The sequence below is a fragment of the Bacillus sp. FJAT-42315 genome (genome assembly GCF_002797375.1).
Classification (GTDB): domain Bacteria; phylum Bacillota; class Bacilli; order Bacillales; family Domibacillaceae; genus Bacillus_CE.
The window spans coordinates 1,037,645-1,094,159 of record NZ_KZ454941.1 but is presented as its reverse complement, the minus strand read 5'-3'; the positions used below and the strand labels follow the sequence as shown (position 1 = coordinate 1,094,159).

The following is a 56,515-nucleotide window of genomic DNA, read 5'->3' as shown; positions in this document are numbered from 1 at the left end:
AGGATAAATATGTAAACGAAAAATGACTAAATTTTATGTTCAGAAAAAATTTATACAATAAAAGACATGGGAAGTCGTCTCCCCATGCCTTTTCTATTAGCCATTATGATTTATTTTTCTTCTTCTGATTGGGCAATCCATTCTTTCAATTTATGCTTTAGCGTATTAAACCCTTCGCTATTTTCCCCTAGTTTAATACGACGTGCTTCATGAATAGAAGCTGGTTTCGTTTCCATTATTGAACGAATGGATAAACTGATTTTTCCCTCTTCTTCATTCACTGAAATCACCTTCACTGTGACTTCTTTCCCTACTTCTAGATGATCATGGATATCCTTGACATAACCATGAGTAATTTCTGAAATATGAACCAACCCTTGCATCCCGTTTTCAAGTGCAATGAATGCTCCATATGGTTGAATCCCTGTTACCTTTCCTGTTACAATTTGACCTGGTTCGTAATTATTTCCCATCCAAACACTCCTAAAAAATTGTTTTCCTTATCTACGCATCAAAAAATTATACCATATTGGTAAAAAAATATCTAAACATACATATGCGAGCAATTTTTTTACATAATAGGTGTTGAAAGCATTTACAAATTAATAAAATTCAGTGAATTGTGAAAAAGACCTGTTTTTTTGAAAGAAAACATAGTAAGGTAATACAGTTATCATACATTTGAAAGAGGAGAATGAAATGAGTACAAAAGAACAATGGTCTTCGAAGATCGGCTTTATTCTTGCAGCAGCAGGTTCAGCGATCGGACTCGGCGCCATTTGGAAATTCCCCTACATGGCTGGAACGAATGGAGGAGGAGTGTTCTTCCTTCTATTTATCTTATTTACAGTCATCATTGGAGCCCCTATTTTATTGGCGGAGTTTTTCATTGGACGCCGAACACAAAGAGATGCGGTTAGTGCATTCAAAGAATTAGTGCCGAACTCCGCCTGGCCGCTCGTTGGTATGCTAGGTGTTGGATCCGGTTTTATTATTTTATCCTTTTATAGCGTCGTTGGTGGTTGGATTTTATCCTATATTTTCCGAAATGGTACCGGACAATTATTTGCAGAAACAACCGACTATAACGCTTTATTCGGTCAAATTATTAGCAATCCAACGGAAGTGCTAATCGCTCAAGGGATATTCATGTTAATGACGATCCTTGTTGTACAGGGCGGCATTCAAAAAGGAATTGAACGAGCGAGCGTATTTTTAATGCCGGCTCTTTTCCTATTGTTCATTGCGCTAGTGATTCGTTCCTTAACATTAGATGGAGCGATGGAAGGCGTGAAATTCCTGTTGCAGCCGGATTGGTCACTCTTAACAGGAAAAACATCTTTACTTGCTTTAGGACAAGCCTTTTTCGCTTTAAGTATCGGCGTATCCATTATGATTACGTACGCGTCTTATTTAGGAAAAGAAGAAAACATGCCACGTTCCGTCTTTTCGGTTGCTGGGCTAAATATTTTTATTTCACTTTTAGCAGGTCTTGTGATTTTCCCAGCCGTTTTTGCTTTAGGCTTTGAACCAAATGCAGGTCCAGGACTTGTGTTTGTCGTTCTTCCAGCGGTCTTTAATGAACTGGCTTTTGGTAGCGTCTTTTTCTTTATTTTTCTTTTATTGTTATTGTTCGCTACACTAACATCGGCGTTTTCAATTCTTGAAATTGTAGTGGCCGCTTTTACAAAAGGCGATCCGAATAAGCGAAAAAAATTCACTTGGATCACCGGTATTCTTATTTTTATTACCGGCATTCCTAGCGCCCTATCATTCGGAGTGTTCAGTGACGTAATGATTTTCAACAAATCGATCTTTGATTTTGCCGACTTTATTACAGCCAACATCGGAATGCCTCTAGGTGCATTATTTATTTCCATCTTTGTCGGTTACCGAATGAAGCGAAATGACGTCTACGAAGAAATCACACGGGGCTCCTCCATGGGCGCCAAGCTATTTGCCGTCTGGTACTTCTGCGTCAAATATATCGCACCCGTGGCTATCATCATCGTCTTTTTACAATCATTTGGATTGTTTTAAAGAAAAGTGGAGGGTGCTGATCAGCGGCGTATGGACTGGAGTCATCCGCACGAGATAAAGGAAACACGATGAACGCTAGTGAATCGATGTTGACTTATCGCAAAGAGGATGTCGGAAGTCCATACGCCGTTAGCGCCTGTAGCTGGACAAATCGAAAAGCGGAGGGTGCTGATCAGGCGACTAATTGAGGCGAGTTGATGACTAATTCGACAAAATTCACACCCAATTCGACAGCAACTCCGCCCAATCAGTCACCTTTCAAGCTCAAAAAATGGGGGTGTAGCCAAAAATCAGCGAGAACTGATTTTTGGCTACACCCCCTTCACTTTTTATTTCTCAAGAAACCGTTTGATTCGCTTCACCGCTTCTTGAAGTTGCTCCATTGATGAAGCGTAAGAGCAGCGAATGTATCCTTCTCCGCCTTTGCCGAAGACAGATCCTGGAACGACGGCGACTTTTTCCTCTACTAGCAGTTGTTCAGCAAATTGCTCAGATGTTAAGCCAGTGCTTTGAATCGATGGAAACACATAGAAAGCTCCCCCCGGCACATGGCATGTCAATCCAAGTTCATTTAACGATTGAACGAAGTAATTGCGGCGACGGCGATAATCCTTTTTCATCTCTTCGACGTCATTCATACCTGTTTGCAACGCTTCTAACGCCGCATATTGAGCTGGTGTTGACGCACACATCATCGTATACTGATGAATTTTTAACATTGCGGCCGCTAATTCACGTGGCGCACAAACGAAGCCTAGACGCCAACCCGTCATCGCAAACCCTTTCGAAAAGCCGTTAATTAAAATGGTGCGCTCGCGCATTCCTTCTAGACTCGCAATCGACGTATGATGAATATCGTAAGCAAGCTCCGCATAAATTTCATCCGCAATCACTAACAAATCATGCTTTTTCACAATTTCAGCGATTGCTTGCAGTTCTTCTCGGTCTAACTGCGTTCCTGTTGGATTATTCGGTGAGCATAGAAGCAAGGCCTTCGTTTTCGGCGTAATCGCTTGTTCTAAATCCGCTGCTTGCAGTTTAAAATCATGTTCCCCTGTTGTTCCTACCGTGACTGCTTTTCCGCCAGCAAGCTCCACTAAAGGAACATATGATACGAAGCAAGGTTCAACAACAACCACTTCATCACCCGGATCAAGAATCGCTCTCATCGCCAAATCAATTGCCTGACTTGCTCCGACCGTCACAATGATTTCTTCTTTTGGTAAATAAGGAACATAAAAACGTTCACTCATGTAGTCGCTGATTGCTTCACGCAATTCCAATAAACCCGCATTAGCTGTATAAGAGGTATAGCCTTTTTCAAGCGATAAGATCGCCGCTTCCCTCGCTGACCAAGAAGTGACAAAGTCAGGCTCGCCAACTCCTAAAGAAATGACACCTTCCATCGTCGCTGCTAAGTCAAAAAACTTCCGAATACCTGATGGAGCCATATTCTCAACTGATTTTGCTAAATAACTTTTCGTCGTATTCATTATGGAGACACCACGATTCTTTTATCATTTTTCTTTTGTTCATACACAATGCCATCGTGCTTATATTTTTTCAATTGAAAGTGAGTCGTTGTCGAGACGACTGATTCAAGTGTTGATAATTTCTCAGAAACAAAACGAGCAATTTCATTCATCGATTTCGCTTCGACCGTCACGGATAGATCGTAAGCACCGGACATTAAGTAAACAGAGCTCACTTCTTTAAAGCGATAAATTCTCTCAGCCACTTCATTAAAACCTACTCCGCGCTTTGGTGTCACCTTGACATCAATCATCGCAGTGATGCCTTGATAATTATCAAGCTTCGCCCAATCAACAAGCGTCGTATAGTGAGCAATCACCTTTTCCTCTTCTAATCGCTTCACTAACTTTGTCGTCATCTCTTCTGTCTCACCAATCATTTTCGCTAAATCACCCATAGATAGGCGAGCGTTTTGTTCAAGAATTTCTAATATTTCTATTTCCTTATCAGTTAAATGCATACAAATTCCTCCAATCACATGGCTATTATAACAAAAAAATAAATCAATTCATGGTTTTTAACAAAAATAATTATATAATTTGTTATTTTACACAAATAAAGATTAAAAAAATGAGGCTGTCAGTCATCTGCGACAACCTCCCATCTAGTGGATAATCACAACTCGCATGCAGAATGATGTTTTACTTGTAGCAATTGAACGGCTATTGGCCGACAATGCTCGAAAGATAGTTCAGCATCAAACGAGAACTCATAAATTTCTTTAATTCGAGTTGCTAATTGATCGGCATCATCTAGCTGATGAACAGCGTAGATCGCATCCGCCGACTCTGTATCATAAAAATCACTACCGACAGCAAACGGGTCCCATTCACGAAGAATATTCCCCAGCTCTATATTTAATTTAACTGTTTTGTCCATACGTCGATCCACCTTTTAAAAATTTCCTGTAAAAAGTTTAAATCATTGTCATTCTTACTAGAAATACTTTACCATGACTATATACTATTTGTCAGGGATGGTGAGGGTTATGAGTAAATTAGATCGAATGATTGATCGTACAGGTACAGGTGCAGTCAAATGGGATAGTTTAAAAGAAGTGTTTGGTGTTGAAGATGCGTTGCCGATGTGGGTCGCTGACATGGATTTCGAAGCACCAAATCCAGTGATCGAAGCGATCAAACAGCAAGCGGAGCATGGTATTTTCGGCTACACAGCCGTTCCGAATTCCACGAAAGAAGTGATCAAAGAGTGGCAAGCGTCTCGCCATAATTGGGAGATTGAGACAAACTGGTTGCTGTTTAATCACGGAGTTGTGCCGTCTATCAGTCTAGCGATTGAAGCATTGACGGAAAAAGGGGATGCCGTCGTTGTTCAATCACCAGTATATACGCCTTTTTTTGAGATGATTGAGCGCAACGAACGACAAGTCGTGAATAATCAGCTAATCTTAAAAGACAATCATTATCACATTGATTTTGACGACCTTGAGCAAAAAGTATCCGCAGAAGAGGTTAAATTACTGTTGCTTTGTAGTCCACATAATCCAGGTGGACGAGTATGGACAAAAGAAGAATTAACGAAAATGGCTGAGCTTTGCCAACAGCATAACGTCATCATTGTCTCAGACGAAATTCATGGGGATTTAACAGCTGTTCCTCATATCCATACTCCGATTGCGGCGATTAAAGAAGACTACCAAGACTTTATCATCACGCTGATTGCACCGAGTAAAACATTTAACCTTGCTGGCTTACAAGCTTCCGCGATCATCGTGCCAAACGAAGGACTGCGGAACAAATTGAAAAAGGCTCAAGCAAAGCAAGGTTTTTTCACCTTAAATATGATGGGCATTGCGGGGATGGAAGCTGCTTACCGTGAAGGAGCTCCGTGGTTAGATGAAGCGATCGCTTATATTCGTGAAAATATCCAGTTAGTCGAAAACTATATTGATAGCGAAATTCCTGAATTAACCGTGATAAAACCAGAGGGTAGCTATTTAATCTGGATCGACTGCCGTCGTCTAGAACTGAGTGACGAGGAATTGATGAAAAAAGTTCTCCATGAAGGGAAACTTGCTCTCGGCCAAGGCTCGAAATATCGTACGGGCGGTGAAGGCTTCCTACGTATGAACGTCGCCTGTCCACGCGCCATGGTAGAAGACGGACTACAGCGACTGAACAAAGCAATTAAAGGTTAATACCATAAAAAGAGATGCCCTGGTCGGCATCTCTTTTATACTCCCTTTTTGTTTCCCCAGACAAATGTATGGAGCTGAGGGAGGACACGAACATTTTTCCAATCGGCGTCGGGCATCGTTTGTTCAATGAGCCATTCGTATTTTTTAACAAGGTAGGATAATAGCTCGGCGTCGTTGATTTCTTCAAGACGGTCATTTCCCGTTTGTAAAAAGAACGGTACTTGAGGAAATTGCTGATGAACGATTTTTGCATAGGCCAAATCTGCTTCATCAAATACGACAACCTTCAAGCTAATGAGCTTCTCTTTTTCCTCAAGACGTTGAATGATCATTGCTAGTTGTTTAAAGTCTGTTGTCATTCCAGAGCTTGGTGGCTTCGGCGAGATTGTTAACTCGTCAATGTCGTAAAACCAATCTTGCCAGCGGCTCCCTTGCGTTTCTAATGCGGTTTGCACACCGTGCTGATTCAGTTCACTAACTAAGCCAGCGATTTGCGGAAACAACGCCGGATTCCCACCTGAAATAGTCACATGATCAAACGTCTGTCCTCCTAGTTGCTCAAGCTCAGACCAAATTTCCTCCGCCGTTAACAAGCGAATATCCTCTTTCGCTGAACCGTCCCATGTAAAAGCTGAATCGCACCATGAACAACTGTAATCGCAACCAGCTGTTCGCACAAACATCGTCTTACGGCCAATGACCATCCCTTCTCCTTGAACGGTCGGACCAAATATCTCAAGAACAGGAATTTTACGGTTCATTGGAAATCCTCTTCCTGCGGCCGATAAACAACATAACTCGTCGGTGTTTCACGTAAAAATACTTGAATACAACGCGGTTTGTTTGCCATTTTATTCAATGACTGTTGCATCACTTCCCAAATTGTTCGAGCGACGACTTCTGTAGTTGGAAAATAATTCGGGTTTTCTTCATTAAATAAAGTATCCTCATTTAACAATCTATGATCAAATCGTTTATGGATCAAATGTTTGATCTCTTGAAAATTCACTAAAAAACCTGACTCATTCAGCTCATTGCCAACGACCGTCACATTGACGAAATACGTATGCCCATGCAATCGACGACAGGAGCCTGCGTCTTCATGCGGAATATAGTGGGCCGCAGCGAACTGAAAATCTTTGTTTAACTCATAACGATACGAATGAACGGGTGCCGGGTAGATTTGTTGGATCATGCTTGTTCTGCTCCCTTCTTCGCCGAGTATTGGTCAAGACCTCGTTGACGGAGCTTGCAAGCCGGGCAGTCACCACAACCGCTCCCTTTGATTCCGTTATAGCAAGTCAATGTGTGCTCGCGAACATAATCGAAGGCACCTAGCTGATCGGCTAGCTCCCACGTTTCCGCTTTATCGAGCCACATTAACGGCGTGTGAATCACAAAAGAAGTATCCATCGACAAATTTAACGTTACGTTCAATGATTTAATAAATACATCGCGACAATCTGGATAGCCGCTGAAATCTGTTTCACATACACCAGTAATCAAATGTTTCGCGCCATACTGCTTCGCTAATACGGCCGCAAATGATAAAAATAATAAGTTTCTGCCTTCGACGAAGGTAGACGGCAACTCGCCCTCTTTCTCGTCAATCTCAATATCCGTACGAGTTAAGGCATTCGGCGAGAGCTGATTGAGAAGCGACATATCTAACACGTGATGCGGCACTTGTAAGTCTTTCGCAATGTCAGCCGCACATTCTAACTCTAATTTATGGCGCTGACCGTAATCAAACGTCACCGCGATCACTTCCTCAAATCGTTCCTTCGCCCAAAACAAACAGGTGGTGCTATCTTGACCACCGCTAAATACAACGACTGCTTTTTCTTTCTTCAACACTTATCTTCCTTTCTTTTGAAAGAAAAAAAGATTCAAGAACTAGTACTCTTAAAGAAATGACCTGGCAAAAGGCCATAGAAAAAAACCGTCTGAAAATAGACAGGCTTTCTCGTAGTTTTTTATAGAGGGAGTTCGCGAACCTCTCCTGCTCATCCGCAGAATTCTTTCTTTAGTTCCTGTTCAATATAACATAATCACTCACAAAAAAGCAAAAGTGCCTAGCCATCACTAAGCACCGTTCCGAAAACTATTCACCAATCTTATATTTCCCTTCTAGCTCCTTCGCTTTTGCCTCTTCTTTTTTGGAGATTTTCTTTACAAAAAGAAAGACTAAAACCGCAGCTGTCACAAAGATGGTCATCGAAATCGCCGCAGGAATATATTCTGATTTATCTTCTGGAAAATATAAATACAACATATTTAAGACAAATGAATTCAGTAGCATAATATCCCCTTTCCTATACAACCTTTTCCATCTATTATACCTTGCCCCATTTGTAAAACCAACCATATCTAAAAAAACAGCCGCTTTCATAGCGGCTGTTTTATCATTTGTTCACTTATTGAATGACAGTGATTTTCTCGATGACGATATCTTCTTCTGGCTTATCTTGAGCTGCAGTTTTCGCATTAGCAATCGCATCAACGATATCCATTCCTTCAACCACTTGACCAAATACCGTATGACGGAAATCAAGCCAAGGCGTACCGCCATTCTCCATATAAAAGTCTGTTACTTCTTTCGGATATCCTGCTTTCTCCATTTGCTCCCTAAAACCTGGGTCCATTTTGCTATTTTGTACGATAAAGAATTGGCTGCCGTTCGTGTTCGGTCCAGCATTTGCCATCGATAAAGCACCACGGAAGTTAAATAATTCACGAGAGAACTCATCTTCAAAAGACTCACCGTAAATGCTTTCGCCACCCATACCTGTTCCTTGTGGGTCTCCCCCTTGGATCATGAAATCTTTAATCACGCGGTGGAAAATTAAACCGTCATAGTAGCCATTTTCACTATGTGTAATAAAGTTTTCAACCGTTTTAGGAGCTTGCTCTGGGAAAAGCTTAATTTTGATCGTGCCTTTCGTTGTTTTCATTTCAACGAGCTTTTCATTTTCTGCGACTTCTGTCGTCAATTGTGGATAAGTCATCTCTTTATCCCCTTTCTCTTTATGTACATTTTGTTCTTTCGCAGGCAATTCAACTTCTTCTGCTTTTTCCTTTTCTTGTGACTTTTCTCCACTGCACCCTGCGATTATAAGGAGAAAAGCGATAATTAACATCGGAAATAGTCGTTTCATACATTTAACCCTCCTGCTTTTCCTACTTTACCTGATTTCCGTTAAAAAATCACCTTCGTTCCCTTCATCTTCATTTTTTGATAAAGTGAAGAAAAAGGAGGAGAGATCATGCAGATTGGAAACATTGTTACCGCATTTTATAAAACTGGAAAATATATTGGAGAGATCACAGCGATTCGTGAGGGATTCTACACAGTGAAAATATTAGCCGTCCTACGTCATCCGGCTCAAGGGGACCTTCATAATCCAAAGGAAGTGAACGTGCCTTTTTTCCATGAACGAAAGGCTCTTGCTTTTCGCGAGCAAGCGAATATTCCCGAAAAAACGGTTCATTTGTATAAGGGAGACTTGCCCGATTACTTTGACACATTAAAAGACGCCTTGCAACGTCTGAAAGAGCGATTAGAACAAGAGAATACACCATTTTCGCAAAAAAGCCTTGAAGCTTTACATGGCGTTCAAAGAGAATACGAGCTCATGTATAACCTAAAATGGGAATAGGCCGAATCTACGGAAAGATTCAGCCGCTAAGCCATTTGATCAAGCAACTTGGAGAAATCAACAAGATCCCCGATCGTTGGTGGTTCTGATTTCTTCATATACTTTTTATCTTTTTCTACAAGATTGTAAATATGGTACGTGGTTAATGCATCGTCGAGCGCTCGGTGATGCTTACCTGTGCCCTCCTTGCCATACTCCTCAACTGCTTTCCATAAGCCTGTCTGATTGCGGTCACCGAAAAACTGCTTATATTCCATCGATAAATCAATAAACGTGCCTTGTAACGGAAAGGCTAATTTCGCTTTTTCACAATTATGCCGCAACACCTTCATATCCATATTGCCCCATGTAATAATTTTATCCTGCTCACCTTGATTCAACTTCGCTAACAGATTGACTAAATCAATTAAAGGAACACCTTCATCTACTTGTTGTTGACTAATATCAAGGAATCGTTTGCAGCGAGGGGTCAATTTAGGAAAAGCGGTCGGAATCACGTAGGAAGAATATTGCTCAATCATCGCCCCCTGCTCCACCGCCACAACCCCGGCTTCAATAATTTCTGGATAAAATCCTTTCCGATACATCTTCGCATCTGGCATCGAAAACTCAAAATCAATGAAAAATAGCCTTTGATGCAACTCGCTCACTCCTTTCCTCCAAATGTCCTCTCTCTATTATAACATGAATTAACGAAAAATTTAGACTCGTTCTATTCATATATACCCAATAATTACTAAAAAACTTCCTATTTTCTATCCTTCTCCTCTTTATTAATGCCTTGCTATAGATTATGATGGGTGAAGGATTATTTTTACTAATTTTTAAAAGTAAAAACAAACTAGAATCAAGAAGGCGGTTCAAGGAATGAGAACGGTTTTTGGTTACTTATTAATAGTGTTGCTCCTCCCTTTAGCTGTGTTTTTATTTTACTTTGCTAATGCGGAAGCACAACAAGTTAGAAGTTTTGATGAAGTCGTGGAAGAAAAGATCGTCATTAACGACGTCCAACTTCCCCAAGCAAGCAAGGTGGTTGATCGAAATGGTGACCCTTATTTAGAAATTCAAAAGCCATATCGGGTTATTGTTGATGATAAAGACATCCCACCATTTATGAAAGAACTCTTTCTCCAATCGGAGGACAAGCATTTTTATGAGCACTCTGGTGTCGATGCATCTGCTGTCATGCGTGCCATCGTCATCAATGCCAAGTCAGATGAGATTGAACAAGGGGCTAGTACGATTACCCAGCAGCTCGCTCGAAATGTGTACTTGTCACATGAACGTACTCTCGCTCGTAAGTTATCAGAAGTATTATATGCATATCAGCTGGAAAAAAGGATTTCGAAAGATGAAATACTAAACTTATATTTAAATGCCATCTACTTCAATCACAATGTATATGGTGTGGAAGCGGCCGCTCAGTTTTATTTCCAAAAGCCCGTCAACAAGCTGACAAAGGCGGAAATGGCGCTGATCGCTACTATCCCAAATAACCCGAACCTTTATGATCCGATCCGCAAGTTTGATAACGCCAAAAAGCGACAAGAACGACTAATTGATATTATGGTGCGAGAAAAGTTTTTAACAGCAGAAGAAGCCGAAGCAATCAAGCAAGAACCGATTAAGCTAAACGTGAGAGATCGTTTGGATAAATTCCAAAACTATTCTACATACGTGGAAGCGGAATTCAAGGATTTGATCGCCCATTCTGAAGGCTTTGAAGAACAATTAAAAAAGGCAGACGGTGAGAAGAAAATTCAAATCGAGCATAAACTCAATGCTCGCGTAGAAGAATTATGGACTTCTGGCATTACTGTCCACACAGCACTCGACCCAAATATGCAAAACAAAACAACTAGTGCAGTGAGCTCCACATTAGCTGGTAGCTCTGTCGAAGGGGCAGCCGCTGTCATTAAAAATGACACAAGAGAAGTCGTCGCCTTATCGGGTGGAAAGGATTTCGATAAAACCGAGTTTAATCGTAGTTTCCAAGCGTATCGTCAACCAGGTTCAACGATCAAGCCATTATTGGATTTCGCCCCTTATGTCGAAAAAACAAATGCAGGTCCTGGGAGCATGATCAGTGCAGATAAGTATTGCTCACGCCCTGGCTATTGTCCACGAAACTACGGCGGCAAAGAATATGGAATGGTTACATTACAAAAAGCGCTCGCAAGCTCTTATAACACAGCAGCTTTACGAGTATTTATGCAAGCTGGACCAGAAACGGCCTTTTCTTACTTAAAGAAATTTGATTTTGCTAGATTAGAAGAAGAAAACTTAGCACCATCCCAGCATGCTAAAGCGCTCGGTGGCTTTACGTACGGGATGACAACATTAGAAATGGCAGGTGCCTACACATCCTTTATCGATGGTACATATGAAACGCCTCGAGCGATTCAAAAAGTAACGGATCGCCAAGGAAAGGTACTGTATGAATGGAAAGAGGAATCAGAAAGAATTTGGTCGCAATCAACAACAAATACGATGCGTACGATGATGGCTGCCGTCATTAAATCAGGAACAGGAAAAAAAGCGAATCCAGGTACTCCTTATGCTGGAGGTAAGACTGGAACGAGTCAAGAAGTACGTGATATCTGGTTTGCTGGCTTAACCGATCAATACACTGCAAGCGTATGGGTTGGAAAAGACAAATCAGGAAACGTTAGCTTTATGCAAAGATATGCGCCTCAACAAATCATTTGGCGCCGGATTATGCAATAAGTGGGGAAATATCGGTTTAATTCATGCACTTACTATTGAAACAGAAAACAATCTGATTAATGGACGAACTGCAAAAATCTTTCTCGTGAATGAAACGAAGTAAACTGTACCTCTAGTTGTTAGACACTATTTAACAATTAGAGGTACTTTTATTATGGGGAAATTTACAATATCAAAAAAAATAAAAACAGTTGAACCCTAAATAAACAACAACAAAAGTTATAAAAATCTAGCACTAACTCTTGATATTGAACCTAAAATTTTTATAAACAGTCGAACTCTATTTTAAATCCACATTTAAGAAACATACATTCTAAATCACGAAAAAGGGGTGTTACTGATGAAAAAAAGGAGATTTATTCAAATTACCTTTTTCTTATTACTTTTATATTTCGTTCTTAGAATTATGATGGTTATTTCTACTCCTATCTACCTATTCTTTTACAAAGAAAACCTTTTTGTGAACCTTGCTTGGTTAGACTTTCTCTTATTGGCTCCATTTCTTTCTTTGTCTTTCAAGATGGCAGAAGGTAATAGAATGCAACAATTTATCATATTCATTTCATATTTTCCTTTTATTGGACTTATACTTCTGTCTGTAGTTCATCAAAGTATAGACTACGGAAATCTTAGCACGATAAGAAATGATAATAGGTATATTTTAAGTCTTTCAAATGGACATGAGAGCGACCCAATGAATAAAGATAATCAAATCTACAAGGCTAGACTGTATGAGAAAAAATTTGCTTTCATTTACAAAAGTATTCATCAATCTACCGAATCAATTTCTTCAAAAGATTCAAGGGAACTTCTTAGAAATGAGATACAGCCAATTTTTTTAGAAGAAAAAGGTATAATCAAATTTGGAGATACAGTTCTTTACATAACAAAATAGAGAAAAAGCCTCTTTTTCTTCAAATAACTTTTTGAAAGAGAAAGAGGCTTTTTCTATAAATTGGTCGCCGAGGCGGTTTTTTGTTTGTCTTATAAAGGCAAGCTACCTAGCAAGCTATTATAAACTTTTAATCCTACTAAAGCGAACATCGTCATAAAGAACGCCCAGATCGCCACTTGAAAAGAGATCATGCCAATTAAATTAGCGATCGATAAATCAGGCGCAATTTTATACACGAAATATACAAAATAACCAATAGCTGTTACGAAAAAAATAATCAAGATTCCCGTAAGAGAAGAGAAGCTGATTAATGAAATTAATCCACCAATAAAGAAAATGATCGAGCTGCTTCTTGTCTTTAGCAATAGGTCGCCTGTCGTGTCCTTCGAGAAAAATAAAAGTGATAGCTGATTAACTGTATCAGCCATCACTTTTAATGTGGCCAAAATCATAAAAAACAGCAGCATCAACGCTAGCGTGATCGTCAACTTCACTTCAGTCTCTGTAAACATTTCTAGGAGACTATTATATAAGCTAACTTTTTTGAATAAACTAACAATCATTTTTTGAGTGAACATCGATAAAGATAAGCTGAATAATAGCATTGCGACTACAGGTAAATAGCCAATTAAGTAAGTATTTTTCATATCCAAATTTCCGCTCCTGTTCATTTCAATCCATTTAATTATGCAAGAGCTAACAAATAAAGACAAGTGCTTTTTTAATAATTTTTGGAAAAATCCACCCAAAATATTTGAGTTTAGAAAAATTTTTTTCAGTTTTTTCCCCACGATTCTTCATATTTAATATCACAAGTCGACTTTTCTACAAGTTTCGCTTTAATGGAATGCAGGAAATTATTTTTTGCGATATAATGCTCTAGGAGGTTTGATTTACGTTGGGAGAACAATTTGAGTGCGATCATTTAAAAAGGAATGTGGGTACATCTTTCACCTACGTTGAGATTCCATCGTTTTCAACATGATGTTTAATACAATCTGCAAGGAGGGATTCTTTTGTCTTTACTGCATATAGCCATCTTTTCTCCTTTTTTAATGGCTATTCTCGTTCCCTTGTTCTATAAGGGACTTCGACGCATACACACAGGATGGTTTGTGCTCATCCTGCCTATTGTGCTATTCACTTATTTTCTTCAACTTCTCCCAGTCACGCGAGACAATCAAGCGATACAGAAGTCATTTGACTGGATTCCATCACTGGGTATCAGTTTTACTGCCTATGTCGATGGGTTAGGACTTCTTTTTGCTTTATTAATTACCGGTATCGGTGCTTTAGTTGTGCTATATTCAATTTTCTATTTATCTAAGGAAAAAGAAAAATTACACAACTTCTACGTGTACTTGCTCATGTTTATGGGAGCGATGCTGGGTGTTGTGTTGTCAGACAATCTCATTACGTTGTATATGTTTTGGGAATTGACATCTATCTCATCCTTTTTATTAATCGCTTACTGGTACGACCGGGATCGTTCTCGTTATGGAGCACTCAAATCGATGCTCATCACCGTATTCGGTGGTTTAGCAATGCTCGGAGGGTTTTTACTACTCTCGATCATGGGTGATACGTTTAGCATCCGTGAACTGATCGCTCAAGCAAGTGAGTTAAATGATCATCCACTATTCCTTTTAGCTCTATTGCTAGTTCTTATTGGAGCCTTTACAAAATCGGCGCAATTTCCGTTTTATATTTGGCTACCTGATGCGATGGAAGCACCTACCCCTGTTAGTGCCTATCTCCACTCAGCCACTATGGTTAAAGCAGGTATTTATTTAGTTGCTCGTATGAGTCCGATTTTTGCTTTTTCTGAGTATTGGTTTTGGCTTGTTGGTGGAGTCGGAATTTTCACTTTATTCTGGGGATCGTTTAATGCGGTTAAGCAAACCGATTTAAAAGGAATACTTGCTTTCTCAACAGTGAGTCAACTTGGATTAATTATGTCGCTTCTCGGTGTGGGGGCTGCCGCTCTCCAGTTTGATGGAATCGATGATAATATTTATACAGCAGCGACGATTGCCGCCGTATTCCATCTTATTAACCATGCGACATTTAAAGGTAGTTTATTTATGGTCGTCGGGATTGTCGATCATGAAACAGGCACGCGTGATATTCGCAAGCTTGGCGGATTGCTTAGCTTGATGCCAATCACATTCACAGTGGCTGTCATCGGGGCATTCTCTATGGCTGGGTTGCCACCGTTTAACGGCTTTTTAAGTAAGGAAATGTTCTTTACCGGCATGATTCAGCTACTTGAACTCGACCTCTTTAACTTGCAAACGTGGGGGCTGTTATTCCCAGTTCTTGCTTGGGTTGGAAGCGTGTTCACTTTCATTTATAGTATGATGATTGTGTTTAAAACATTTACTGGTAAGTATCAGCCAGAGAAATTAGAGAAAACACCACACGAAGCACCGATCGGTATGCTCATTCCACCGATCATTTTAGCGGCTCTCGTCGTTGTGTTTGGTATTTTCCCGAATATACTTTCTTACAATTTGATCCAGCCAGCGGTTGCAGCGATTATTCCTTCGCTCGTTGAACCTGGAGAGAAAATTCCTGTCCATATTAGCCATTGGCATGGTTTTAATTCAGAGCTAAAGATGACCATTGGCGTTGTCGTTCTAGGTGCAGTCATGTATATTACGCTGAATAAATGGATCAAAGTGTATAACATCTTCCCTAATAAAGTGACGATTAATGCGCTGTATGACACGAGTTTATATGCAGCAGAACGCGGGTCTTATACACTGACAAAATCAGTGATGACCGGCTATATTCGCACATACCTTGTGTATATTTTCGTTTTCTTTATCGGGATGTTAGGCTTTACGATGTGGACAGAAGATGCATTTACAATGGATACGAGCAATCTCGCTCCAATCGGTATTTATGAAGTGGCTCTTGTCCTTTTAATTGTATTGGCAACGTTCACTATCTTAGTAGCGAAATCAAGGTTAACTTCGATTGTCGCCTTAGGAGCTGTCGGATATACCGTTTCGTTATTTTTCGTTATTTTCCGTGCGCCTGACCTTGCGTTGACTCAGTTAGTCATCGAAACCGTTTCCGTTGCTTTGTTCCTACTGTGCTTCTACCACTTGCCAAAGCTGAGTCGCCACGAAGAAAGAATGCGTTTCAAGCTCGGGAATTTACTCATTTCTGCTGGTGTTGGAATCGTTGTCACATTGATTGCCATCTCGGCTCACAGCACGAAAATGTTTGAGTCAATTTCTAAATACTATATTGAAAATACGTATGACAAAGCTGGCGGAGAAAATATGGTTAACGTTATTCTTGTTGACTTCCGTGGCTTCGATACATTATTTGAGGTGTGTGTACTGGGGATCGCTGCTCTTGGCATTTACGGATTAATTAAGTTACGTTTAGAAAAGAAAGGGGGAGTGATTGATGAAAACAAATGACGTGATTTTACAAACAGCTAGCAAAGTTGTGTTCTTCATCATCATTCTCTTTGCCATCCATTTATTCTTCGCTGGACATTACCATCCCGGCGGAGGATTCGTCGGCGGGTTAATGACTTCAGGAGCGATCGTTCTCCTGCTTCTCGCCTACGATATTAAAACTGTGTCTCAAGGCTTTCCAATTGATTATAAAATATTGATTGGAATTGGCCTGTTCTTGGCAGCTGGTACTGCCGTTGCGGCCGTGTTCTTTAACGTGCCGCTATTGACCCATGCATTTGGTTATTTCGATTTGCCGCTGTTTGGGAAAACATCACTTCATACAGCGATGTTGTTTGATACAGGAGTTTATTTAGTTGTCATTGGTGTCACCATGACCATTATTCAAACGATAGGAGAGAGTGAATAATGGAAATATTAATGTCAATCGTATCAGGGTTGTTAATTGCAAGTGCTGTCTATTTAATATTGTCAAAAAGCTTGTTACGGATCATTATCGGTACTGGGCTGTTAAGTCACGGTGCTCACCTATTAATCTTAACGATGGGCGGATTGAAAAATGGCGCTGCTCCACTGTTAGGTCAGCATGCTCCCGCCTATGTCGATCCGCTGCCGCAAGCGCTCATTTTAACAGCGATTGTCATCAGCTTCGGTGTAACCGCCCTTTTCCTCGTGTTAGCTTATCGAGCTTATCAGGAGCTAGGGACAGATAATACAGATGAGATGAGAGGTACGGAAGCAAATGACTAATTTACTCACATTACCTATCATCATTCCGCTAATGACGGCAATTTTGTTGATTTTCTTAGCGAAGCAAGTGACGGCTCAGCGCGTCATCTCCGTTATTTCAACGATCGCCACATTAGTTGCATCTATTGTCTTATTACTAACGGTGAAAAATGAAGGTGTTCAAACGATCGCGATTAGTAGCTGGCAATCTCCTTTTGGGATTAGCCTTGTGTCAGATATGTTGTCCGCTTTACTCGTCACGACAACATCCCTCATTACACTTTGCGTGATTATTTATTCTTTCCGTTCGATCGGTAAGAAACGAGAGCAGTTTTATTACTACTCCATTGTTCAATTTATGCTTGTTGGGGTAAATGGCGCTTTTACAACGGGAGATATCTTTAACTTATTCGTCTTTTTCGAAGTGATGTTAATGTCTTCTTATGTATTAATTGTGATCGGCGGAACGAAAATTCAGCTACGTGAATCAGTAAAATACATTTTAGTAAACGTCATTTCCTCGGCAATCTTTGTTATTGCTGTTGCCTTTTTATACTCGGTGGTCGGATCGCTAAATATGGCACATATTTCCGAGCGAATTGCCGAAATTGGACAGCTACCGATTATTACTGTCATTGCTGTGTTGTTTTTAATTGTCTTTGGATTAAAGGGAGCGATCTTCCCGCTCTACTTCTGGTTGCCTGGTTCATACAATGCCCCGCCCGTACCAGTGCTTGCTTTATTCGGGTCGTTATTAACGAAAGTTGGCGTGTACTCGATTTTAAGAACATATTCACTGTTCTTTTACCAAAACCAAGCATTCACTCACGAGCTATTGGAAATTGTAGCGCTCTTGACCATTATCGTCGGAGTCATCGGGGCGATCGCTTACTGGGATGTTAAAAAGATTATCATTTACAACATCATCATTGCAGTAGGTGTGTTAACATTCGGTATTTCCTTAGCAACAGAAGAAGCGTTTCAAGGAACGATCTTCTACCTCATCCATGACATGATCATTAAAGCGGCTTTGTTTTTATTGATTGGTGTGATGATTAAAATTACCGGCACAAGCAATTTACGTAAAATGGGTGGATTAATTAAAAAATATCCGCTACTTGGCTGGACATTTCTTGTCGCGGCATTCGGTCTCGCTGGTATTCCACCACTGAGCGGATTTGTCGGCAAGTTCCTAATCGTTCGTGCCGCTTTTGCAGAAGGTGCTTATGTTGGAGCGCTGATCGTCTTATTATCAAGTCTGTTTGTTCTTTACTCTGTGATCAAAATCTTCATGAACGGCTTTTGGAAAGCACCGCAAGATTATCCAGGAGAAGAAAAACAGCCTGTTCACTTTTTGTGGATGCCGGGAGCCATTCTCGTCGTTGTCTCTATCTGTTATGGGGTGGGCGCAGAAGGCATGTATCCGCTGATTTCTCAAGCCACTGAAGCACTCATAGATCCGACAATCTATATTGATGCCGTGTTAAAGGAGTAATGTCAAATGGCTTTTCAAATTTTACTTAATTTCTTTTTAGCGTTTCTTTGGATGTTTCTACAAGTTTCATTTAACAGTTCGACGTTCATTGTCGGATATATTCTCGGGCTGATTTTAATTTACGGCATGCGTCGCTTCTTTAAGCAAGAGTTTTATATGCGCCGTGTCTGGGCTGTCTTTTATTTAACGTTGCTGTTTTTTAAAGAGCTCATTTTAGCAAATATCGATGTATTACGAGTGATTTTAAAACCTAAGCTTGATATTCAACCGGGGATCTTCGCCATGCCGACTGAATTAAAGTCAGATTGGGAAATTACACTGTTATCTAGCTTAATCACTTTAACACCAGGAACACTTGTGATTGATGTTTCGGACGATAATAAAGTATTGTATGTGCATGCGATCGATTTACCAGATGTACATGATGCCATTGACGGTATTAAAAATTCATTTGAAAAAGCGATTATGGAGGTGAGTCGCAATGGTTGAGATGGTCATGAAGTTTTCACTCATTTGCTTCTCCTTCTCCATGCTCGGCCTTGTATATCGCCTCATTAAAGGGCCGACTGTGCCGGATCGTGTCGTCGCATTAGATGCTATCGGAATTAATCTCGTAGCCATTATTGCGATCTTATCGATGCTGTTACGCACGAGTGAATTTTTAGATGTCATTTTATTGATGGGGATTTTAGCTTTCATCGGAACGATTGGATTTGCTAAGTTCTTAGAGAAGGGAGAGATCATTGAATATGACCGTCATCGTTGATGGAGTGATCATTCTCTTTTTAGTGATAGGAGCGTTTCTAAGCCTTGTAGCTACCTTTGGGGTCATTCGCCTTCCAGATGTGTATACGCGCAACCACGCGGCGTCTAAAGCAGCGACATTAGGCGTGATGTCCACCTTACTGGGTGCCTTCCTTTACTTTTACTTAATTGAAGGTCATTTCAGCTCACGGATTCTTCTCGGAATCGCTTTTATCTTCATTACCGCTCCAGTCTCTGGACACTTAATCAGCCGAGCGGCTTACAATGCTGGCATCAAGCTTTCCGACAGCAGCATCCGCGATGATTTAAAGGATAAAAATAAACGTTGAAACAAAGGCGTCTATCAGCTGATAGACGCCTCTTTTTTGCTGCTTAAAGTTGTGTCTGAACAGCGCCTGCCGCTTACAAGGCTCATCGCCTTTTCAGCGCCAGAACATTTGCTTGTCGTGTCTGAACAGTCGGCTCCGCTTTTATTTCTTCGCTACAACGGCTACGGTGCAGCGCGATAGGCAGATGAGTTGTTGTTGTTCGTCTTCGATACGGATTTCCCATACCATCGTTGTGCGACCGCGGTGAGCGACGGTGGCGATGGCTGTGACTACGCCTTCTTTTTTCGCTTTAATGTGATTGGCGTTAATTTCAAGACCGAAGCAAGCTTCTTTTTCCGTATCAATAAGGGCGGCCGTTCCGACACTGGCGGCTGTTTCTGCAAGTGCCACCGAGGCTCCCCCGTGCAAAAATCCAAATGGCTGGTGCGTTCTTTCATCGACAGGCATCGTCATAATGACTTTCCCCTCACCGATTTCCACCATTTCCATCCCAAGTGTAGCAATTAATGATCGTGATATATCCATATTCTCTCCTCCAAAAATGAATCGTTATTCACTAATTATTCGACGACATCGTTTAAAATCCTTCTTCAAACGCTTTTATGCAAAATTGAATTGTTTATGCAAAATCAAATAGAAAACTGAATAGTAATCGCCTTCACCGTTCAGTTTTCTGAATATTTTTAATTGGCACAAGAATTGCAGATAAGTAGATAAAGGACAATCTAACCAGGAAAGAAGGTAAAGAGATGAAAACAAAAACACCGTCATTAGGCATCGCTTTGATTCCCATCTTAGCGATGGTCATTTTCTTATTTGTAGGGATTTTTAAGTTTGAGGCCGATCCACATGTTCCACTACTATTAAGCGCAACTGTTGCAACCATTGTAGCCATTTACTTGGGGCATACGTGGAGGGAAATTGAAAAAGGAATTATTCATGCGGTTTCATTAGCGATGCAGGCATTACTCATTTTAATGGTCATTGGAACGATCATCGGTACGTGGCTAGCTGCTGGGATTGTACCGACGATGATTTATTATGGACTTGATATTTTATCTCCTACTTACTTTTTACCTGCAGCAGCAATTATTTGTAGCATCGTTGCGATTGCTTCTGGAAATGCATGGACAGCAGCTGGTACAATCGGGATTGCGATTATGGGAATTGGCGCGGGTCTTGGTGTCAACACCGCTATGGTAGCAGGTGCCGTCATTTCCGGCTGTTATTTCGGCGATAAAATTTCTCCTTTATCAGAAACAACGAATATGGCACCTGGTATTACTGGCGTTGAATTATTTGATCATATTCGCCATATGTTATACACCACGATCCCGGCTTTAGCGATCTCTGTCATTATTTATTTCTTCCTCGGGCTTTCTTTTAAAAATCAAGGAGCCGGACTAGATGAAGTCCAAGCTCTTCAGCAACAATTAAATGATATCTTTATCATTAGCCCATGGCTGTTAGTCGTTCCCGTCATCGTTCTTGCATTAATCGCAATGAAAACACCTGCTCTACCGGGTCTTGTGATCGGATCGATATTAGGAGCGATTGTAGCCGTTGTCGTACAAGGTGTATCAGTTAGTGACATTTTAGGCATTATGGTTAGTGGTTTTACAATGGAAACGAATAACGAAGTGTTAGATAGTTTACTCAATAACGGCGGAATCGAAGCAATGTTGTATACGGTTTCATTAGTTATGATTGCGATGAGCTTCGGCGGTATTTTAGAAGTAAGTGGCGTGTTAGAAACGCTGGTGAAAAGCTTATTAAAACTAGCCAAATCCACAGGAAGCTTAATAGCAACAACCGTTGTTACTTGTATCTCAGCCAATATTGTCGCTTGTGATCAATACTTGTCGATTCTTCTTCCTGGCCGGATGTATGTAACCGCTTACCGTAAACGCAGACTGCATCCGAAGAACTTATCACGAACATTAGAGGATGCAGGAACGATGACTTCTCCTCTCGTACCTTGGAATACATGTGGCGCCTTTATGACTGCTACACTCGGTGTCTCGACGTTCCACTATGCACCGTATGCACTATTATGTTTTATCAGCCCACTCATTGCGATTATTTATGGATTTACTGGATTTAAAATTGAAAAACTATCGCAAGAAGAGGTCGAACGAATGGAAGCTGAGGAACAACAAATGATGAATTTAGAGGAAAATGAATTGAAGCAAGCATAAGAAAAGGACCTTCTTGTCGAAGGTCCTTTTTCATTAAAAGTAACCAAATGGCGGACGACCATATGGCGGGAATGGTGGATATGGCGGGCAACATCCCACTGGTGGATAAAACGGTCGTGGATAATATGGACGCACAAGCGCGCCTCCTAGAAACCCTCCCAACAATCCGCCTAAAAATGGCCCTCCGAAGAAAGGAAGAAAACGGGTATCTCGAGCATACATAGTCAAATGCCTCCTTTTTTAACTGCCTACTATGTTGTATGCAAAAAGGAGGCAAATGGCATGGGCAAGTTCCCTATTACAACATTAACGCCGCAATCCAACCGAAAATAATGACTGGAATATTATAATGTAAAAACGTTGGCACACATGTATCCCAAATGTGATTGTGCTGCCCATCGACATTCAAGCCAGATGTCGGCCCAAGCGTACTATCAGAGGCAGGTGAGCCCGCATCTCCTAAAGCCCCTGCTGTTCCAACAAGCACAATCGTCGCCATCGGACTGAAACCAAGCTCTAACGCTAACGGCACGAAAATCGTCGCGATAATCGGAATCGTTGAGAACGAGGAACCGATCCCCATCGTCACTAATAATCCAACGATCAGCATTAATAACGCACCAAGCACTTGATTGCCACCGATCATATTGGCTGCTTGTTCCACTAGCCGCTCCACATCACCCGTTGCACTCATTACTTTCGCAAATCCTGATGCGGCGATCATCACAAATCCGATAAACGCCATCATCCGCATCCCATCGGTTAATAAACGATCCGCTTCGCTCCAGCTAATGGCTTTTGATGCATAAAGAACAACAATTCCAGCTAATGCCCCAAACACCATTGACTCTGTTACAAGCTGAGCTGCAAGTGCCGTCACAATGGCTACAAGCGATATAATGATACCTGTTTTCGAATAACCTTCACTTTTTGCGACAGATACAGGTCTTACTGGATTGTTATAAGTTCTCGGCTTACGATAAGAGAAAAAGACAGCGACTAACAAACCTGTCAGCATCCCCGCAGCCGGGAATAACATCGCTTTCGGAATTTGACTCATCTCCACTGGCAAGCCGCTTTCCGTTATATTCGTCGCAATAATTTCATGAAAAATTTGACCAAATCCAACCGGAAGTAGCATATATGGTGTCACAAGACCGAATGTAAGTACCATTGCGACTAAGCGACGATCCACTTGCAATTCATCTAACACTTTCAACAACGGTGGAATTAATAACGGGATAAAAGCAATGTGAATCGGAATCAAGTTTTGCGAGAAGCAAGCCATTAATAAAATCATAAATAAAATAAGAGCTCTCGATAGCTTCTTCGCTCTCGCATCTTCTTTCTTTCCAACATATTTCAAGACAAATTCAACTAACGCATTCGGCAAGCCGGTGCTTGAAATCGCTACCGCAAAGCCACCGAGCATCGCGTAACTTAGCGCCACATTCGCACCACCGCCGACTCCTTCTGTAAAAGCACCAATCGTTCCTTCTATTCCTAAACCGCCAACGACTCCTCCAACGAGTGCACCCGTAATCAAAGAAAACACGACATTGACACGTAATAAACTGAGGAGAAGCATGACGATGACAGCAATCACAACTGCATTCATCTAAAATGCCTCCTTTTACTTTAGTTTGGTAAATTGGTAGAGAACTAAAATAAAAATATCAATATTCGAGGAGGTTGTCAATAGGTCACCGACTTACTTTCATAAAAAAATGAGATTGCCATTCCCCAAAAAAAATTGAAAAATGACAGCCTCATTTAATTCAATCTTCCACGACAGTAAATGGAGCGGCGACCCCTGCTCCAGGAAGAGCCCGATACTCGCCTGGCACTAGCTTATATTTCAGTTGATCTACTGACAAAACGAGACTAGATTGCATTCCTGATGGAAAAAGTATTCCATAGTCCTCATACACCACTTTTGGCTTTTGCGGAAATTCCCTCCACGTGCCACCTACTTTTTTTTGCAGTTTCATGTCACCTTGATGACCAGGATTGATATCTTCACTGCCGATGTTGTTAATTAAAACAATAATTTTTTCCGTTGAGGTGTCATATTGCTCCTGTTCCATTTTCACACTGATACCGTCTGCTTCACTTGGCATCTCTTGCTCATACGCTCTGCTGATCAGCTTCATATCGACTTTTACTTCATCTGGTAATACCATAAATCCAATGAATAAAACAGCTAATAAGGTAAAAAGAATGACTCTTTTTTTCTTCAATGGAATCCCCCTTGTGATTGCTTACATTTTGGTTAAGCAAATATTTTTAAATATGATTATAACTCTTATCCATGAAAATAAATGGTCATTTTTGTAAATTCAATATTAATATTTATTTTACACCTTATGTAGCAAACAATATAAAAAGGACTAACCATAAGAAGCCTTATCTCATATATATAAAGTGTAAAACTCTCTATATGAGATAACTTTCTTACAGTCAGCCCCAACAAGACTACTTATTCTTCATTTCTCCGCATCGCCAATAATGCTAACGTCCGCACCATCGCACCTGTGCCTCCGGCTGGCCCTAGTGAATAGCTTCCTTTCGTATCAGCTGTACCAGCGATATCTAAATGAACCCACGGCGTGCCTTCCGCAAATTCGCCGACAAAGCCGCCGCCCATGATCGCATGACCTTCACGACCAGGCGAGTTGTTTAAGTCCGCAATTGCGCTGTTACGAATGCGTTTTTTATCTTTTTCTGTAAGTGGTAAGCGCCAAATAAATTCGCCTGCTTCAAAAGATGCCTCTAGCACTTCTTCAAATAACTCTTCGTTATTCGTCATTGCTCCCGTTTTATCCGTACCAAGTGCCACTACGACACCGCCTGTTAATGTTGCGACATCGATTAAATAATCCGCTCCTTGATGCTTCGCGTACGTCATCGCATCGGCGAGCACGAGACGGCCTTCTGCATCGGTATTCAGCACTTCAATCGTTTTTCCGCTCATCGACGTAATGACATCGTCTGGCTTCAAAGCGTGGCCACTAATCATATTATCAGTAGATGGAATGACAGCGACGATATTTTGATTCGGCTTTAGTTCACCAATCACTTCCATCGCACCTAATACCGCAGCCGCACCACCCATATCGGTTTTCATACCAACGATTCCGTCTTTCGGCTTCAACGAGTAGCCGCCGGTATCAAACGTGATCCCTTTCCCAACGAAACCGAGTACATCCATCCATTCTTCTTTCGGCTGATATTTCAGCGTAATCATTTTTGGCGGTTCAGTCGAGCCTTGATTAACCGCTAAAAGCGCCCCCATACCGAGCTTTTCCATATCTTCTTTTTCAAGAATTTCGACTTCAAAGCCGTACTTATCCGCTAGCTGCTCAGCATAAGCAGCCATGTCCGATGCCGTTAATAGATTGCCTGGTGTGTTGACTAATGTGCGCGCAGAATTCGTTCCTTGGCTTAACACATAGCCAACTTGAAGAGCTGCTTGCACCGCTTCATTATCTGCTTTCGTCAACACTGTTAACTGCTCAATTTTTTTCTCTGGCTCATTCGATGCTTGTTTGTAGCCTTTAAATTCATATGTAGCTAATCCGAACGCTTCACTAAAAGCGTGAGCGGCATCTTCCGCGCTCACCTCTTCACAAACAAAGCTATCTAGTGCAACCGTCACTGATGTTAGCCCTAACTGTTTGCTTTTTAGGAACGCTTCACCGATCGCTTCTTTCATTTCGTGAAAATCCGCTTGCTTTTCCTTTCCAAGCCCGACAAACAGCAATCGTTTCGCTGGCATTTTTCCTAGCGTAGACACGACCGCGATCTTGTTGCTTTTAGCGGAAATATCGCCCTCTTTCACTAGCTCTGTCAGCTCTCCATTGAACAGCTCATCCAACTTCTCTAGCTCACCCGCAAATTTCAACGGACGATCATAAAGCCCAACGATGAGACAAGGAGTTTCTTGCTGTAAATACGATTCATTTTTTACCGTAAACATTTGATCACCTCCCTTCCATTATACATAAAATTATTTCGCAATTCGAATAAATGTCTATGATAGAATGAAAGAAAAGGAGTTTTTCATATGCGCTTGATTTCCATTTGTCCAAGCAATACAGAATTGATTGAATTTCTCGGTCTCACCGATCAGCTTGTCGGTGTCGATGATTATTCCGATTGGCCGGAAGCGATTTCTCATTTGCCACGACTTGGACCCGACCTTAATATTGATATCGATCAAGTCGAAGCATTAAAGCCGGATCTTGTCATTGCTTCTTTAAGTGTCCCCGGGATGGAAAAGAATGTGGAGGAGCTAAAAAAACGAGGGTTACCTTACATTGTGACGAATCCACAATCGTTAGCGGAGATCGGTCAGTCGCTTATCGAAGTCGGAGCGGCATGTGGTGTAGCCGAAAAAGCGAGATTGATAGCAGAGCGCTACACTTCCCAAGTGGAAAAATTTAAGCAAGCTGCTAGCTTTGTCGACAAGCGACCTTCGCTGTACTGGGAATGGTGGCCAAAGCCCGTGTTCACTCCTGGAAAAGTGAATTGGCTTACCGAAATAAGTGAGTTGGCTGGCGGGTACAATGTGTTTCGTGACGAAGAAACTGCCAACTTCCAAACGGATTGGGAGGAAGTGAAACAAAGAAACCCTGATTACATTTTGCTTTCATGGGTTGGTGTACGTACGGACAAAATCAACCCAGCCATCGTCCAAAAACGACCGGGCTGGACGGAACTCCCTGCCATCCAACAGCAAAACGTCACTGTCATGGAAGAAGAGCTTTATTGCCGTCCTTCCCCACGACTGTTGGCTGGACTTCATAAACTCGCACTGATGCTCCATCCGTCTATTTTTGAAAATGTTGAAATGGATGATTTGTTTGTATAAATAATTAAAAAAGGGGCTAAGTTAGATGCTCCTTTTTTAACAATTATATAGATACATCGATCACAGACGCTTTCTTTGTTGGAAACTTATATGATAAAAAACGAGAAAGAGTCCTGCAAAAGATCATCCGAAAATGACCTTTTATAGGACTCTTTATGTAAGAAAAATCAAAACATTTGATAGCCTTTTTGACGAAGAATGCGCATCGTAATGCCTGAAGTGATCGCACCAAGCAAACCGCTTGATAAAATGATAATGTCTGGTGCTTTAAGCGAAACGATTTTCGCTCCTAACGCCGGAAATGCTTCACTTGCGTTTAAAATATAATCAAACGTGCTGATTTCATCTACAATCATAATCGTTACAAGCGGATAAAGAAACGCCATCACCCACGTCATCCGCAACAACATATTTAATAAGAAGCCAATGCCGAAAAATAACACAAAAAATAGCAATACCGAAACAAGTAAAATAGCTATATGCATTCCGTTAACCTCCTAAATCACTAAATAATAGTGTACATGAATAAGAAGGAAAACGTCAAGACAATGGAGCACCCTCCAAATGAAGGATGCCCCCTATTTTACCTATTCTTCTTGATTTCCTTCTCCACCGCAGTTCGGACAAGTTTCAGAGCCTCCTAGAAGAAGCTGGAGATAACCTTTCCCTTCGCACGTATGACATGTTTGGCTTTTCGTTTGCATCGTCATATTTTTGCCCCCTTGAATAAAATTATTTTAATTTTCAGATAATATATCATAAGGAGATCCACTCGTACAATCTCCTTTTTCGATTGCATTGATCTCAAAATTAGAAGAATAATTTACTAGCCAACGACCCGAAGAATCAATCACTAAACCAGCAGCACCTAACCAAACATTTCCTCTTTTCACCTGTCCCACTCCTTTAGCCAAATAAAAAAGAGACTGACCATCAAGGCCAGTCTCTTGTACATATGCTTATAGGAACTTAAATTTACCTTTTTTCATCACAAGTGATGGTCCACCGATCATGTACAATGCACGGTTATCAACCATTTTCTTCATGAATGACGCTTTCGCACCTGTCATTTTCTTACCGAAAGCAACACCGATCGCATCGTCATCTCCTAAAGAACAAACCGTACCTTTAATGTCTGGCTTAAATGTTTCAAGATCATCCGTTTGACCTTTCAACAACTTTACTAAATTGCGCGCACATACTTCTCCTTGCTGCATCGCAATTTGAGCTGTTGGTGGGTATGGACGGTTAATTTCTTCATTAATCATAAGTGAAGAGTCACCGATGACGAAAATATTGTCATGACCTGGGGCACGTAAATCAAGATTTACTTTTACACGAGCACGCATATTTTCGATTTCTGCTTTTTCAATGATCGAGTTTCCGCGAACACCCGCTGCCCAAACCACTGTGCCTGCTTTAATTTCTTGAACCTCTTCTTCACCTTTGGCAACTTTAATACCTTCTGGTGTCGCTTCTTTAATCGCTGTACCGATTTTGAACTCTACACCTTTTTTCTCTAATTGAGTTACCGCATATTTCACAAGCTCAGGATCAAAACCAGGAAGAACCATTGGCGCTGCTTCTACACAATAAATACGAACTTTAGAGTAATCAATATCGTACTCACGGCAAAGTTCTGGTACACGGTTTGTGATTTCACCAAGGAATTCAATACCAGTGAATCCAGCTCCTCCGACAACGATCGTTAGACGCTCTTCTTTCTTTTCTGTTTCCATCGCATACGTCGCAAATTGGTAATCAATATGCTCACGAATTTGACGAGCTGTATTGACGTTAGAAATTGTAAACGCATACTCTTTTAAGCCTTGAATGCCGAAAGTTTCAGATTCGCCACCAAGTGCGAATACAAGATAATCATACTCAAGTTCACCAGAGTTCAAGATTACTTTCTTTTCAGCTGTTTTAACGTCTTGTACTTCTGCACGAATAAATTCTACTTTGCTGCGATTGATAACGCTATCAATATTATAACGCACACGGTCATGATGCAATGTACCTGCAGATGCCTCATGCAACCAAGTTGTTTCATAATGGTAATCATTTTTATTTACCAATACGATATCCGCTTCGTCTTGCCCTAACATTTTTTGAAGACGAGTTACTGTCATTAATCCACCATAACCTGCACCTAATACTACAATCTTTGGCTTTCTCACAATAATCACTTCCACCTTTGTCGATATTTTCGGGTTCTTTTGTAGCGATAAACCTAGTTTGTGAAATTATTCACGAATACATGCAAAAAAATACGGTTAAAAAAATCGTCACAAAATCTTAATATTTGCATATCCACTTCAATAATATGCTTTTTGCCATTCTTTTTCAAGATGTTTAATCGAAATAATTTATTTGTTTTTCACCCAGAAAAAAATTGATTCAATCAAAGTGTCTTTACGTGTGCATGAAACAGAATTTCGGTATGATAAGTGAAAGGAAAAGAAAGACCATTTTCTGTTTTCAAGGAGGGGTTTTGAATGAATCATGATCAACAAGTATTCGACATTACCATTATTGGAGGCGGGCCTGCCGGACTATTCACCGCTTTTTACGGAGGGATGCGCCAAGCATCGGTCAAAATCATTGAAAGCTTACCACAACTAGGAGGACAGCTTTCAACACTCTATCCAGAAAAATACATTTACGATGTCGCTGGCTTCCCTAAAGTTCGAGCACAAGAGCTGGTGGACCGCCTAGTCGAACAAATGGAGCCATTTTCTCCGACTATTTGCTTAGGTCAGTCTGTGCAAACACTCGAAAAATTAGCAGATGGGACATTCAAATTAACAACCGATCAAGATATCCATTTCACGAAAACGATCATCATCACTGCGGGCAACGGCGCTTTTCAACCACGAAAATTAGAACTTCCGAATGCCACCACCTATGAAAAAACGAACCTTCATTACTTCATCACAGACCTTGAACAATTTAAAGACCGACATATCGCCATTTGCGGAGGCGGCGATTCAGCTGTCGATTGGGCGCTTATGCTTGAACCGATTGCCAAACGCGTGTCCATTATCCATCGCCGTGACAAATTTAGAGCTCATGAGCATAGTGTCGAACAGCTTCGTGCTTCTACCGTCAACATGATGACGCCTTATGTACCAAGCAGTCTCGTCGAGGAAGATGGCCGAATTGGGGCGCTTAAATTAACGAAAGTGGACACCGATCGCGAGGAAATTCTTCCTGTTGATGATGTCATCGTCAATTTCGGCTTTGTCTCTTCACTCGGTCCGATTAAAGATTGGGGGCTTACCATTGTCAAAAACAGCATTGTCGTCAATTCCAAAATGGAAACTAATCTAGAAGGTGTGTACGCAGCTGGTGATATTTGTACATACGACGGCAAAGTCAAGCTCATTGCATCCGGCTTTGGTGAAGCACCAACGGCCGTCAACAATGCCAAAGCCTATCTCGACCCGAAAGCACGCGTCCAACCGCTCCACAGCACTTCTTTATTCGAACAGAAAAAATAATTATCTATTTAGTTAGAGGCTCCAACCTCTAGATTGGGGCCTTTAGTGAAGTTTCTTCGACTTTATTTGTGCTTTCTTCGACTTTCCGGGCGCTTCTTTGACCTTGTTTACGATTTCTTCGACTTTCCGGGCGCTTCTTCGACCTTATTTGCGATTTCTTCGACTTTCCGGGCGCTTCTTTGACCTTGTTTACGATTTCTTCGACTTTCCGGGCGCTTCTTTGACCCTGTTTACGATTTCTTCGACTTTCCGGGCGCTTCTTCGACCTTATTTGCGATTTCTTCGACTTTCCGAACAGTTCTTTGACTTTGCTGCTACTTTCTCAGCCCTAAACAAAAAACACTCCCTTTAAAGGAAGTGCTTGAAAAATATTTAGCAATTCTCTGGTTTTCCAGTATTTGTTGCTGTACGGAACGAAGACCCACAACCACATGAAGCAATCGCATTTGGATTTTCGATCGTGAAGCCGCCGCCCATCAAGGATTGTTTATAGTCAATAACGGTTCCTTTTAACACAGGAGCGCTGTCTTTATCGACAACAATATGGATACCATGTTGATCGAGTTCAACGTCACCTTCTTTAATTTCGTGATCAAACCCCATGCCATAAGACAAGCCGCTACAGCCGCCACCATGAACCGTCACACGAAGGTTAGCTCCCTCTTCTTCATTTTGTTTCATCATATCTTTTATTTGAAAAGCCGCTGCTTCAGTCACTATCACTACTTCAGTTTCTTTCAACAGAACCCCTCCATTCATTATTTTCTTATTATCTAGTATATACATCCGTAAATCCCTTCACAACCAAACTGCTCACTTCCAAAACACCCCCAATAAAAAGGTTAATAATACCTAGTCTTTTCACCTTAAAAATCAGCTATAATGAATGATATATAAGTATATAGACATATTTGAAAATTAATAATAATAGGAGGTAAATCACATGGACCAAATCTCTCCTTTTTATGAAAAACAACTAAAATGCCCCGTTTGCGAGGAAACATTTCAAACAACCAAGTTAAGAAGCCGCTTTGTGAAAGTGACTGGTCATGATACTGACTTAATGCCTATTTATGAGCAAGATAGCTGCAATCCATTATTTTACCATGTATTTGTGTGCTGCCATTGTGGGTATTCTTTCTCAGAGGAGTTTTCATCCTATTTCGCTCCCGGCTCTAAAAATAACGTCATCGAGCGAGTAAAGAGTCAATGGGTCTATCAAGACTACGGGAAAGAAAGAACAATTGTTGAAGCGATTAATAGCTATAAGCTCGCTCTTTATAGCGGTCTGCTTAAGAAAGAAAAGCACCTAACATTAGCCGGATTAGCTCTCCGCACTGCTTGGCTCTATCGTGAATTAGGGCGTCAAAAAGAAGAGTATCGCTTTATGATCATGGCAGCGAACCAATATATAGAAGCTTACGAGACAGAAGACCTTACAGGTAAACAAATGTCTGAAGTGAAAATATTATATTTAATCGCTGAGTTAAATCGTCGTACAGGTGATACAGAAACTGCCGTCTCTTATTTCTCTAAAGTCATTGAAAAACAACATATGTCTTCGGATAAAAAAATCGTCGACATGGCTCGGGATCGCTGGTACGAGATTCGCGAGGAAATGAAGCAGCCAAAAGAAGAAGCTACTGTTTAAAATAAAAAAACGGCCAGGACATGTCCTCGGCCGTTTTAAAACATCGGGTTTTCCTCTAAATACTCATAAATATTGTCAACAAGCTCCTCTGGCGTCTTTCCATCCACTGGCTCTCCATTCACAAGCGCGAACAAGCCTTCACTGCATCTTGTACAATAACTTAGGCAGCCATACTCAATTACATCTAGATTGACATCACGTTCTAATATTTCAAGCGCTTTTTGCGCACCATTCGCTAAATTGCTGACGCAAAACTCGATAATTGGCTTCATCCTTTTCCCACCTCTCGCCTCTATTTTACTATCTCTGCCGATGAGATTAAAGCAGAAAACTTTATCACGAAAATGTTTACTGTCTGTTGTGAAAATAATTAGTTTTCGATATACTCATTATGGCAGAATAAAAAATCGAGTTTTTTTGACAAGAATCCTGGGGATGTCAAAGAATTATATCATTCACAAAAGGGGATATTTCTTATGAAACATTTAGTGTTGCTTGGTGGCGGTTATGGAAATATGCGTGTGTTACTTAGGCTATTGCCTAATAATTTGCCGGAAGATGTCACCATTACTTTAGTAGATAAGGTACCTTATCATTGTTTAAAAACAGAATATTATGCACTCGCAGCAGGAACGATTTCCGATCATGAAGTGCGTGTTGCATTTCCAGAACATTCTCGACTTAATTTAGTTTTCGGAGCAGTGAAAGAAATTGACTTAGAAAATAAGTGTGTGGTGCTTGAAGATCAAGAGTCACTTCCATACGATGACCTAGTGATCGGCCTTGGCTGTGAAGATAAGTATCACGATGTGCCGGGAGCGGAACAATATACGCACAGCATTCAATCGATCGAAAAATCTCGTCATACGTATCAAACGCTGTCCAACATGCCAGCTCGTTCAAAAATAGGAATTGTTGGTGCTGGATTAAGTGGAATCGAGATTGCTAGCGAATTACGTGAAAGCCGTCCTGACCTTGACATTATTTTATTTGACCGCGGACCACGGATTTTGAAAGACTTCCCGGAACGCTTAAGTAAATATATTCATAATTGGTTTGTTGATCACGGTGTAACTGTCGTTAATAATGCCAATATTGTAAAAGTGGAACCAAAAGCAATCTATAATAATGAAGATGTATATGAAATGGATGCAGTTGTATGGACAGCAGGCATTCAACCAAACGTCGTCGTGCGTAACATGAATGTCGAAAAAGATTCATCAGGTCGCGTCACATTAAGTCCATATCATAACTTGCCGAACGATGAGCATGTCTATGTAGTTGGAGATTGCGCAAGCCTCCCTCATGCACCTAGTGCTCAATTGGCAGAAGAACAAGCCGAACAAATTGTTCAAGTCTTACAAAAACGCTGGAAAAACGAACCGCTTCCTGCAGAATTGCCAGAAATGAAATTAAAAGGTATCCTAGGCTCGCTAGGCAAAAAACAAGGATTCGGCTTCGTAGCTGACCGCGCTATCACCGGCCGCGTCGCAAGATTCCTAAAATCCGGTATCCTTTGGTTATACAAATATCATAATGGGTAAAACGAAAAGCGGAGCCGACTGTCCAGACACGACAAGCAAATGTTCTGACGTTGGAAAGGCGGTAGCCTTGTAAGCGGCAGGTTATTTGACTCGAGTGTCTAGGAGGCAGAGCTAGACAACATCGAAAAGCGGAAGGTGCTGTTTAGCAGCGTATGGACTGGAGCTATCCGCACGATGAATATAAATAAAAAAGCGATTGACTCTCAATGAGTTAGTCGTTTTTTTGTTATATCTTCTTCTCTTTTTGATCATACTAGACGTATTATTCCTTTTCATCCGCTTTCCTTTTTTTATTTTTGCTCAGCTTCTTAGGCTTGCAGGCATCGCGGTTTGCCGAGCTCTCCTCTTATTACATATGTTGAAGCTACCCTCACTTGGCCGACCGTTTCTGGAACCCCTTTTTCCAATGCGGAGAGGCAATTTAAAGGATGCTGATCAACAAATTCTGCAGCCAAACAAACTGAACGTTTCGAGAAACAGCCTCCATCTGAAAGTAACCGTGATATTGATGAATAATGATTAATCGGAGGTGAACCTAATGTTGCCGTTGCCCGATGAGAGGCATAAAGTGTCTCCTTATTTTGCTTTTTACATCGTGACATCTATGCAAATTGGTACTGGTATTTTCTCGTTTCAGCGCAATGTTGCCAAAACAGCTGGGCATGATGCTTGGATTGCTGTGATCCTGGCCGGACTATCGACTCATATTGTCTTATGGATGACTTACCAAATATTAAATAAAGGCCAAAATGATATTACCGTCATTCATCGAGAATTGTTTGGTAAGTGGATTGGCGGTTTACTTAGTTTAGTTTTAGTTTTGTATATACTATCTATTTGCGTAAATATGACTCGTGACTATATCCAAATTATCCAGATTTGGATGTTTCCTCAACTAGAAACGTGGTATATGGCACTTATTTTATTTGTGTTAGTGTACCTTTATGTATCTAGTGGATTTCGAGTGAATGTCGGTCTTTGCTTTCTTACGTTCATCATCACCCTTCCGTTACTTTTCATGTATTGGTTTCCACTAAAAGAAGCGAAAATATCTTATTTGTTACCTGTTTTGGATCACTCATGGACTGAAATTTTCGCTGGTTCTAAAGAAATGGCCTTGAGTTATTCGGCGTTTGAAGTGATTTTTTTCTGTTATCCTTTTTTAAAAAAAGCGGAAACCTCGCATAAATGGGCACAACTCGGAGTCGGATATACGATCTTCATTTATTTATTGACCATGATCGTTTCCTTGTTATACTTCAGCCATTGGCAATTATCTAACACCATTTGGGGCACGTTAACTTTATGGAAAGTCGTCGATTTACCTTTTCTTGAACGATTTGAATATGCTGGTCTCTCTATTTGGCTATTAGTCATTCTACCTAATATGTGTGTGTATACGTGGATAGCTACAAGAGGACTGAAACAATTATTTAGCATAAAACAAAAACATAGCATTATCCCGCTCGTGATTGCCTTGTTTTTCATCGTAATTTCATTCACCGACCGACAAAACATTAATCAACTAACTCACTTCACAGGGAATTTTGGGTTATATATTGCTTATGTATACATTCCATTTATTTACCTATTCCAGATTATTCGGGAGAAAATGAGGCGAAAATAATGATATGAAAGGAGATGAACGGTTTTTTGAAAAATCTATTTAAACGAAACCAATTATCTTTTAGAAAAACAGAATTTGGTCAATTGCTTATGCTTTGCGAAGAATCCAGTGATTTTCTTACGTTTCGTCTGCAAGACGATTCTCCTTTTTTTATTTCCTTTTATAAAACACTCATTAATCCGGATACAGTGCATCAAAACATTCTAGCCAAGCTTGCTGATAAAAAACTAACGGATTTACAAGCAATTAAAGAGAAATTACCAATTGAGGACTTAATCATAACAGCAAATATTACAGATATTAAAGATAAATTGATGAAGGGTCATGTTGTTTTTCATGAAAAACAACAAAGTTCTGCTTGTCTTTTAGTTCCCGCTTTAGCTTTGGAGAAAAGGCAAGTTGCTATCCCGGAAACAGAATATACGGTCATTGGTCCTAAAGAAGCTTTCGTTGAGGCGCTTGATACGAACGTCAATCTGGTACGAAAACGTCTGCCGATCCCTGAGCTACAAATGAAGGAAATGGTCGTTGGAACATTGTCTAAGACAAGGGTAAAGGTCGCCTATATTAAAGGAATTGCTAACGAAGAAAATATCAATACGGTCATTCAAAGAATTCAAGCGATTGAATACGACCACATTCCTGACAGCTCTTTTATCATGCAAATGATCACTGATAATAAAAACTCACTTTTCCCACAAATTATTGATACAGAGCGACCAGATCGAGTTGGAAGTGCTTTAGCTGAAGGAAAAATTGCCATTTTAGTAGATGGATCACCTCACGTCTTACTCGCACCAACAACGCTCATTGAATTTTTTTCTGCGTTTGAAGATTATTTTTATACGTGGAATGTCGCTTCCTTCTTTCGGTTAATTCGTGTGTTTGCGGTTATTTTCTCGGTGTTATCTACACCAGCTTATGTGGCCGTATTAACTTACCATTATGAAATGATTCCACAAGATTTGTTAAATACGCTAGTGTCTTCTCGAAGCGGTATTCCGTTTCCTCCTATATTAGAAGCACTTGTTTTGGAGCTAACGATTGAACTATTACGAGAAGCAGGAGCACGACTTCCGACAAAAGTTGGTCAAACGATCGGGATCGTTGGTGGGATTGTCATTGGAACAGCAGCCGTGCAAGCAGGACTAACGAGTAACGTACTATTAATTATCGTCGCGTTAAGTGCACTCGCTTCGTTCACAACGCCAATCTACCAAGTGAGTTATGCGATCCGCTTCATTCGATTTCCTTTTTTACTGTTTGCGCAATTTCTTGGTTTGCTGGGGATCACGGTTTGTTTAGCTTTTCTATTAATGCACATGCTTAACCTTTCTTCTCTAGGCCGACCATTTTTGGAACCGATTTTCCCATTGCGCCGAGCCGATTTAAAGGACGCCCTATTCCGACTTCCTTTTGACCAACAACGTATGCGTCCATTACAAGCAAGACCGGATCAGCCTGAACGCTTTGCTAAACAACCCCCGCCAAAACATGATCGTGACATTGATGAATAGTTGTTAATCGGAGGTGAATCGTGTGATACCATTACCAGCAGAAAGTCATAAAGTCTCTCCTTATTTCGCTTTTTACATCATTACTTCGATGCAAATCGGGGTGGGTGTGCTCGGATTTCAGCGTGCTGTTGCTAAAGCAACTGGTCATGATGCCTGGATTTCCGTAATCATCACCGGTCTATCTATCCACATTGTGTTATGGATGGCTTATCAAGTATTAAATAAAGGCAAAAATGATATTACTATCATTCATCGAGAGCTGTTCGGTAAGTGGATTGGTAGTATTTTGAGTATAGCTTTAATGCTGTATTTACTATCTCTTTGTATTACGATTGCCCGTGAATATATAGAAATCATTCAAATTTGGATGTTCCCTCAACTAGAAACATGGTATATGGCACTCATTTTATTTGCGCTAGTATACCTTTATGTCAGCAGTGGATTTCGAGTAAATGTTGGGCTTTGCTTGCTCACTTTCCTCATTACTTTACCTTTACTGTTAATGTATTGGTTTCCACTGAAAGAAGCTAACTTTTCTTATTTGCAGCCAGTTTTCGACCACTCACTAACTGACATCCTTGCTGGCTCAAAAGAAATGGCCTTTAGCTATGGAGGCTTTGAGACCCTTTTTTTCTTTTATCCTTTTCTAAAAAACGCCGAAAGTTCGCACAAATGGGCACAATATGGAATTGCATATAGCACCTTCATCTATTTATTCACTATGCTTGTGTCTCTCTTATATTTCAGTCATTGGCAATTATCGAATACTATTTGGGGCACGTTAACTTTATGGAAAGTAGTGAACTTGCCTTTTGTTGAACGATTCGAGTATGCGGGAATTGCGATTTGGTTATTAGTAATACTTCCGAATATGTGTTTATACACATGGGCGGCATCGCGAGGAATGAAGCAATTATTCAACATCAAACAAAAGCATGGGGTGATGATCCTTGTGATCTTGCTTTTTGTGGCGGTTGTTTCCTTGACAGATCGACAAGCCATTAATCAATTAATTACTTCCACAGGGAATGTTGGATTATATGTTTTCTATGGATACATCCCTTTCGTTTACTTTTTTCAAATGATAAGTGATAAATTGAGGAGAAAATCATGAAAAAAATATTATTTTGGAGCGCTTTAATTCTCATATTAGTCACCAATTATAAACTAGTCCCTATGATTCTTGAAGACACGCTGCATATTTCTGCTGTGGGCTATGACTTAGCCGAAGACGATCAGCTAAAAGCGACCGCTTCTGTTCCTTTCTTCCCACCTGGTGAAGATGTCACTCCAATGGATGTTACCTTTACTACTTCAGGAAATACGAGCTCTAATGTAAAACAGTTATTTCAAACAGAGGCGCAAAAACCTTTAAGTGCCGGTCGTTTAAATGATATTTTATATAGCAAAGATTTGGCCAAGAAAGGAATCTTCCATCTTGTTAAACCTTTTAGCCGTGACCCTAATATCGGCAGAGGAATTCACCTTGCGATTGTCACCAGTTCTACAGAAGAACTGTTGACATTTAAGTTTCCGAACGCTGTCCTTACTTCACGTTATTTATCTGATTTAATGGATCACGGTTTAAAAGATATTATTCCTGTCACGAACCTCCATTCCTTTTTATCTCAATATTATGGAGAAGGACAAGATCCATTTCTTCCATTATTAAATTTAAGAAAAAAGCACATTCAACTGAAAGGACTCGCTCTTTTTAAAGATGACCGCTATGTCGGCTCGCTTTCTTATAAAGACAGCTATTTATTCAAGTTGCTATACGAAAAGTCGAGTAATGGCACCTACAATGTAAAATTAGATAGTGGAAAGTACATGGCGATTGAAAACGTCTCCTCTAAAGTCAAATATCACATTACAGGCACAAAAGAGGAACCAAAAATAACCATTGAAATTTCCTTATTAGGCCAAATTATCGATGCTTCTGGAATATCTCTCAAAAAACCTAATGATGTAAAAAACCTCGAAGATCAATGGACAGAAAAAGTCACGCAACAATCTGAAGATGTAGTGAAAAAGCTACAAAAACTACAAATAGACCCACTAGGAATCGGAGAAAAAGTGCGGAGTAAACACCGAAACTTCAACATGAAACAGTGGCATGAACAATACCCTGAAACACCCATTAATGTTAAAATCAATGTGGAAATCATGGACACAGGAATCGTGGAATAATAAAGAAAAGCACAAGGCGCTGTCTAGCGACGTATGGACTGGAAAGAAAAAAGCATCCTCAACGGATGCTTTTTTTCATTATAGTCCTAATGAAATGTATTTGATTTCTAAATATTCCTCGATACCGTAATGACCGCCTTCACGACCTAAACCGCTTTCTTTATAGCCGCCAAATGGAGCTTGTGCCACAGATGGAAGACCATCATTTAAGCCGATAATTCCGTACTCTAGTCCTTCAGCAATGTCGATTGCTTCTGTAATATTATCGCTAAATACATAAGCAGCTAAGCCATACGGAGAGTTATTCGCACGTTCAATGACTTCTTCTGTCGTTTGATATGTTGTCACAGGAGCTAACGGGCCAAACGTCTCCTCGTTCATACAAAGCATATCATCCGTTACATTCGTAATGACCGTTGGCTCTACGAAATAGCCTTTTAAATTTTCGCTCACGTTGCCACCCGCAATAATGTTGGCACCTTTTTGTTTCGCATCTTCTAGCTGGCTCACGACTTTCGCCACTGCTTGCTCGTCAATTAATGGGCCAACTGTAATGCCCTCTTCTAAGCCGTTCCCCATTTTCAACTTCGCTACTTCTTGCTTGAAAGCTTCCGCAAACTCCGCTTCGATGGATTCATGAACGTATACGCGGTTTGCACATACACATGTTTGTCCCGCATTACGGAATTTAGAAGCGATTAAATTTTGCGCCGCTTTTTCAACATTGGCATTCGCTGTCACGATAAATGGTGCGTGTCCACCTAATTCAAATGATACTTTTTTCATCGTATCTGCTGCTCCGCGCATTAATAGCTTTCCTACTTCTGTTGAACCAGTGAAAGAGATTTTGCGAACGCGGCCATCTTTCATCCACGCCTCACCAATCGCTTTCGGATCACCTGTGACAAGGTTAATAACCCCTTTAGGAATGCCCGCTTCTTCCGCTAATTCGACTAAGCGAATCGCTGTCAATGGTGTTTGTTCAGCTGGCTTGATCACCGCTGTACAACCCGCTGCAAGTGCTGGTGCCACTTTTCTCGTAATCATTGCCGCTGGAAAATTCCAAGGCGTGATCGCCGCAATAACACCGACTGGCTCTTTTTGCACAAATAGACGCTTACGTGGATGAGAAGCTGGAATCGTTTCTCCGTAAATACGCTTTCCTTCTTCAGCATACCAAGAAATAAAGCTGTTCGCATAGCCTACTTCGCCAATCGCTTCTGGAAGTGGCTTTCCTTGCTCTTGAGTCATAATTTTGCCGATTTCTTCTTTATTCTCATCAACTAAGCGATACCACTCGTTTAAATAATGAGCACGTTCAAGAGCTGTTAGCTTTGACCATGTTTTAAGTGCTTCATATGCAGCTGTTGCAGCTTGCTCCGCTTCTTCTCTACCACCTTCTGGTACAGTGGCAATCACTTCATTGATCGCTGGATTGACAACTTCAATCTTCTTTTCATTGTCGATCCACTCACCATTAATATACATTTTCCAGTTTTTCATTTTTGCTCCCCCTTCTTGTTGCCGATCACAAATCTTTATTCCTCGTCCTCAACATATTTCTTTACTTTTCGAGCGGCTGAGGATTGACTAATTCCGAGTGCTTTTGCGATTTTATAAGTGGATGAAAATTTCCCATACGCTTCAACCACCATTTTCCGTTCTACTTCTTCCAGTATTTCTGGAAGAGTTGTCCCCTTCTCCGTTAATTCCTGCTGCACCATTTCAAGCGGCAAGTCATTTAACGTCACCACTTCATCATTCGTCACGACTAGCCGTTCGACCATATTTTCTAATTCGCGAATGTTCCCTCTCCATTCATAATTTAAAAAAGCATTTAATACTTTCGGAGAGAAATGAACATGGCTATTATATAGTTCATTGAAGTAATCGAGAAAATGGTAAGTTAACGGAATAATATCTTCTTCTCGTTCTCGTAATGGCGGGATATGAATCGGTACGACGTTTAAACGGTAGTATAAATCCCGTCTAAAACTCCCTTGCTCCGCCATTTTCTTCAGATCTTTATTCGTTGCGGCAATGATTCGCAAATTTAATGTAATCGGTTGACTCGCCCCGACAGGACGAATTTGTTTGTCCTGCAGCACATGAAGCAATTTTCCTTGCGCCGTTAATGGAAGCTCTCCCACTTCATCTAAAAAAAGAATCCCATTATTAGATAGCTCAATCAACCCTTTTTTACCTTCACGAAAAGCCCCAGTAAACGTACCACCTTCGTACCCAAATAACTCTGACTCAATTAATTGTTCAGGCAAAGCGGCACAATTAATTTCATTGAGTACTTGATCTTTTCGATCGCTTAATTGATGGATCGAACGAACGATTCTACTTTTTCCTACACCTGTTTCCCCGAGCAGCAAAACGGTCGAGTTGACTTTGGCAATTTTGCGTGCAAGCATCATCACTTTGCCCATTTGCTCACTTTTTGAAATCAGCCCCTCTACTTCGAGCGGCTCATTCAAATCTTTTTTATAGGTAGCAAGCTGGTCTTCCATTTCTTCGATCTTATTTCTGAGCTGAATAATCTCCGTCAAATCGCGAGAATAACTAATGACACTTTTTAAAGATCCATCTAGATTAAAAACCGGCCTTGTACGTACATGATAGTACCGGCCGGAATTAGACATTTGAAACAGCTCAATTGGCTGTTTTTTTTCGATTACTTGTGGTGTTGCTGATGGGTAGAAAAGCCCCATCTTCTCTAACTCTTTCACATGCTTACCGACTAAATCGCCAGCTGATTGCTCGTAGTTTTTTCGGCACGTCGAATTCACACGAGTAACGTACCCTTCGGCATCTGTCACCAAAATTTCATCGAAAGACGATTCGAAAATATCAAACAATTCTTCCCGTACAGAATCATGAGATGTAGTCATAGCAAACTTCCTCCCGACCATATTTCTCTCCATTATAGCAAAAATACAATCGGGAGATAAACTAGTTGCTCTATTAAGCTTGAACTGTTACTGCAGAAACTGCTACTTCAAATGCTTCTTCAAGAATCTCTAATCCTTCAGCTACTTGCTCATCTGTAATCACAAGTGGCATTAAGAAACGTAGAACGTTACCGTAAGCACCCGCGCTAATGATAAGTAATCCGCGATTGTTCGCTTCAGCGATGATTGCATTTGTTAATTCTTTGTTTGGCTCTTTTGTTGTACGGTCTTTAACAAGTTCAACTGCTACCATTGAACCTAGACCACGAATTTCACCGATTGCCTCATATTTTTCAGCTAATTGGCTTAAGCGATCCATCACTAGTTGACCTAAAACAGCGCCACGCTCGTTAATTTTTTCTTCTTCCATGATGTCGATCACCGCTAATGCTGCTGCACATCCAAGTGGGCTACCAGAATATGTTCCACCAAGCTCACCAGGAGCAGCTGCCTCCATCACTTCTTTGCGGCCGATTAAACCACTGATTGGCACACCAGCAGCCATTGATTTAGATACCGTCATTAAGTCAGGCACGATACCGAAATGCTCGATAGCAAATTGTTTACCTGTACGACCAAATCCAGTTTGAATTTCGTCAGCAATGAAAAGAATGCCGTGCTTTTTACAGATAGCGTATACTGCTTCGATGAATTTTTGTGGAGCTGGAATGAATCCACCTTCCCCTTGTACTGGCTCCATAATGACAGCTGCTACGCTTTCAGGAGCTACATCGTTCACGAAGAAATCTTCAAATTGGCTAATAACAGAGTCAACATATTGCTCTTCTGTTGTGCCTTCTGGACGACGGTAAGTGTAAGGGAATGGAGCTTTGTATACTTCTGGTGCAAATGGACCAAATTCATATTTATAAGGCTTTACTTTACTTGTCATTGTCATTGTTAACAATGTACGACCATGGTAGGCACGAGAGAAAGAAATAACGCCTGTACGTTTTGTATATTTACGAGCGACTTTCACCGCATTCTCAACTGCTTCTGCCCCACTGTTGAAAAGAATTGCTTGCTTTTCATGATCACCAGGTGCAAGGTCGATTAATTTTTCACATAGCTCAATGTATGGCTCATACATCATAACGTTAAATCCAGGGTGAATATATTCATCCACTTGTTTATGAATTGCTTCTTTAACTTTCGGATGGCAATGTCCAACGTTCATTGTACCAATTGCACCAACGAAATCGATAAATGTATTTCCATCTACGTCTGTAATTAAAGCGCCTTCTGCTTTAGCTGCAAAGCTAGGTACGCCGTTAGAAACACCTCGAACAACCGCCGCTTGTCTTCTTTCTAATAACGCTTTCGATTTTGGACCTGGTAGAGCACCAGTTACTTTAGCAAATTTTCTAGTCATGTTCATTTCTCCTTCTTTGCTTGTAGATTCATATTTATAAATGCAAAAAGCGTGCCAACTTCGAAAAGGGCAAAAAATCAATCTTTTTGGAATAAAGAGAATTTAAAAATAAGTCAAAAATGAATTGTATAAACCAAAAATGACTTAAAAAAGGTTGAGCGGATGGCTCAACCTTCTCGATCTTCACTTTGATATCCGTATTTCTCCATTTCAGCATAGACAGTCTTTAATTTCGGATTGCCTTCTCCAACAATTTCCCCTTCAACAAGCACAACCGGATAGAACATATCTTCTTCCACGACTCGCTCAGCAAATGCTTTTTTCTCTTCATCCTCCGGCGGTGAAAAAATATCAACATAACTAATCGAAAATGGCTGTTTCGGATATTTTCGTGAAATAGCCGCCTCTAGCCATTCATACGTTTCTTTAGAGGAAGGCAAATTGACACAACTCGCACAAAGTTGTTCCGTTCCATATACAACAATCTCTACAATATTTCCCATATAATCCCCTCACTGATTGAAGTTTCACTTTATTTTATCGAAAATCCATCAACTTCGATATGAAAATGTTTATCAATCAATGGATTTTTTTATTTATAATCATTATAATAAGAACAGTATGAGAAAGGAGTGGATTGAAATGGCTGATGAACAAATGCTTGCACAAGTACAAGAAGTCTTAGATAAATTACGTCCATTTTTACTTCGCGATGGCGGAGATTGTGAACTAGTTGATATAGAGGATGGCATCGTCAAGCTTCGCCTTCTAGGCGCATGCGGTAGCTGCCCAAGTTCAACAATCACACTAAAAGCCGGCATCGAGCGCGCATTGCTTGAAGAAGTTCCAGGCGTAGTAGAAGTAGAACAAGTATTTTAATGAACGAAAGTCCGCATATCAATCATGCGGGCTTTTTTATTGGAAGCGTTGAATCGTGCCAGAATTGAGCACGAAAAGTGTCGAATTAGGCGCATAACGACTCGAATCAGGCGCGCTCCACTACAAAAAACCCGAGCGCATCTCAGCTCGGGCATGATTTATTGTCTAAAGGTAAGTAATTCTTTGTTCACTAATGTTTTCGGAGGACGGTCTTCAAAGATGGCATCGAGATTGTCACAGCATGTTTCCATCATCGCGAGGCGTGTTTCTTTTGTTGCACTTCCGATATGAGGAAGCGCCACGACGTTTGACAGCTTGAGTAGTGGATGATCGGCACCAATTGGTTCTTTTTCAAACACATCCAATCCGGCTGCTGCGATGTCTCCGGCCTGCAAAGCGTCAAACAGTGCTTGCTCATTAATGATCGGTCCGCGACTAGCATTGATGAACATGGCATCTTTTTTCATTTTTTGGAATTGTTCTCGTTGAAACATCCCTTTCGTTTGCTCTGTTAGCGGAGCGAGACAAACAACGAAATCCGCCTCTTGTAATAGTTCATCCAATGAGCAGTAGCGTGCACCGAGCATTTCCTCTGCAACTTCATGACGAGTCCGATTATGATAAATGATTTCCATATCGAATCCAGCCGCTCTTTTCGCAACAACAGTCCCAATTTTGCCCATACCGACAATCCCAATCGTTTTATGATGGACATCCGTTCCGACTAATTGCATTGGCGACCAGCTCTTCCACTGGCCTTCTTTCACAAATTCGGCTGCTTCCACCATTCGCCGAGCCGTTGCAAGTAGCAAAGCAAAGGTTAAATCTGCCGTCGTATCTGTTAACACATCCGGCGTATTACAGATGGCCACCTGATACTTGCTAGCAGCTTGTAAGTCGACATTGTCGTAGCCAACAGCCATATTAGCAACTACTTTTAACCGCTCGGCTTGAGAAAATAATTCTTCATCTAGCTGATCCGAGATGACGGTTAATAAGGCATCCGCTTGCTTCACTTTTTCAAGTAACACATCACGTGGTACCTTCTCTTCTTCTTCCGGCCACATTTCTACTTCGTATTTCTCTAGTAACCTAGAAATAATTTCCTCAGGAAGTTTTCGGGTTACATACACAAACGGCTTCATTTCTCCACCTTCTTTCCGTATCCTAATCGCCCTTCCATTTTACCATATCTTCTGTCATTTTAACCAAGTTACGTTCGGAATTTTCAATCGATTAGCTGGAACGAAAGCTAATTCATAAAAAGAAGCAAGAAAATGCTCATACTCTGTTGTATTTTTCATATATTTCTCTAACTGTTCTTCTTTTTCTTTTTTCACTTGGAGAGACTGAGAGGAAAAATAAGTGCGACTGCAATCAAAGTAATGTGTAGGAAAGAGGAGACGAGCATAAATCAGTCGCCAGGAAAACGAGGATAGTCTCTCTTGTTGCTGATACTCTTGTAAAAACTGTTCAAAATTGGAGCGATAAAGAAGAGAGCCTTCCCAATAAGACGAACGAATCCATTCGGCTATATCACGTGCAGGGTGATCATACACCCAATCAAAAGGATGGTGAATAAAGTCGCGGTTAGCCCACAGCTTCGCGTGAAATGATTGATGACAAATGGTTCCATAATCTGTTATCCCTGGAGTTTCATCCATTTCGGTATCCACAACATATTGAATTGCATTTTCGGCGAGCCCCATATAATAAGGAAAGCTATCAATCATCATCGTCGCAAATTCACCATCTACTCCCTTCTCAATCAACCCGCTAATTGATTTTTCTAGCTGATCCATCTCCTGCTCCCAACGCTCGCGCCACAATCCCAATCGACTTGTCGTCTTCATCTCATTTGTCAAGGTTCGCCCTCGACGATGAAACCTAGCGAGTTTCTTACCTATCGCTTGGGATCGAGAGTGGACTTGCGTGCTCCCGAGAACGACCACATCTTTTTTGTCTTCTGTGATTAAAAAAGCACCGGTAACTGACGGAATAAAGACAGCCACTTTCCGATCACCTCGACTCATGAGATGCTGAGACATTTGATGGAGCTCTAATAAATATTCCTGTTCCATATTAGTCACATCAACAATAGAATAAAGAAACCCCTCACTTTCATAATAGCGTCCGTTCACCATTCGATCCGATGTAATACGAAAATGTTCCTTTAACAATGCTTTTCCATCCATGCTAGCTCCCCCTTTTTTCATATTTTTTGCAGGATTATTTCCAATTTATCTGGAAATATAAATAGTAAAGAGAATATCTGATACTAACATATTAGAGAAAAAGGTGATTGTATGACTATCGATGACAAACACGTAATGAGCATGTCTGAAAAAACTGCGCGACGCCAATTAGCTGAACGTGGCGTAACTATGGATCACATTGCCGAGCTCGTATTGTTTTTACAAAAGAAATATCACCCTAACTTAGAGCTTGAAGAATGCAAAGCAAATATCGAACACGTCTTAAAAAAGCGAGAAGTACAAAATGCGATCATCACAGGTATCCAACTAGATGTATTAGCAGAAAAAGGCCTGCTAGATGAGCCGTTGCAAACCATTATCTCTACCGACGAAAGCTTATACGGGGTGGATGAAACCCTCGCTTTAGCCATCATCAACGTATACGGTTCCATCGGCTTCACAAACTACGGATACATCGACAAAGAAAAACCAGGTATTTTACAATATTTAAACGATAAATCACACGGCAAAGTCCACACCTTCCTAGATGACATCGTCGGCGCCATAGCCGCTGCAGCCTCCAGCCGCCTAGCCCACAAAGCAGCACAGACAGAGTGAAATGCGGAAGGCGCTGGTCAGCGGCGTATGGACTGGAGCGAGCCGATCGAGATAAAGGAAACACGATGAACGATAGTGAATCGATGTTGACTTATCGCAAGGAGGAGCGTGGAAGTACACTAGCCACTAGCGCCTGGAGCTAGACACAGAAATGCGGAAGGCGCTGGTCAGCGGCGTATGGACTGGAGCGAGCCGATCGAGATAAAGGAAACACGATGAACGATAGTGAATCGATGTTGACTTATCGCAAGGAGGAGCGTGGAAGTACACTAGCCACTAGCGCCTGGAGCTAGACACAGAAATGCGGAAGGCGCTGGTCAGCGGCGTATGGACTGGAACGAGCCGATCGAGATAAAGGAAACACGATGAACGATAGTGAATCGATGTTGACTTATCGCAAGGAGGAGCGTGGAAGTACACTAGCCACTAGCGCCTGGAGCTAGACACAGAAATGCGGAAGGCGCTGGTCAGCGGCGTATGGACTGGAACGAGCCGATCGAGATAAAGGAAACACGATGAACGATAGTGAATCGATGTTGACTTATCGCAAGGAGGAACGTGGAAGTACACTAGCCGCTAGCGCCTGGAACTGGACAATGTAGAAATGCGGAGCCGACTGTTCAGACACGACAAGCAAATGATCGGCAACATTGAAGAAACTTCTCACAACGTCGAAGAAAGACCTAGAACCCCAACAAAAAAGCGTCCTTTAAGTGCTAACCACTTAAAGAACGCTTTTTTCATAAAATCTCCCACTCATCCAATGTATTTCTTACATAAGTAGGCTGTTTTTCAATTTGAGCTAGGTGCTCTTTTTGCGTAACACCCGTATGAACGAGTAGAGTATCCATTCCTGCACCGATTCCTGCTAAAATGTCGGTGTCATAGTTGTCTCCTACCATTAACGTCTCTTCTTTAGTTGTGCCTAATACGCGAAGAGCTTGTTCCATAATGACGCTCTCCGGCTTGCCGATAAAAATCGGTGTCGTTTGCGTCGAAACAGCAACAACGGATGTGAGTGAGCCGTTTCCAGGCAATAATCCTCTTTCAGTCGGGATAGCGATGTCACCATTGGTAGAAATGAACGTCGCCCCGTTGCGAACAGCTAAGCAAGCAGTCGATAATTTTTCGTAGTTGATGCTACGATCAATCCCAACCACAACAAAGTCTGCCTGATCGTGATCGACAATCGTTAATTCTTTTTCTTCGAGTGCTTCGCGAATGCCTTCTTCACCGATGACATACACAGTCGCTCCTGCTTGACGATCAGCGATAAATTGAGCGGTCGCCATAGAGGTTGTGAACACTTGCTCCGTTGTTGCCTCGATCTCAAACCCCACCAATTTATTCGCCACTTGTTCAGGTGTGCGTGAAGAATTGTTAGTGACAAATAAGTAAGGAATGCTCTTTTCATTTAAGCGTGTGATAAAATGCGCCGCTTCTTTAATTTTTTCCGTTCCACGGTAGATCGTGCCGTCTAAATCAATTAAATAACCTTTGTATGCTTTCATTCTTTTTCCCCTCTCATTTCATTCACATGAAAAAACGCTTTCACTTTCGAAAGCGTCACCTATTACGGTAAAAAGGCCGAAACGGGGCCTAATTCATTTATTAAATATTGTCTCACTTTTTCAGGAAATTGCTGCATCGACGGGACGTGAGATTCCATCGCTTGTTTAATTTCTTGATGATCGACAGCTATATACTGCTGAACGAGCATTTTGCGAAGACCGACCATCACCTTTAACGAAGCAGTCATTTCTTTAGAAATCACTTTTTCGTCATCTAAAATGTCGATAATGTCTTCATAGCTACCCGGATCTCTCATAATAAAGCCATCAATCATTGCGTTACCGACATCGAGCATTGATTCAATGACCATATGAGCGATGCGCTCTAGAGCAGCCTGTTCAAGTGCTGTTTCAAAGCTTTTTTGCTCCTGAAACAACGACAATTGACCTTCCATAAATTTTAATGTTTCTTCAATTTTGTTGCGATCTACGAAATACAAGGCGAGCACCCTTCCATTGCTTTCTTTTTTATTCTCCACCATTTTACCATGAAACGAAAAAGAAAACATACAGTAGTCCTTAAACGTGTTACAATCAGGAAAAACAAACGGGAGTGATCCAAATGACGGAAAGATTTTTCCTATATGATGATATGGAACAAACGAGAACACGCTTCGTAAGCTTTATGGGTGAGCACCAACGCTACGACCTCGCCTTAATGCAGACTGATCGCTATTACGGAAAAAAGCTAGTGCTGGACATCCAAGGAGGGCGCTTTGCGATTATCGGGCAAGATGATTTAGAAGAGCCTGGTTATTTAGAAGAAGTGTTTAAGTTATCTGATGAAGAAGCCGCTGAGTTGCGCGACTTTCTGTCTGAAGTGATCTAAGTATAAACGATATAGCCACCGGGGATGTTAAAAGTGGAGGTGGCAAACATGATAGATGAGGAAGAGCAATATACCGATTTCTCTAACGTCGAAACTAGTCGTAACTATTTAATACCGGAACAAATGCCAGAAGGACCGTACGGAGCACCTCGTAATAAATTCGAGCCTGTTCAAAATAAATCGACTCCGTGGCGAAAAGGTCAGCGCTATTACAGCGCCTTCAATTATGAAAATAAATCGCTTCACCAACATTTACCTCGGAACATGGAAGGTGCTCATCCGCCTCATGATGATCCGGATGAAGACCAAGAAACAACGTATCAAAACATCCCGCCAAACACGTAAAAAATCGAGCGCTTTGCTCGATTTTTTTACTTTTTGACTTTTTTGACGACGAAATAAGCACAGCCGAAATTACAATATTCATACAAATATTCCTTCAATGTACCAATTTTCGTATCAAACGTCGCCTTTTGGTTTTTATCTTCATAAAACCCTTTTAGGCGTAGCTGACCGTATCCCCAATCGCCGACAATATAGTCATATTTAGATAAAATATCACTGTATCGCTCGCGAAAAACTTCTTCTTTAAAGCCATCGTTGTGCTGATCAATGATTTCATAGCAATGATTTTGAATACAAACCACCTTTATCATTCCTCACTTTCCTTCTTTCATTATAGCCGATCAGCCATAAATTACTAAGCAAAAAATGATGTTGCCTGGGTAAGCTAGTTGTTGAGGGGGTGGCAAGTTTGAAGAAACCTTTATTGATGGCAGGACTGACAAGCGTTATGCTTTTAGGAGCATGTACGATGAGTGACCAGAATAATGCCGCTGGTGGTATTTACGAAAAAGATGGCAACACGATCAATGTCCGTAATCGAGAAGACCTTTACAATCCAAATGATAACAGAAACCGCAACCTCGATTTGATGACTGGCGATCGTTCCAATGATTTCGGTTATGTTCGTCAGCAAAAAAGCCCAATTCAAGGTGAAACCGTCTCATATAAAAATATGTACACGATCGACCGCGAACGTACAGCCGATGCGATTAGTAAATTAAGCGTGGGACTTCCAACAGTCAATGATTGCTCCGTGCTCGTGACAGATGAGGAAGTATTAATCGCCTATGATACTGACGCGAAAACGAAAAAAGAACGTGCTGATGCGGCCGAGCAGGTGAAAAAAACAGCGATGAGCGTTGTCCCTCGTTGGTACAATATTTATGTGACGGATGATGTTGGGCTTCGTCGTGACATCGAAAACATTGCACCATTGAAATCTAATGCGGATGGTGCACAAGATACAATTGACCGCACCATTAAATTGATGACAAAAAATTCCCCTCAAGGCCATACAAAAGGCGGAATGAATGACCATAATATGAAATAGAAAAAGAAAATGGGTCTGACTTTTTTGTCAGACCCATTTCGAATTACGCTTCTAGCTTTGTTTGCTCTCCAAGCTCTTGCTTTGCTTTCGCTGCCGAATTTACTTGCTCATCGGCATGGTAAGATGAACGAACGAGTGGACCCGCTTCACAATGACTAAAACCTTTTGTCATCGCGATTTCACGAAGTTCCGCAAATTCATCTGGATGATAATACTTTTGAACTTTTAAATGCTTTTTAGATGGCTGTAAATATTGTCCGATCGTTACAATATCGACATTGTTCGCACGCAAATCATCCATCGCTTCAATGATCTCTTCTTTCGTTTCACCAAGACCGATCATGATGCTTGATTTCGTTGGAATATCCGGCTGCATTTCTTTCGCACGGCGCAGAAATTCAAGTGATCGCTCGTAAGTCGCACGCGCACGAACTCTTGGAGATAGTCGCTTTACCGTTTCAATATTATGATTTAAAATATCCGGACGTGCATCCATTAGCATTTTCAAGTTTTCCTCGATGCCTCCCATATCAGAAGGAAGCACTTCAATTGATGTGAATGGATTGTTGCGACGAATCGCTCTCACTGTTTCTGCAAACACAGCCGCTCCACCATCCTTTAGATCATCACGAGCGACAGCGGTTACAACAACGTGCTTTAAGTTCATTAGCTGAACAGAATCAGCTACGCGCTCTGGTTCTTTCCAATCGAGCTCAGTTGGCAAGCCTGTTTTTACTGCACAGAAGCGGCAAGCACGTGTACAAACGGCGCCGAGAATCATGAATGTTGCTGTGCGGCGAACAGCCCAGCACTCATGAATATTCGGGCACTTTGCTTCCTCACACACTGTATGAAGATTCTTCTCACGCATCATCTTTTTTAATCCGGTATAGTTTTTGTTCGTATTTAACTTTATTTTTAACCAATCTGGTTTACGTAAATGCTCCTCTTTCTTGCTCACTTCTCTCATCTCCCATCATTGTGCCTTAGCTATAAATGTGTATGAATTCAGACCTTTCTGATGTCACTTTAACATAGTACCTCCTTTTATACAACCGCTTGCTTACTTGCTGCATTCCCTCAATTTAACAAGGATGAAACGGTTCCTTCATGGCAAAATAATGAGTAAATAATTGACTTAGGAGGGAGTTGTTTTGCGAAGAACTGTCCCGATTTGTTTATGCCTTTTACTATTGATGATCACGCCTGTACAAGCGGAACAAACGAACAACGATCAACAGCATTACAATCTACGCATGAAATTATTCAAAAAAATGGAGGCCGTCACATCGATTCCATGGTATTACTACGCCGCCATCGATCAATATGAACGAAATTTGCGATTCGTTCGCAAGGATTTACCTGAGCCAACTGATGGAATTTCCATCTATATCCCAGAGGAGAAATGGAGCGGGCTTCTTAACCCAAACAAGCAAGATACGAATCCTTATTCGATCGCTGCCTTTTCAGGGATTGGGGCTGATGGCAATGGAGATGGTCGGGCTGATCGAACGAATAATGAAGATATCCTTGCTGCAATAGGCAATTATCTTTTAACGTATGGCACCGACCACGATAACATCAAAATTGCTCTATGGCGCTATTATGGCCGCGATAAGACCGTCAGTGTCATTATCGGCAATGCACACATGTACAAAGCGTACAAAAAGCTAGATTTGCAAAAGAAAGTCTTCCCTCTTCCCACCAATTACAACTATACGTACAAAAGCACATGGGGAGCTGCTCGTGGCTGGGGTGGACGACGTATTCATGAAGGGACCGATATCTTCGCTGATTACGGTGTACCCGTCCGATCAACGAGCTATGGCATCATTGAAATGAAAGGCTGGAATCGCTATGGCGGTTGGAGAATCGGCATCCGCGATATTAATAATACGTATCATTATTACGCTCATTTAAATGGATTCGCGAAAGGGTTAAAGCTCGGACAACCAGTCGAGCCAGGGATGTTAATTGGCGGTATTGGTAGTACTGGCTACGGTCCACCTGGTACATCTGGCAAATTTCCACCTCATCTGCATTTCGGTATGTATAAAGATAACGGGCGTACAGAATGGTCCTTTGATCCGTACCCTCATTTAAAAGTCTGGGAAAGACAAAGCAAAAAAGCTGGCTACTAATTAAAGAGCCAGCTTCTTTCATTATATTTTATTTCGCTTGTTTCGCTTTGACTACAGCGTGGGCAATACTAGCCGTCATTCCTCCCCATATAATTACGACTCCAATAATCATCATTGTGATTGCACTTCCGTCCATAATCAACTAACCTCCTTATCCGAAGTTGGTGTCTGCAACATTTCTTTCTTCCACGGCTTAATATACATGAAAGCAAAGCCAACGAGAATTACTCCGATCGCAACTGTCCAACCGTAAGAGTTAATGAAGTTTTGTGGATAGTCTCCATAAGGTGCTGTAAAGTTTTGACGAAGGTTGTCGAACATCATATAACCGAGAACGACTGGCGTAATCACGCTTAAACAGATTTTCCACCAAGCGCCTAACTGAATATCAGACACTTCATCCGCATGTTTCTTTAATGGATCTAGTTGCTTAAATACCCATGCCACTAACACAACTTCGACTAATCCAGCTAATGCAACACCAAAGTTGTTAATGAAGTAATCGACCACATCAAGGAAGTTTAATCCCCCTCTTGTCGCATAAATTAACGAGATCAGAGAGGCTGCTCCTCCTCCCATTAAAACGGCAGCTGTACGTGACACTTTAAACTTTTCTTGAATACCAGCGACAAACGTCTCAACAATAGATATTAAAGAGGTAAATCCTGCGAGTAAAAGCGAACCGAAAAATAAGACACCGAATAATTCGTTCGCAAATGGAAACTGATTAATAATCTGCGGGAACACCGCAAACGCGAGAATTACTCCACTGCTAACAACTTCTTGAACAGGTACACCTTGCTGAGCCGCCATGAAACCTAATGCGGAGAAGACACCAAATCCAGCAAGTAATTCGAAACCAGAGTTACTAAATCCAGTAATAAAGGCATTGTTCGTAATATCTGATTTCTTCGGTAAGTAACTAGAGTATGTGACCATGATGGCAAAACCGATCGATAAGCTGAAGAAGATTTGTCCGTAAGCCGCAATCCAGACCTTTCCATCCATCAACTTCGACCAATCCGGTTTGAAGAAAGCATTCAACCCATCAGCCGCTCCTTCTAACGTTAATGCGCGAATAACGATCGCTAAAAAGAGCACAACAAGCACAGGAATCATCACTTTTGTTACTTTTTCAATTCCTTTTTTCACTCCAGCAACTAAGACGCCAAGCACAACGATCCAGACGATGATTAAGGAAATAAGAATTTGTGGCACGAACCCTCCGAATGCTCCCGCTTCACCGACTTGTAAATAATCCGCTAATAAAAACGTTTTCGGATCATCTCCCCAAGATAAATTAAACGAAAAGACCGAATAAGATAAAGCCCATCCTATAATGACAGAATAATATGTTGCAATAATAAAGGAAATTCCCACTTGCCACCAGCCAAGCCATTCCGCCTTCTTATTTAATCGAGCAAAAGAAAGTGGACTCGACCCTCGATACTTATGTCCAATCGTGAACTCTAAAATGAGCAATGGAATCCCTGCTGTCAATAAGGCAAATAAATACGGAAGGAAGAATGCGCCCCCTCCATTTTCATACGCTACTGCAGGAAAGCGCCAAATATTCCCGAGACCAATCGCCGAACCTACAGCCGCTAAAATAAAACCTGCTCTTGACCCCCAAATAGGACGTTGCTGATCCATAAAAACCCCTCCTTGAGTTATTTTTCCATTTTGAATAATTTTTATTTTCAGATAATTTCAATAACTAATTTTAATTATATACAGTCACCTTCATTTAGTAAATATCTTTTTAAATATTTTTTAAAGATAATTTCTACCAAGAGAAGGAGAGTGATTTGTTCTTGCTATATTTGTATGCTGCTTGTATATCGAATAGTATAAATGCAAATAAAAAAAGCCCCTAGACCAAATCTAGGAGCTTTCGTTTCAAGCGGCTACTTTCGCTTGTTTTCTATTTTTCAAAATGAAGACGGCAACTAGCAATAATCCAATAGAAACAGCTAGTGACAACCAAGTACTTCCAGTAAAGCCTAAGATCATATAGCCAACCGAAGCAAGGACCGCGGACAGAATCGCATATGGAATTTGCGTGATGACGTGATCAATATGATTACAGCCTGCACCTGTTGCGGATAAAATCGTTGTATCAGAAATCGGTGAGCAATGATCACCAAATACCGCTCCGGCTAAAACAGAAGCCATTGCTGGTAAGATCAACGAAATATCCGTTGCAGCTGCGATATCTCCGGCAATCGGAAGTAAGATCCCGAAAGACCCCCATGACGTACCAGTTGAGAACGCCATGGCACCCGCAACTAAGAATAATACAACAGGTAAAAAAGCAATGTCCATATTCGATTGTTCCACAAGGCTTGCTAAATACTTCCCTGTTCCTAATTGATTGATTAACCCGACAATCGTCCAAGCAAAGAGCAAAATATAAACGGCAGGAAGCATCGATTTAAGCCCTTCCCATACACCGATAAAAAACACATTTTTCCCTAAAGCTCCGTGAGCAAAGGTTTGACGGAAGTACATTGCAATCACTACAGCTAATCCAAATAATCCACCGTATAGCAACGATTTCGCTACATCTGTGCTTTCGAAAATTTTCAATAACGTGACATCGCCTTCCACCGCTTGCGAACCGGTCCACATCATTGCTGATACCGTACTAACAATTAAAGCAATAATCGGCCAAATTAAATCCCCGACCGTTCCGTTTGAGCTAACAGGTAAATCCTCTTTCAATTCTCCTGGTGCTTGGCGACCAGATGGCGTCGTCTCTCCCGTTTCAATCGCATGATCTTCATGCTGTTTCATCGCCCCAAAATCCACTTGCATGATTGCGGACAAAAATACAAGACCTATCGCAACCCACACATAAAAATTCATCGGAACCATTTGAATGAACGCAGAAAACGCACTGATCTCTGTGAGGCCGTGTGACACTAACACCGTCCCAACAATTCCGATAATGTATGCTCCCCAACTTGAAATCGGAGAAACGACACAAACAGGAGCAGATGTCGAATCAATAATATAAGCAAGTTTCGCTCTAGAAATCCGTTGACGATCTGTGATCGGTCGTGAAATTTGGCCAACGGCAAGTGCATTGAAATAATCATCAATGAAGATAATCATCCCAAGAATAGCAGACAGGATTTGAGCACCAGCACGAGTTTTCACCCGTTGAATCGCCCATTCTCCAAACGCTCGACTTCCACCAGAAATATTAATAAAAGCAGTAATCACTCCGAGAATAAGCAAGAACAAGATAATATAAATATTCCACGTGCTCCACCCATCTTCTGTCGTATAAATATTTGCTGATGCCGCTTCCCACGTAATACTTAACGTCTTACCGATATCGAAATTAGCCAGCAACAAGGCAGAAGCCAAAATCCCGATACCTAAAGAAAGCAACACTCGCCGAGTGAGGACAACCATTAAAATGGCCAACACAGGCGGTAGTAACGAATAGATTGATTGTTCCATATTTTTTGCTCCTCCTACCGATGAAAAAGAGAGGACAGGGTCTGAAGGGAATGTTGAAAAAAATAAAAAAAGGTAATGATAGAGAATACTATCATTACCTTTTGTGTAATGTAAGTCATTCCTCCATCGTGTAGCTCCCCATTGCAAACAATTTCTTTACAATGAGAGTGTTATCCTTCTTCAAGATAACCCCAGTATGAAAGACGTTGACGCATC

At 41.1% G+C, this 56,515-nt stretch carries 64 protein-coding genes and 2 riboswitches (1 of these 66 only partly in view); of the genes, 29 read left to right on the top strand and 35 right to left on the bottom strand.

What is annotated here, in order from left to right; genetic code table 11:
• Positions 1 to 110 precede the first annotated feature (110 nt).
• Complete coding sequence (gene yugI / locus CEF22_RS05075) at positions 111 to 473, bottom strand: S1 domain-containing post-transcriptional regulator GSP13 (protein ID WP_100402027.1); 363 nt, start codon at positions 471 to 473, stop codon at positions 111 to 113.
• 226 nt (positions 474 to 699) lie between these two features.
• Between yugI and CEF22_RS05070 the strand changes: the two genes are divergently transcribed.
• Entirely contained in the window at positions 700 to 2,040 is a 1,341-nt protein-coding gene (locus CEF22_RS05070; protein ID WP_100402026.1) for a sodium-dependent transporter, read from the top strand.
• Positions 2,041 to 2,369: 329 nt separating this feature from the next.
• Here CEF22_RS05070 and CEF22_RS05065 read toward each other — a convergent pair whose 3' ends face one another.
• The 3 genes from CEF22_RS05065 to CEF22_RS05055 all read right to left on the bottom strand — a co-directional run bounded on the left by CEF22_RS05065 (position 2,370) and on the right by CEF22_RS05055 (position 4,452).
• Complete coding sequence (locus tag CEF22_RS05065) at positions 2,370 to 3,533, bottom strand: aminotransferase (protein ID WP_100402025.1); 1,164 nt, start codon at positions 3,531 to 3,533, stop codon at positions 2,370 to 2,372.
• The gene (locus CEF22_RS05060; protein ID WP_095480383.1) at positions 3,533 to 4,033 is read right to left on the bottom strand and encodes an Lrp/AsnC family transcriptional regulator; all 501 of its coding nucleotides are present in this window, start codon (positions 4,031 to 4,033) and stop codon (positions 3,533 to 3,535) included. Before CEF22_RS05060 ends, CEF22_RS05065 begins: the two co-directional genes overlap by 1 nt.
• 155 nt (positions 4,034 to 4,188) lie before the next feature.
• Positions 4,189 to 4,452, bottom strand: coding sequence for a DUF1871 family protein (locus CEF22_RS05055; RefSeq protein WP_100402024.1), 264 nt, complete (start codon positions 4,450 to 4,452; stop codon positions 4,189 to 4,191).
• A 109-nt stretch (positions 4,453 to 4,561) separates the two neighbouring features.
• Here CEF22_RS05055 and CEF22_RS05050 point away from each other — a divergent pair, with 109 nt between their 5' ends.
• Complete coding sequence (locus tag CEF22_RS05050; protein ID WP_100402023.1) at positions 4,562 to 5,731, top strand: MalY/PatB family protein; 1,170 nt, start codon at positions 4,562 to 4,564, stop codon at positions 5,729 to 5,731.
• Positions 5,732 to 5,766: 35 nt separating this feature from the next.
• On the opposite strand, the gene queE is transcribed toward CEF22_RS05050, so the two are convergent.
• From queE to CEF22_RS05025, 5 genes are all read right to left on the bottom strand, one after another.
• Positions 5,767 to 6,492, bottom strand: coding sequence for a 7-carboxy-7-deazaguanine synthase QueE (queE, locus tag CEF22_RS05045; RefSeq protein WP_100402022.1), 726 nt, complete (start codon positions 6,490 to 6,492; stop codon positions 5,767 to 5,769).
• Positions 6,489 to 6,926 (bottom strand): 6-carboxytetrahydropterin synthase QueD, encoded by a 438-nt coding sequence (queD, locus tag CEF22_RS05040; RefSeq protein ID WP_100402021.1) that lies wholly within the window; start codon positions 6,924 to 6,926, stop codon positions 6,489 to 6,491. Before queD ends, queE begins: the two co-directional genes overlap by 4 nt.
• Positions 6,923 to 7,585: a 7-cyano-7-deazaguanine synthase QueC gene (queC, locus tag CEF22_RS05035; RefSeq protein WP_100402020.1), complete on the bottom strand. Its 663-nt coding sequence runs from the start codon at positions 7,583 to 7,585 to the stop codon at positions 6,923 to 6,925. The genes queD and queC overlap by 4 nt, the downstream gene beginning before the upstream one ends.
• 108 nt (positions 7,586 to 7,693) lie before the next feature.
• Positions 7,694 to 7,737, bottom strand: a riboswitch (PreQ1 riboswitch).
• Between the two features lie 98 nt (positions 7,738 to 7,835).
• Positions 7,836 to 8,033 (bottom strand): hypothetical protein, encoded by a 198-nt coding sequence (locus CEF22_RS05030; RefSeq protein ID WP_100402019.1) that lies wholly within the window; start codon positions 8,031 to 8,033, stop codon positions 7,836 to 7,838.
• A 115-nt stretch (positions 8,034 to 8,148) separates the two neighbouring features.
• On the bottom strand, positions 8,149 to 8,889 hold the full coding sequence (locus CEF22_RS05025; RefSeq protein WP_100402018.1) for a peptidylprolyl isomerase: 741 nt from the start codon (positions 8,887 to 8,889) through the stop codon (positions 8,149 to 8,151).
• Between the two features lie 108 nt (positions 8,890 to 8,997).
• On the opposite strand from CEF22_RS05025, the gene CEF22_RS05020 reads away from it, so the two are divergent.
• Positions 8,998 to 9,390: a kinase-associated lipoprotein KapB gene (locus tag CEF22_RS05020; protein WP_100402017.1), complete on the top strand. Its 393-nt coding sequence runs from the start codon at positions 8,998 to 9,000 to the stop codon at positions 9,388 to 9,390.
• A 26-nt stretch (positions 9,391 to 9,416) separates the two neighbouring features.
• On the opposite strand, the gene kapD is transcribed toward CEF22_RS05020, so the two are convergent.
• Complete coding sequence (gene kapD, locus CEF22_RS05015) at positions 9,417 to 9,992, bottom strand: 3'-5' exonuclease KapD (RefSeq protein WP_442857394.1); 576 nt, start codon at positions 9,990 to 9,992, stop codon at positions 9,417 to 9,419.
• 265 nt (positions 9,993 to 10,257) lie between these two features.
• Here kapD and CEF22_RS05010 point away from each other — a divergent pair, with 265 nt between their 5' ends.
• A complete protein-coding gene (locus tag CEF22_RS05010; RefSeq protein WP_100402015.1) occupies positions 10,258 to 12,117 on the top strand; it encodes a transglycosylase domain-containing protein in 1,860 nt (619 codons plus the stop codon).
• Positions 12,118 to 12,457: 340 nt separating this feature from the next.
• Positions 12,458 to 13,012 (top strand): hypothetical protein, encoded by a 555-nt coding sequence (locus CEF22_RS05005; protein WP_100402014.1) that lies wholly within the window; start codon positions 12,458 to 12,460, stop codon positions 13,010 to 13,012.
• An 89-nt stretch (positions 13,013 to 13,101) separates the two neighbouring features.
• Here the strand turns inward: CEF22_RS05005 and CEF22_RS05000 are convergent, their stop codons facing one another.
• Entirely contained in the window at positions 13,102 to 13,659 is a 558-nt protein-coding gene (locus CEF22_RS05000; protein ID WP_100403920.1) for a DUF5366 family protein, read from the bottom strand.
• 369 nt (positions 13,660 to 14,028) lie between these two features.
• Between CEF22_RS05000 and CEF22_RS04995 the strand changes: the two genes are divergently transcribed.
• The 7 genes from CEF22_RS04995 to mnhG are packed head-to-tail and all read left to right on the top strand — an operon-like array spanning position 14,029 to position 19,767.
• A complete protein-coding gene (locus CEF22_RS04995) occupies positions 14,029 to 16,449 on the top strand; it encodes a Na+/H+ antiporter subunit A (protein WP_100402013.1) in 2,421 nt (806 codons plus the stop codon).
• Complete coding sequence (locus CEF22_RS04990) at positions 16,436 to 16,858, top strand: Na(+)/H(+) antiporter subunit B (RefSeq protein WP_095480372.1); 423 nt, start codon at positions 16,436 to 16,438, stop codon at positions 16,856 to 16,858. Before CEF22_RS04995 ends, CEF22_RS04990 begins: the two co-directional genes overlap by 14 nt.
• Entirely contained in the window at positions 16,858 to 17,199 is a 342-nt protein-coding gene (locus CEF22_RS04985; RefSeq protein ID WP_100402012.1) for a Na(+)/H(+) antiporter subunit C, read from the top strand. Before CEF22_RS04990 ends, CEF22_RS04985 begins: the two co-directional genes overlap by 1 nt.
• The gene (locus CEF22_RS04980) at positions 17,192 to 18,673 is read left to right on the top strand and encodes a Na+/H+ antiporter subunit D (protein ID WP_100402011.1); all 1,482 of its coding nucleotides are present in this window, start codon (positions 17,192 to 17,194) and stop codon (positions 18,671 to 18,673) included. Before CEF22_RS04985 ends, CEF22_RS04980 begins: the two co-directional genes overlap by 8 nt.
• 6 nt (positions 18,674 to 18,679) lie before the next feature.
• A complete protein-coding gene (locus CEF22_RS04975) occupies positions 18,680 to 19,162 on the top strand; it encodes a Na+/H+ antiporter subunit E (RefSeq protein WP_095480369.1) in 483 nt (160 codons plus the stop codon).
• A complete protein-coding gene (locus CEF22_RS04970; RefSeq protein WP_100402010.1) occupies positions 19,155 to 19,439 on the top strand; it encodes a Na(+)/H(+) antiporter subunit F1 in 285 nt (94 codons plus the stop codon). Before CEF22_RS04975 ends, CEF22_RS04970 begins: the two co-directional genes overlap by 8 nt.
• Positions 19,423 to 19,767 (top strand): monovalent cation/H(+) antiporter subunit G, encoded by a 345-nt coding sequence (gene mnhG / locus CEF22_RS04965; RefSeq protein WP_100402009.1) that lies wholly within the window; start codon positions 19,423 to 19,425, stop codon positions 19,765 to 19,767. Before CEF22_RS04970 ends, mnhG begins: the two co-directional genes overlap by 17 nt.
• 141 nt (positions 19,768 to 19,908) lie before the next feature.
• On the opposite strand, the gene CEF22_RS04960 is transcribed toward mnhG, so the two are convergent.
• Complete coding sequence (locus tag CEF22_RS04960) at positions 19,909 to 20,286, bottom strand: hotdog fold thioesterase (RefSeq protein ID WP_269799394.1); 378 nt, start codon at positions 20,284 to 20,286, stop codon at positions 19,909 to 19,911.
• A gap of 230 nt (positions 20,287 to 20,516) precedes the next feature.
• On the opposite strand from CEF22_RS04960, the gene nhaC reads away from it, so the two are divergent.
• Positions 20,517 to 21,965: a Na+/H+ antiporter NhaC gene (gene nhaC, locus CEF22_RS04955; protein WP_095480365.1), complete on the top strand. Its 1,449-nt coding sequence runs from the start codon at positions 20,517 to 20,519 to the stop codon at positions 21,963 to 21,965.
• 33 nt (positions 21,966 to 21,998) lie between these two features.
• Here nhaC and CEF22_RS04950 read toward each other — a convergent pair whose 3' ends face one another.
• The 4 genes from CEF22_RS04950 to CEF22_RS04935 form a co-directional block, all read right to left on the bottom strand.
• On the bottom strand, positions 21,999 to 22,187 hold the full coding sequence (locus tag CEF22_RS04950; protein WP_100402007.1) for a hypothetical protein: 189 nt from the start codon (positions 22,185 to 22,187) through the stop codon (positions 21,999 to 22,001).
• Positions 22,188 to 22,263: 76 nt separating this feature from the next.
• The gene (locus CEF22_RS04945; RefSeq protein WP_100402006.1) at positions 22,264 to 23,583 is read right to left on the bottom strand and encodes a Na+/H+ antiporter family protein; all 1,320 of its coding nucleotides are present in this window, start codon (positions 23,581 to 23,583) and stop codon (positions 22,264 to 22,266) included.
• A gap of 160 nt (positions 23,584 to 23,743) precedes the next feature.
• Positions 23,744 to 24,205 (bottom strand): immunoglobulin-like domain-containing protein, encoded by a 462-nt coding sequence (locus CEF22_RS04940; protein WP_100402005.1) that lies wholly within the window; start codon positions 24,203 to 24,205, stop codon positions 23,744 to 23,746.
• A gap of 239 nt (positions 24,206 to 24,444) precedes the next feature.
• Complete coding sequence (locus CEF22_RS04935; RefSeq protein ID WP_100402004.1) at positions 24,445 to 25,944, bottom strand: leucyl aminopeptidase; 1,500 nt, start codon at positions 25,942 to 25,944, stop codon at positions 24,445 to 24,447.
• An 87-nt stretch (positions 25,945 to 26,031) separates the two neighbouring features.
• Between CEF22_RS04935 and CEF22_RS04930 the strand changes: the two genes are divergently transcribed.
• Positions 26,032 to 26,838: a cobalamin-binding protein gene (locus tag CEF22_RS04930; protein WP_100402003.1), complete on the top strand. Its 807-nt coding sequence runs from the start codon at positions 26,032 to 26,034 to the stop codon at positions 26,836 to 26,838.
• Positions 26,839 to 27,005: 167 nt separating this feature from the next.
• Here the strand turns inward: CEF22_RS04930 and CEF22_RS04925 are convergent, their stop codons facing one another.
• From CEF22_RS04925 to CEF22_RS04920, 4 genes are all read right to left on the bottom strand, one after another.
• Positions 27,006 to 27,323 carry a YuiB family protein gene (locus CEF22_RS04925; protein ID WP_095480359.1) on the bottom strand — a complete coding sequence of 106 codons (318 nt, stop codon included), beginning with the start codon at positions 27,321 to 27,323 and terminating at the stop codon, positions 27,006 to 27,008.
• 102 nt (positions 27,324 to 27,425) lie between these two features.
• Positions 27,426 to 27,548, bottom strand: a complete 123-nt coding sequence (locus CEF22_RS18650) for a YuiA family protein (protein WP_094836689.1) — start codon at positions 27,546 to 27,548, stop codon at positions 27,426 to 27,428.
• A gap of 27 nt (positions 27,549 to 27,575) precedes the next feature.
• Positions 27,576 to 27,731, bottom strand: a complete 156-nt coding sequence (locus CEF22_RS18460) for a hypothetical protein (RefSeq protein ID WP_157843174.1) — start codon at positions 27,729 to 27,731, stop codon at positions 27,576 to 27,578.
• A gap of 66 nt (positions 27,732 to 27,797) precedes the next feature.
• Entirely contained in the window at positions 27,798 to 29,018 is a 1,221-nt protein-coding gene (locus tag CEF22_RS04920) for an NAD(P)/FAD-dependent oxidoreductase (protein ID WP_100402002.1), read from the bottom strand.
• A 318-nt stretch (positions 29,019 to 29,336) separates the two neighbouring features.
• Between CEF22_RS04920 and CEF22_RS04915 the strand changes: the two genes are divergently transcribed.
• Complete coding sequence (locus tag CEF22_RS04915) at positions 29,337 to 30,341, top strand: NAD(P)/FAD-dependent oxidoreductase (protein WP_100402001.1); 1,005 nt, start codon at positions 29,337 to 29,339, stop codon at positions 30,339 to 30,341.
• Between the two features lie 372 nt (positions 30,342 to 30,713).
• On the opposite strand, the gene CEF22_RS04910 is transcribed toward CEF22_RS04915, so the two are convergent.
• Positions 30,714 to 31,082 carry a HesB/IscA family protein gene (locus CEF22_RS04910; RefSeq protein WP_442857356.1) on the bottom strand — a complete coding sequence of 123 codons (369 nt, stop codon included), beginning with the start codon at positions 31,080 to 31,082 and terminating at the stop codon, positions 30,714 to 30,716.
• 202 nt (positions 31,083 to 31,284) lie between these two features.
• Between CEF22_RS04910 and CEF22_RS04905 the strand changes: the two genes are divergently transcribed.
• The gene (locus CEF22_RS04905; RefSeq protein ID WP_095480355.1) at positions 31,285 to 31,992 is read left to right on the top strand and encodes a DUF2225 domain-containing protein; all 708 of its coding nucleotides are present in this window, start codon (positions 31,285 to 31,287) and stop codon (positions 31,990 to 31,992) included.
• 35 nt (positions 31,993 to 32,027) lie between these two features.
• Here CEF22_RS04905 and CEF22_RS04900 read toward each other — a convergent pair whose 3' ends face one another.
• On the bottom strand, positions 32,028 to 32,264 hold the full coding sequence (locus CEF22_RS04900; protein ID WP_095480354.1) for a YuzB family protein: 237 nt from the start codon (positions 32,262 to 32,264) through the stop codon (positions 32,028 to 32,030).
• 204 nt (positions 32,265 to 32,468) lie between these two features.
• On the opposite strand from CEF22_RS04900, the gene CEF22_RS04895 reads away from it, so the two are divergent.
• From CEF22_RS04895 to CEF22_RS04870, 6 genes are all read left to right on the top strand, one after another.
• Complete coding sequence (locus CEF22_RS04895; protein WP_100402000.1) at positions 32,469 to 33,536, top strand: NAD(P)/FAD-dependent oxidoreductase; 1,068 nt, start codon at positions 32,469 to 32,471, stop codon at positions 33,534 to 33,536.
• Between the two features lie 196 nt (positions 33,537 to 33,732).
• Positions 33,733 to 34,059 carry a spore germination protein gene (locus tag CEF22_RS19085; protein ID WP_100401999.1) on the top strand — a complete coding sequence of 109 codons (327 nt, stop codon included), beginning with the start codon at positions 33,733 to 33,735 and terminating at the stop codon, positions 34,057 to 34,059.
• Between the two features lie 15 nt (positions 34,060 to 34,074).
• Entirely contained in the window at positions 34,075 to 35,163 is a 1,089-nt protein-coding gene (locus CEF22_RS04885) for a GerAB/ArcD/ProY family transporter (RefSeq protein ID WP_100401998.1), read from the top strand.
• A 26-nt stretch (positions 35,164 to 35,189) separates the two neighbouring features.
• Positions 35,190 to 36,680, top strand: a complete 1,491-nt coding sequence (locus CEF22_RS04880) for a spore germination protein (protein ID WP_332849162.1) — start codon at positions 35,190 to 35,192, stop codon at positions 36,678 to 36,680.
• A gap of 22 nt (positions 36,681 to 36,702) precedes the next feature.
• Positions 36,703 to 37,794: a GerAB/ArcD/ProY family transporter gene (locus CEF22_RS04875; RefSeq protein WP_100401996.1), complete on the top strand. Its 1,092-nt coding sequence runs from the start codon at positions 36,703 to 36,705 to the stop codon at positions 37,792 to 37,794.
• A complete protein-coding gene (locus tag CEF22_RS04870) occupies positions 37,791 to 38,870 on the top strand; it encodes a Ger(x)C family spore germination protein (protein ID WP_100401995.1) in 1,080 nt (359 codons plus the stop codon). Before CEF22_RS04875 ends, CEF22_RS04870 begins: the two co-directional genes overlap by 4 nt.
• A 78-nt stretch (positions 38,871 to 38,948) precedes the next feature.
• On the opposite strand, the gene CEF22_RS04865 is transcribed toward CEF22_RS04870, so the two are convergent.
• The 4 genes from CEF22_RS04865 to CEF22_RS04850 form a co-directional block, all read right to left on the bottom strand.
• Positions 38,949 to 40,358: an NAD-dependent succinate-semialdehyde dehydrogenase gene (locus CEF22_RS04865; RefSeq protein WP_198508093.1), complete on the bottom strand. Its 1,410-nt coding sequence runs from the start codon at positions 40,356 to 40,358 to the stop codon at positions 38,949 to 38,951.
• A gap of 50 nt (positions 40,359 to 40,408) precedes the next feature.
• Positions 40,409 to 41,767, bottom strand: coding sequence for a sigma-54 interaction domain-containing protein (locus tag CEF22_RS04860; RefSeq protein WP_100401993.1), 1,359 nt, complete (start codon positions 41,765 to 41,767; stop codon positions 40,409 to 40,411).
• Between the two features lie 73 nt (positions 41,768 to 41,840).
• Positions 41,841 to 43,199, bottom strand: coding sequence for a 4-aminobutyrate--2-oxoglutarate transaminase (gene gabT / locus CEF22_RS04855; RefSeq protein ID WP_442857355.1), 1,359 nt, complete (start codon positions 43,197 to 43,199; stop codon positions 41,841 to 41,843).
• A 167-nt stretch (positions 43,200 to 43,366) separates the two neighbouring features.
• Complete coding sequence (locus CEF22_RS04850) at positions 43,367 to 43,702, bottom strand: YuzD family protein (protein WP_100401991.1); 336 nt, start codon at positions 43,700 to 43,702, stop codon at positions 43,367 to 43,369.
• 79 nt (positions 43,703 to 43,781) lie between these two features.
• On the opposite strand from CEF22_RS04850, the gene CEF22_RS04845 reads away from it, so the two are divergent.
• Positions 43,782 to 44,078 carry a NifU family protein gene (locus CEF22_RS04845; RefSeq protein ID WP_439166639.1) on the top strand — a complete coding sequence of 99 codons (297 nt, stop codon included), beginning with the start codon at positions 43,782 to 43,784 and terminating at the stop codon, positions 44,076 to 44,078.
• A 158-nt stretch (positions 44,079 to 44,236) separates the two neighbouring features.
• Here CEF22_RS04845 and CEF22_RS04840 read toward each other — a convergent pair whose 3' ends face one another.
• Both CEF22_RS04840 and yutH read right to left on the bottom strand, forming a co-directional pair.
• A complete protein-coding gene (locus CEF22_RS04840) occupies positions 44,237 to 45,223 on the bottom strand; it encodes a 2-hydroxyacid dehydrogenase (RefSeq protein WP_100401990.1) in 987 nt (328 codons plus the stop codon).
• Between the two features lie 54 nt (positions 45,224 to 45,277).
• Positions 45,278 to 46,273 (bottom strand): spore coat putative kinase YutH, encoded by a 996-nt coding sequence (yutH, locus tag CEF22_RS04835; RefSeq protein WP_157843172.1) that lies wholly within the window; start codon positions 46,271 to 46,273, stop codon positions 45,278 to 45,280.
• 135 nt (positions 46,274 to 46,408) lie between these two features.
• On the opposite strand from yutH, the gene CEF22_RS04830 reads away from it, so the two are divergent.
• Together CEF22_RS04830 and CEF22_RS18455 are read left to right on the top strand one after the other, a co-directional pair.
• Positions 46,409 to 46,891, top strand: coding sequence for a phosphatidylglycerophosphatase A family protein (locus CEF22_RS04830; protein ID WP_232726176.1), 483 nt, complete (start codon positions 46,409 to 46,411; stop codon positions 46,889 to 46,891).
• Positions 46,888 to 47,034, top strand: coding sequence for a hypothetical protein (locus CEF22_RS18455; protein ID WP_157843171.1), 147 nt, complete (start codon positions 46,888 to 46,890; stop codon positions 47,032 to 47,034). The genes CEF22_RS04830 and CEF22_RS18455 overlap by 4 nt, the downstream gene beginning before the upstream one ends.
• Positions 47,035 to 47,631: 597 nt before the next feature.
• Here CEF22_RS18455 and CEF22_RS04825 read toward each other — a convergent pair.
• Positions 47,632 to 48,402 carry a TIGR01457 family HAD-type hydrolase gene (locus CEF22_RS04825; protein ID WP_100401987.1) on the bottom strand — a complete coding sequence of 257 codons (771 nt, stop codon included), beginning with the start codon at positions 48,400 to 48,402 and terminating at the stop codon, positions 47,632 to 47,634.
• 62 nt (positions 48,403 to 48,464) lie between these two features.
• Positions 48,465 to 48,902, bottom strand: coding sequence for a type VII toxin-antitoxin system HepT family RNase toxin (gene hepT / locus CEF22_RS04820; RefSeq protein ID WP_100403918.1), 438 nt, complete (start codon positions 48,900 to 48,902; stop codon positions 48,465 to 48,467).
• A 122-nt stretch (positions 48,903 to 49,024) separates the two neighbouring features.
• On the opposite strand from hepT, the gene CEF22_RS04815 reads away from it, so the two are divergent.
• The gene (locus CEF22_RS04815) at positions 49,025 to 49,291 is read left to right on the top strand and encodes a DUF3055 domain-containing protein (protein WP_100401986.1); all 267 of its coding nucleotides are present in this window, start codon (positions 49,025 to 49,027) and stop codon (positions 49,289 to 49,291) included.
• A 48-nt stretch (positions 49,292 to 49,339) separates the two neighbouring features.
• Positions 49,340 to 49,636: a cytosolic protein gene (locus tag CEF22_RS04810; protein WP_100401985.1), complete on the top strand. Its 297-nt coding sequence runs from the start codon at positions 49,340 to 49,342 to the stop codon at positions 49,634 to 49,636.
• A 26-nt stretch (positions 49,637 to 49,662) separates the two neighbouring features.
• Here CEF22_RS04810 and CEF22_RS04805 read toward each other — a convergent pair whose 3' ends face one another.
• Positions 49,663 to 49,938 (bottom strand): YutD family protein, encoded by a 276-nt coding sequence (locus tag CEF22_RS04805; protein WP_100403917.1) that lies wholly within the window; start codon positions 49,936 to 49,938, stop codon positions 49,663 to 49,665.
• Positions 49,939 to 50,045: 107 nt separating this feature from the next.
• Here CEF22_RS04805 and CEF22_RS04800 point away from each other — a divergent pair, with 107 nt between their 5' ends.
• A complete protein-coding gene (locus tag CEF22_RS04800; protein ID WP_100401984.1) occupies positions 50,046 to 50,687 on the top strand; it encodes a YhcN/YlaJ family sporulation lipoprotein in 642 nt (213 codons plus the stop codon).
• A 43-nt stretch (positions 50,688 to 50,730) separates the two neighbouring features.
• Here the strand turns inward: CEF22_RS04800 and lipA are convergent, their stop codons facing one another.
• The gene (lipA, locus tag CEF22_RS04795; RefSeq protein ID WP_100401983.1) at positions 50,731 to 51,648 is read right to left on the bottom strand and encodes a lipoyl synthase; all 918 of its coding nucleotides are present in this window, start codon (positions 51,646 to 51,648) and stop codon (positions 50,731 to 50,733) included.
• Between the two features lie 235 nt (positions 51,649 to 51,883).
• Here lipA and CEF22_RS04790 point away from each other — a divergent pair, with 235 nt between their 5' ends.
• Positions 51,884 to 52,828, top strand: a complete 945-nt coding sequence (locus CEF22_RS04790) for a M23 family metallopeptidase (protein ID WP_100403916.1) — start codon at positions 51,884 to 51,886, stop codon at positions 52,826 to 52,828.
• Positions 52,829 to 52,856: 28 nt separating this feature from the next.
• Here CEF22_RS04790 and CEF22_RS18450 read toward each other — a convergent pair whose 3' ends face one another.
• The 3 genes from CEF22_RS18450 to CEF22_RS04780 all read right to left on the bottom strand — a co-directional run bounded on the left by CEF22_RS18450 (position 52,857) and on the right by CEF22_RS04780 (position 56,299).
• Complete coding sequence (locus tag CEF22_RS18450; RefSeq protein ID WP_141212783.1) at positions 52,857 to 52,964, bottom strand: MetS family NSS transporter small subunit; 108 nt, start codon at positions 52,962 to 52,964, stop codon at positions 52,857 to 52,859.
• 2 nt (positions 52,965 to 52,966) lie between these two features.
• Complete coding sequence (locus CEF22_RS04785) at positions 52,967 to 54,481, bottom strand: sodium-dependent transporter (RefSeq protein WP_095480334.1); 1,515 nt, start codon at positions 54,479 to 54,481, stop codon at positions 52,967 to 52,969.
• 246 nt (positions 54,482 to 54,727) lie between these two features.
• Entirely contained in the window at positions 54,728 to 56,299 is a 1,572-nt protein-coding gene (locus CEF22_RS04780) for a Na+/H+ antiporter NhaC family protein (RefSeq protein WP_100401982.1), read from the bottom strand.
• A gap of 123 nt (positions 56,300 to 56,422) precedes the next feature.
• A riboswitch (Lysine riboswitch) is annotated at positions 56,423 to 56,515 on the bottom strand (it continues 92 nt past the right edge of the window).

Excerpts from the sequence above, each read along its gene's own strand:
- CEF22_RS05055 (WP_100402024.1), bottom strand. The coding sequence starts at position 4,452 with ATGGACAAAACAGTTAAATTAAATATAGAGCTGGGGAATATTCTTCGT.
- CEF22_RS04970 (WP_100402010.1), top strand. The coding sequence starts at position 19,155 with ATGGTTGAGATGGTCATGAAGTTTTCACTCATTTGCTTCTCCTTCTCC.
- CEF22_RS05050 (WP_100402023.1), top strand. The coding sequence starts at position 4,562 with ATGAGTAAATTAGATCGAATGATTGATCGTACAGGTACAGGTGCAGTC.
- CEF22_RS04930 (WP_100402003.1), top strand. The coding sequence starts at position 26,032 with ATGCGCTTGATTTCCATTTGTCCAAGCAATACAGAATTGATTGAATTT.
- CEF22_RS04870 (WP_100401995.1), top strand. The coding sequence starts at position 37,791 with ATGAAAAAAATATTATTTTGGAGCGCTTTAATTCTCATATTAGTCACC.
- CEF22_RS18650 (WP_094836689.1), bottom strand. The coding sequence starts at position 27,548 with ATGACGATGCAAACGAAAAGCCAAACATGTCATACGTGCGAAGGGAAA.
- CEF22_RS04785 (WP_095480334.1), bottom strand. The coding sequence starts at position 54,481 with ATGGATCAGCAACGTCCTATTTGGGGGTCAAGAGCAGGTTTTATTTTA.
- queE (WP_100402022.1), bottom strand. The coding sequence starts at position 6,492 with ATGAACCGTAAAATTCCTGTTCTTGAGATATTTGGTCCGACCGTTCAA.
- CEF22_RS04865 (WP_198508093.1), bottom strand. The coding sequence starts at position 40,358 with ATGTATATTAATGGTGAGTGGATCGACAATGAAAAGAAGATTGAAGTT.
- CEF22_RS05025 (WP_100402018.1), bottom strand. The coding sequence starts at position 8,889 with ATGAAACGACTATTTCCGATGTTAATTATCGCTTTTCTCCTTATAATC.
- CEF22_RS04975 (WP_095480369.1), top strand. The coding sequence starts at position 18,680 with ATGGCTTTTCAAATTTTACTTAATTTCTTTTTAGCGTTTCTTTGGATG.
- yugI (WP_100402027.1), bottom strand. The coding sequence starts at position 473 with ATGGGAAATAATTACGAACCAGGTCAAATTGTAACAGGAAAGGTAACA.
- CEF22_RS04885 (WP_100401998.1), top strand. The coding sequence starts at position 34,075 with ATGTTGCCGTTGCCCGATGAGAGGCATAAAGTGTCTCCTTATTTTGCT.
- CEF22_RS04915 (WP_100402001.1), top strand. The coding sequence starts at position 29,337 with ATGAATCATGATCAACAAGTATTCGACATTACCATTATTGGAGGCGGG.
- CEF22_RS18450 (WP_141212783.1), bottom strand. The coding sequence starts at position 52,964 with ATGGACGGAAGTGCAATCACAATGATGATTATTGGAGTCGTAATTATA.
- nhaC (WP_095480365.1), top strand. The coding sequence starts at position 20,517 with ATGAAAACAAAAACACCGTCATTAGGCATCGCTTTGATTCCCATCTTA.
- CEF22_RS04815 (WP_100401986.1), top strand. The coding sequence starts at position 49,025 with ATGACGGAAAGATTTTTCCTATATGATGATATGGAACAAACGAGAACA.
- CEF22_RS04850 (WP_100401991.1), bottom strand. The coding sequence starts at position 43,702 with ATGGGAAATATTGTAGAGATTGTTGTATATGGAACGGAACAACTTTGT.
- CEF22_RS05065 (WP_100402025.1), bottom strand. The coding sequence starts at position 3,533 with ATGAATACGACGAAAAGTTATTTAGCAAAATCAGTTGAGAATATGGCT.
- CEF22_RS04860 (WP_100401993.1), bottom strand. The coding sequence starts at position 41,767 with ATGACTACATCTCATGATTCTGTACGGGAAGAATTGTTTGATATTTTC.
- CEF22_RS04950 (WP_100402007.1), bottom strand. The coding sequence starts at position 22,187 with ATGTATGCTCGAGATACCCGTTTTCTTCCTTTCTTCGGAGGGCCATTT.
- kapD (WP_442857394.1), bottom strand. The coding sequence starts at position 9,992 with ATGCCAGATGCGAAGATGTATCGGAAAGGATTTTATCCAGAAATTATT.
- CEF22_RS05005 (WP_100402014.1), top strand. The coding sequence starts at position 12,458 with ATGAAAAAAAGGAGATTTATTCAAATTACCTTTTTCTTATTACTTTTA.
- CEF22_RS05030 (WP_100402019.1), bottom strand. The coding sequence starts at position 8,033 with ATGCTACTGAATTCATTTGTCTTAAATATGTTGTATTTATATTTTCCA.
- CEF22_RS05020 (WP_100402017.1), top strand. The coding sequence starts at position 8,998 with ATGCAGATTGGAAACATTGTTACCGCATTTTATAAAACTGGAAAATAT.
- CEF22_RS04895 (WP_100402000.1), top strand. The coding sequence starts at position 32,469 with ATGAAACATTTAGTGTTGCTTGGTGGCGGTTATGGAAATATGCGTGTG.
- CEF22_RS04935 (WP_100402004.1), bottom strand. The coding sequence starts at position 25,944 with ATGTTTACGGTAAAAAATGAATCGTATTTACAGCAAGAAACTCCTTGT.
- CEF22_RS05000 (WP_100403920.1), bottom strand. The coding sequence starts at position 13,659 with ATGAAAAATACTTACTTAATTGGCTATTTACCTGTAGTCGCAATGCTA.
- CEF22_RS04845 (WP_439166639.1), top strand. The coding sequence starts at position 43,782 with ATGGATTTTTTTATTTATAATCATTATAATAAGAACAGTATGAGAAAG.
- queD (WP_100402021.1), bottom strand. The coding sequence starts at position 6,926 with ATGATCCAACAAATCTACCCGGCACCCGTTCATTCGTATCGTTATGAG.
- gabT (WP_442857355.1), bottom strand. The coding sequence starts at position 43,199 with ATGACTAGAAAATTTGCTAAAGTAACTGGTGCTCTACCAGGTCCAAAA.
- CEF22_RS04790 (WP_100403916.1), top strand. The coding sequence starts at position 51,884 with ATGATCACGCCTGTACAAGCGGAACAAACGAACAACGATCAACAGCAT.
- CEF22_RS04900 (WP_095480354.1), bottom strand. The coding sequence starts at position 32,264 with ATGAAGCCAATTATCGAGTTTTGCGTCAGCAATTTAGCGAATGGTGCG.
- CEF22_RS04985 (WP_100402012.1), top strand. The coding sequence starts at position 16,858 with ATGGAAATATTAATGTCAATCGTATCAGGGTTGTTAATTGCAAGTGCT.
- mnhG (WP_100402009.1), top strand. The coding sequence starts at position 19,423 with ATGACCGTCATCGTTGATGGAGTGATCATTCTCTTTTTAGTGATAGGA.
- CEF22_RS05070 (WP_100402026.1), top strand. The coding sequence starts at position 700 with ATGAGTACAAAAGAACAATGGTCTTCGAAGATCGGCTTTATTCTTGCA.
- CEF22_RS04780 (WP_100401982.1), bottom strand. The coding sequence starts at position 56,299 with ATGGAACAATCAATCTATTCGTTACTACCGCCTGTGTTGGCCATTTTA.
- CEF22_RS04945 (WP_100402006.1), bottom strand. The coding sequence starts at position 23,583 with ATGAATGCAGTTGTGATTGCTGTCATCGTCATGCTTCTCCTCAGTTTA.
- yutH (WP_157843172.1), bottom strand. The coding sequence starts at position 46,273 with ATGGATGGAAAAGCATTGTTAAAGGAACATTTTCGTATTACATCGGAT.
- CEF22_RS04990 (WP_095480372.1), top strand. The coding sequence starts at position 16,436 with ATGAAAACAAATGACGTGATTTTACAAACAGCTAGCAAAGTTGTGTTC.
- CEF22_RS04830 (WP_232726176.1), top strand. The coding sequence starts at position 46,409 with ATGAGCATGTCTGAAAAAACTGCGCGACGCCAATTAGCTGAACGTGGC.
- CEF22_RS04840 (WP_100401990.1), bottom strand. The coding sequence starts at position 45,223 with ATGAAGCCGTTTGTGTATGTAACCCGAAAACTTCCTGAGGAAATTATT.
- CEF22_RS04905 (WP_095480355.1), top strand. The coding sequence starts at position 31,285 with ATGGACCAAATCTCTCCTTTTTATGAAAAACAACTAAAATGCCCCGTT.
- CEF22_RS04810 (WP_100401985.1), top strand. The coding sequence starts at position 49,340 with ATGATAGATGAGGAAGAGCAATATACCGATTTCTCTAACGTCGAAACT.
- CEF22_RS05060 (WP_095480383.1), bottom strand. The coding sequence starts at position 4,033 with ATGCATTTAACTGATAAGGAAATAGAAATATTAGAAATTCTTGAACAA.
- CEF22_RS04925 (WP_095480359.1), bottom strand. The coding sequence starts at position 27,323 with ATGCATATAGCTATTTTACTTGTTTCGGTATTGCTATTTTTTGTGTTA.
- CEF22_RS04980 (WP_100402011.1), top strand. The coding sequence starts at position 17,192 with ATGACTAATTTACTCACATTACCTATCATCATTCCGCTAATGACGGCA.
- CEF22_RS04825 (WP_100401987.1), bottom strand. The coding sequence starts at position 48,402 with ATGAAAGCATACAAAGGTTATTTAATTGATTTAGACGGCACGATCTAC.
- CEF22_RS05010 (WP_100402015.1), top strand. The coding sequence starts at position 10,258 with ATGAGAACGGTTTTTGGTTACTTATTAATAGTGTTGCTCCTCCCTTTA.